The organism is Marinilabilia rubra, assembly GCF_003121985.1.
In the GTDB taxonomy this organism is placed as follows: Bacteria; Bacteroidota; Bacteroidia; order Bacteroidales; family Marinilabiliaceae; genus Marinilabilia; species Marinilabilia rubra.
The window spans coordinates 57672-115342 of sequence record NZ_QEWP01000008.1; the positions used below are offsets into that span (position 1 = coordinate 57672).

General features: G+C 41.1%; 43 protein-coding genes and 1 tRNA gene (1 of these 44 only partly in view). 30 read left to right on the forward strand and 14 right to left on the reverse strand.

The features are described from left to right. The 5 genes from DDZ16_RS11190 to metA form a co-directional block, all read left to right on the forward strand. Positions 1 to 1196, forward strand: partial view of a cystathionine gamma-synthase family protein gene (locus tag DDZ16_RS11190; RefSeq protein ID WP_109264561.1) — the 3' portion only. Its footprint begins 55 nt before the window's first position; 1196 of the gene's 1251 nt are visible here — the last part of the coding sequence; the start codon falls outside the window, past its left edge; it ends in the stop codon at positions 1194 to 1196. A gap of 261 nt (positions 1197 to 1457) precedes the next feature. Next, on the forward strand, positions 1458 to 3620 hold the full coding sequence (gene rnr, locus DDZ16_RS11195) for a ribonuclease R (RefSeq protein ID WP_109264562.1): 2163 nt from the start codon (positions 1458 to 1460) through the stop codon (positions 3618 to 3620). Between the two features lie 46 nt (positions 3621 to 3666). Beyond that, the gene (locus DDZ16_RS11200) at positions 3667 to 4275 is read left to right on the forward strand and encodes a TetR/AcrR family transcriptional regulator (protein WP_109264563.1); all 609 of its coding nucleotides are present in this window, start codon (positions 3667 to 3669) and stop codon (positions 4273 to 4275) included. A gap of 181 nt (positions 4276 to 4456) precedes the next feature. Then, on the forward strand, positions 4457 to 5485 hold the full coding sequence (locus DDZ16_RS11205; protein WP_109264564.1) for a T9SS type A sorting domain-containing protein: 1029 nt from the start codon (positions 4457 to 4459) through the stop codon (positions 5483 to 5485). 134 nt (positions 5486 to 5619) lie between these two features. Further along, positions 5620 to 6528: a homoserine O-acetyltransferase MetA gene (gene metA, locus DDZ16_RS11210; protein WP_109264565.1), complete on the forward strand. Its 909-nt coding sequence runs from the start codon at positions 5620 to 5622 to the stop codon at positions 6526 to 6528. 9 nt (positions 6529 to 6537) lie between these two features. Here metA and DDZ16_RS11215 read toward each other — a convergent pair whose 3' ends face one another. Then, positions 6538 to 7428 (reverse strand): hypothetical protein, encoded by an 891-nt coding sequence (locus DDZ16_RS11215; RefSeq protein ID WP_109264566.1) that lies wholly within the window; start codon positions 7426 to 7428, stop codon positions 6538 to 6540. Between the two features lie 90 nt (positions 7429 to 7518). Here DDZ16_RS11215 and DDZ16_RS11220 point away from each other — a divergent pair, with 90 nt between their 5' ends. The 3 genes from DDZ16_RS11220 to DDZ16_RS11230 are packed head-to-tail and all read left to right on the forward strand — an operon-like array spanning position 7519 to position 10508. After that, positions 7519 to 9351: an Ig-like domain-containing domain gene (locus DDZ16_RS11220; protein ID WP_109264567.1), complete on the forward strand. Its 1833-nt coding sequence runs from the start codon at positions 7519 to 7521 to the stop codon at positions 9349 to 9351. A gap of 3 nt (positions 9352 to 9354) precedes the next feature. Next, a complete protein-coding gene (locus tag DDZ16_RS11225; RefSeq protein ID WP_109264568.1) occupies positions 9355 to 9666 on the forward strand; it encodes an MTH1187 family thiamine-binding protein in 312 nt (103 codons plus the stop codon). Next, positions 9663 to 10508 (forward strand): DUF3108 domain-containing protein, encoded by an 846-nt coding sequence (locus tag DDZ16_RS11230; RefSeq protein ID WP_109264569.1) that lies wholly within the window; start codon positions 9663 to 9665, stop codon positions 10506 to 10508. Before DDZ16_RS11225 ends, DDZ16_RS11230 begins: the two co-directional genes overlap by 4 nt. Positions 10509 to 10662: 154 nt before the next feature. Here DDZ16_RS11230 and DDZ16_RS11235 read toward each other — a convergent pair whose 3' ends face one another. Together DDZ16_RS11235 and DDZ16_RS11240 are read right to left on the reverse strand one after the other, a co-directional pair. Further along, positions 10663 to 11127, reverse strand: coding sequence for a hypothetical protein (locus DDZ16_RS11235; protein WP_109264570.1), 465 nt, complete (start codon positions 11125 to 11127; stop codon positions 10663 to 10665). 354 nt (positions 11128 to 11481) lie between these two features. Next, positions 11482 to 12573 (reverse strand): glycosyltransferase, encoded by a 1092-nt coding sequence (locus DDZ16_RS11240; RefSeq protein WP_109264571.1) that lies wholly within the window; start codon positions 12571 to 12573, stop codon positions 11482 to 11484. Positions 12574 to 12717: 144 nt separating this feature from the next. On the opposite strand from DDZ16_RS11240, the gene DDZ16_RS11245 reads away from it, so the two are divergent. The 7 genes from DDZ16_RS11245 to DDZ16_RS11275 all read left to right on the forward strand — a co-directional run bounded on the left by DDZ16_RS11245 (position 12718) and on the right by DDZ16_RS11275 (position 18392). Continuing rightward, positions 12718 to 13854, forward strand: a complete 1137-nt coding sequence (locus DDZ16_RS11245; protein WP_109264572.1) for a DNA polymerase III subunit — start codon at positions 12718 to 12720, stop codon at positions 13852 to 13854. Between the two features lie 172 nt (positions 13855 to 14026). Continuing rightward, complete coding sequence (locus DDZ16_RS11250; RefSeq protein ID WP_109264573.1) at positions 14027 to 15220, forward strand: PSP1 domain-containing protein; 1194 nt, start codon at positions 14027 to 14029, stop codon at positions 15218 to 15220. Next, entirely contained in the window at positions 15150 to 15695 is a 546-nt protein-coding gene (locus DDZ16_RS11255) for a gliding motility lipoprotein GldH (protein ID WP_232526616.1), read from the forward strand. The genes DDZ16_RS11250 and DDZ16_RS11255 overlap by 71 nt, the downstream gene beginning before the upstream one ends. A 143-nt stretch (positions 15696 to 15838) precedes the next feature. Continuing rightward, on the forward strand, positions 15839 to 16597 hold the full coding sequence (trmB, locus tag DDZ16_RS11260; protein ID WP_109264575.1) for a tRNA (guanosine(46)-N7)-methyltransferase TrmB: 759 nt from the start codon (positions 15839 to 15841) through the stop codon (positions 16595 to 16597). A gap of 5 nt (positions 16598 to 16602) precedes the next feature. Then, positions 16603 to 16938, forward strand: a complete 336-nt coding sequence (locus tag DDZ16_RS11265; RefSeq protein WP_109264576.1) for an MGMT family protein — start codon at positions 16603 to 16605, stop codon at positions 16936 to 16938. A gap of 96 nt (positions 16939 to 17034) precedes the next feature. Next, the gene (locus DDZ16_RS11270) at positions 17035 to 18144 is read left to right on the forward strand and encodes an Mrp/NBP35 family ATP-binding protein (protein ID WP_109264577.1); all 1110 of its coding nucleotides are present in this window, start codon (positions 17035 to 17037) and stop codon (positions 18142 to 18144) included. A 5-nt stretch (positions 18145 to 18149) separates the two neighbouring features. Then, the gene (locus DDZ16_RS11275; protein ID WP_109264578.1) at positions 18150 to 18392 is read left to right on the forward strand and encodes a NifU family protein; all 243 of its coding nucleotides are present in this window, start codon (positions 18150 to 18152) and stop codon (positions 18390 to 18392) included. 3 nt (positions 18393 to 18395) lie between these two features. On the opposite strand, the gene DDZ16_RS11280 is transcribed toward DDZ16_RS11275, so the two are convergent. Then, positions 18396 to 19733 carry a sigma-54-dependent transcriptional regulator gene (locus DDZ16_RS11280; RefSeq protein ID WP_109264579.1) on the reverse strand — a complete coding sequence of 446 codons (1338 nt, stop codon included), beginning with the start codon at positions 19731 to 19733 and terminating at the stop codon, positions 18396 to 18398. Positions 19734 to 20072: 339 nt separating this feature from the next. Here DDZ16_RS11280 and porW point away from each other — a divergent pair, with 339 nt between their 5' ends. The 4 genes from porW (at position 20073) to DDZ16_RS11300 (ending at position 26348) form a co-directional block, all read left to right on the forward strand. Beyond that, the gene (gene porW, locus DDZ16_RS11285) at positions 20073 to 22901 is read left to right on the forward strand and encodes a type IX secretion system periplasmic lipoprotein PorW/SprE (protein WP_109264580.1); all 2829 of its coding nucleotides are present in this window, start codon (positions 20073 to 20075) and stop codon (positions 22899 to 22901) included. A gap of 11 nt (positions 22902 to 22912) precedes the next feature. Then, on the forward strand, positions 22913 to 24466 hold the full coding sequence (porX, locus tag DDZ16_RS11290) for a T9SS response regulator signal transducer PorX (RefSeq protein WP_109264581.1): 1554 nt from the start codon (positions 22913 to 22915) through the stop codon (positions 24464 to 24466). A gap of 168 nt (positions 24467 to 24634) precedes the next feature. Beyond that, complete coding sequence (gene tsaE, locus DDZ16_RS11295; RefSeq protein WP_109264582.1) at positions 24635 to 25063, forward strand: tRNA (adenosine(37)-N6)-threonylcarbamoyltransferase complex ATPase subunit type 1 TsaE; 429 nt, start codon at positions 24635 to 24637, stop codon at positions 25061 to 25063. Positions 25064 to 25118: 55 nt separating this feature from the next. Beyond that, complete coding sequence (locus DDZ16_RS11300; RefSeq protein ID WP_109264583.1) at positions 25119 to 26348, forward strand: alanine dehydrogenase; 1230 nt, start codon at positions 25119 to 25121, stop codon at positions 26346 to 26348. A 487-nt stretch (positions 26349 to 26835) separates the two neighbouring features. Here the strand turns inward: DDZ16_RS11300 and DDZ16_RS11305 are convergent, their stop codons facing one another. From DDZ16_RS11305 to DDZ16_RS11315, 3 genes are all read right to left on the reverse strand, one after another. Beyond that, positions 26836 to 28299 (reverse strand): sensor histidine kinase, encoded by a 1464-nt coding sequence (locus DDZ16_RS11305; protein WP_109264584.1) that lies wholly within the window; start codon positions 28297 to 28299, stop codon positions 26836 to 26838. Positions 28300 to 28439: 140 nt separating this feature from the next. Beyond that, complete coding sequence (gene ggt / locus DDZ16_RS11310) at positions 28440 to 30134, reverse strand: gamma-glutamyltransferase (protein ID WP_158275653.1); 1695 nt, start codon at positions 30132 to 30134, stop codon at positions 28440 to 28442. A 155-nt stretch (positions 30135 to 30289) separates the two neighbouring features. Next, a tRNA-Met gene (locus tag DDZ16_RS11315) sits at positions 30290 to 30362 on the reverse strand. Positions 30363 to 30607: 245 nt separating this feature from the next. Between DDZ16_RS11315 and DDZ16_RS11320 the strand changes: the two genes are divergently transcribed. The 8 genes from DDZ16_RS11320 to pdxA all read left to right on the forward strand — a co-directional run bounded on the left by DDZ16_RS11320 (position 30608) and on the right by pdxA (position 38865). After that, positions 30608 to 31501 (forward strand): M23 family metallopeptidase, encoded by an 894-nt coding sequence (locus tag DDZ16_RS11320; protein ID WP_109264586.1) that lies wholly within the window; start codon positions 30608 to 30610, stop codon positions 31499 to 31501. 148 nt (positions 31502 to 31649) lie between these two features. Further along, positions 31650 to 32804, forward strand: a complete 1155-nt coding sequence (locus DDZ16_RS11325; RefSeq protein WP_109264587.1) for a 1-deoxy-D-xylulose-5-phosphate reductoisomerase — start codon at positions 31650 to 31652, stop codon at positions 32802 to 32804. 65 nt (positions 32805 to 32869) lie between these two features. Continuing rightward, positions 32870 to 34189, forward strand: coding sequence for an RIP metalloprotease RseP (rseP, locus tag DDZ16_RS11330; protein ID WP_109264588.1), 1320 nt, complete (start codon positions 32870 to 32872; stop codon positions 34187 to 34189). A 397-nt stretch (positions 34190 to 34586) separates the two neighbouring features. Beyond that, complete coding sequence (locus DDZ16_RS11335; RefSeq protein WP_109264589.1) at positions 34587 to 34811, forward strand: Sec-independent protein translocase subunit TatA/TatB; 225 nt, start codon at positions 34587 to 34589, stop codon at positions 34809 to 34811. A gap of 80 nt (positions 34812 to 34891) precedes the next feature. Further along, positions 34892 to 36121, forward strand: a complete 1230-nt coding sequence (locus DDZ16_RS11340) for a lytic transglycosylase domain-containing protein (RefSeq protein WP_109264590.1) — start codon at positions 34892 to 34894, stop codon at positions 36119 to 36121. A 79-nt stretch (positions 36122 to 36200) separates the two neighbouring features. Then, complete coding sequence (locus DDZ16_RS11345; protein WP_109264591.1) at positions 36201 to 37232, forward strand: DUF4837 family protein; 1032 nt, start codon at positions 36201 to 36203, stop codon at positions 37230 to 37232. Beyond that, positions 37229 to 37600: a hypothetical protein gene (locus DDZ16_RS11350; protein ID WP_109264592.1), complete on the forward strand. Its 372-nt coding sequence runs from the start codon at positions 37229 to 37231 to the stop codon at positions 37598 to 37600. The genes DDZ16_RS11345 and DDZ16_RS11350 overlap by 4 nt, the downstream gene beginning before the upstream one ends. Before the next feature lie 203 nt (positions 37601 to 37803). After that, positions 37804 to 38865, forward strand: coding sequence for a 4-hydroxythreonine-4-phosphate dehydrogenase PdxA (pdxA, locus tag DDZ16_RS11355; RefSeq protein ID WP_109264593.1), 1062 nt, complete (start codon positions 37804 to 37806; stop codon positions 38863 to 38865). Between the two features lie 77 nt (positions 38866 to 38942). On the opposite strand, the gene lpxA is transcribed toward pdxA, so the two are convergent. From lpxA to DDZ16_RS11375, 4 genes are all read right to left on the reverse strand, one after another. Then, the gene (lpxA, locus tag DDZ16_RS11360; protein WP_109264594.1) at positions 38943 to 39740 is read right to left on the reverse strand and encodes an acyl-ACP--UDP-N-acetylglucosamine O-acyltransferase; all 798 of its coding nucleotides are present in this window, start codon (positions 39738 to 39740) and stop codon (positions 38943 to 38945) included. Between the two features lie 61 nt (positions 39741 to 39801). Then, positions 39802 to 41202, reverse strand: coding sequence for a bifunctional UDP-3-O-[3-hydroxymyristoyl] N-acetylglucosamine deacetylase/3-hydroxyacyl-ACP dehydratase (locus tag DDZ16_RS11365; RefSeq protein ID WP_109264595.1), 1401 nt, complete (start codon positions 41200 to 41202; stop codon positions 39802 to 39804). A gap of 49 nt (positions 41203 to 41251) precedes the next feature. Continuing rightward, a complete protein-coding gene (gene lpxD, locus DDZ16_RS11370) occupies positions 41252 to 42280 on the reverse strand; it encodes a UDP-3-O-(3-hydroxymyristoyl)glucosamine N-acyltransferase (RefSeq protein ID WP_109264596.1) in 1029 nt (342 codons plus the stop codon). A gap of 157 nt (positions 42281 to 42437) precedes the next feature. Further along, positions 42438 to 43673 carry an HD domain-containing protein gene (locus DDZ16_RS11375; protein WP_109264720.1) on the reverse strand — a complete coding sequence of 412 codons (1236 nt, stop codon included), beginning with the start codon at positions 43671 to 43673 and terminating at the stop codon, positions 42438 to 42440. Between the two features lie 258 nt (positions 43674 to 43931). On the opposite strand from DDZ16_RS11375, the gene rimP reads away from it, so the two are divergent. From rimP to infB, 3 genes are all read left to right on the forward strand, one after another. After that, positions 43932 to 44396: a ribosome assembly cofactor RimP gene (gene rimP, locus DDZ16_RS11380; protein ID WP_109264597.1), complete on the forward strand. Its 465-nt coding sequence runs from the start codon at positions 43932 to 43934 to the stop codon at positions 44394 to 44396. Positions 44397 to 44517: 121 nt separating this feature from the next. Beyond that, on the forward strand, positions 44518 to 45756 hold the full coding sequence (gene nusA, locus DDZ16_RS11385; protein WP_109264598.1) for a transcription termination factor NusA: 1239 nt from the start codon (positions 44518 to 44520) through the stop codon (positions 45754 to 45756). Positions 45757 to 45820: 64 nt separating this feature from the next. Then, positions 45821 to 48973 (forward strand): translation initiation factor IF-2, encoded by a 3153-nt coding sequence (gene infB, locus DDZ16_RS11390; protein ID WP_109264599.1) that lies wholly within the window; start codon positions 45821 to 45823, stop codon positions 48971 to 48973. 77 nt (positions 48974 to 49050) lie between these two features. On the opposite strand, the gene gcvH is transcribed toward infB, so the two are convergent. The 3 genes from gcvH to ruvA all read right to left on the reverse strand — a co-directional run bounded on the left by gcvH (position 49051) and on the right by ruvA (position 57555). Further along, positions 49051 to 49428, reverse strand: coding sequence for a glycine cleavage system protein GcvH (gene gcvH, locus DDZ16_RS11395; RefSeq protein WP_109264600.1), 378 nt, complete (start codon positions 49426 to 49428; stop codon positions 49051 to 49053). Between the two features lie 83 nt (positions 49429 to 49511). After that, entirely contained in the window at positions 49512 to 56945 is a 7434-nt protein-coding gene (sov, locus tag DDZ16_RS11400) for a T9SS outer membrane translocon Sov/SprA (protein ID WP_109264601.1), read from the reverse strand. Between the two features lie 28 nt (positions 56946 to 56973). Further along, positions 56974 to 57555 (reverse strand): Holliday junction branch migration protein RuvA, encoded by a 582-nt coding sequence (gene ruvA / locus DDZ16_RS11405; protein ID WP_109264602.1) that lies wholly within the window; start codon positions 57553 to 57555, stop codon positions 56974 to 56976. Positions 57556 to 57671: the final 116 nt, after the last annotated feature.

The following is a 57671-nucleotide window of genomic DNA, read 5'->3' on the forward strand; positions in this document are numbered from 1 at the left end:
CTTCAGACCACCAAGGGGCGGTCAAGTGTCCTTTGTTTCAGACTTCCACTTTTGCTTTTCACTCTGCCTCCGAGGGCAAAGCTTTTTTTGAGTTGGCTTATGGATTGAGAGAACCTGAAGCCGGTGAAGAGATGGGAATGATTTACAGCCGGGTAAATAATCCAAACCTGGAGCTGGCAGAAAAAAGGCTTGCTCTTTGGGATAAAGCTGATGGTGCTGCTTTTTTCGCTTCAGGTATGGCAGCGATATCTACTATGATGTTCACGTTTTTACGTCCCAATGATATATTGCTGTTTGGCTCTCCCGTTTACGGTGGTACGGATCATTTTATTCATCATGTTTTACCTGATTTCGGAATACGAACGTTAATGTTTACCTCCCTGGATTCTGAAAAGGAAATCCTTCAGCGGCTTGAAGATACTTTCCCCGGAGAGCAGCCATCTTTAATTTATATTGAAACTCCTGGTAATCCAACAAATAATCTCATTGATATTGAGATGTGTGCGCGATTGCGGAATGAGTTTGTGTCTGGCAGAAAAGATTGTTTGCTGGCTGTTGATAATACTTTTTTGGGGCCTGTTTTTCAGAGGCCACTCGAACATGGTGCTGACCTTGTGGTCTATTCAGCAACCAAATTTATTAGTGGACACAGCGATGTTATTGCCGGAGCCTGTGCAGGGAGAAATGAAACGATTGGTCGGCTCAAAGCAATGAGAACATTTTTAGGCAGCATGTTGGATCCTCATTCCTGTTGGCTGGTAATGCGAAGTCTTGAAACTTTACAAATTAGGATGGAAAGGCAAGATGCAAGTGCCCGGAAAGTAGCGGAATATGTGGCGCAGCATCCTAAGGTTGAGAGTGTTCATTTTTTGGGATATCTGAGAGACGACGATCCACAAAAACAAATCTTTAAAAAGCAGTGTCTTTCATCCGGATCAATGATTTCTTTTAATATAAAAGGGGGAGAGAAGGAAGCATTCCGATTTTTAGATAACCTGACGTTGTTTAAGTTAGCAGTGAGTCTTGGCTCAACAGAAAGCCTGGCTGAACATCCTGCTACCATGACCCATGTGGATGTTTCGGAGGAAGACCGTCAAAAACTGGGGATTTTGCCCAATTTGGTCAGATTAAGTATTGGACTTGAAGATCCGGAGGACTTAATTCAGGCTGTTGAATCTGCTTTCGGAAAAGTTTGAAATATAGTACTAAAGTATAAGTAATAATCGAACATTTTAATCGGTGACTTTACAATTGTCTTGGAAATTCTTATATTTGAGCTAAATATACAGGTTAAAACATTGGACGGATTTGTCTGTTTAAGTTGTTAAAAGGATCCGATTTTTTATGTAAGATGAAGCAGATCGTCCTTTTTTTAAAAGTTAGAATGACTTGATTACGTGAATGTTTGACTTTTTGAAAGGGCCGGCAGAAGTTTTAATCAGTGTAAGAAAATTTATATGTCAAAAAAGAAGAAGCAAAATAAGAAGAAGACAAAAAAGGGAGATTTGAGGGCAGCAGTAAAAAACCTGTTCTCTAATAATCCTCAAAAAACCTATAATTATAAACAGGCATCTGCTGCGCTGGGAGTTAGTAAAAAGAGTTCCCGCTTGCAGGTGGAAGTTTTATTGTTCCAATTAAGCGAAGAGAATTATTTAAATGAGGTTTCAACCGGACGATTTAAGTTATTGATGAGTCCGGGGAATATCATTGAGGGAATTGTGGATATGACTGCCAAAGGGGCTGCATATATTGTTCCTGATCAGGGAGATGAGGATATTTTTGTAGCTCAAACGAACCTGGGACATGCCCTCAATGGCGACCGGGTAAAAGTGCTTCAATACGCTCGCCGGCGCAGGCATCAGGCCGAGGGTGAAGTTGTTGAAATAATTGAACGCAGTCGGGATCAGTTCGTCGGAACATTAGAGGTTTCCAAAGACTTCGCATTCCTTGTGGCCGACTCCCGGGTGATGCACCACGATATTTTTATTCCTCTAGAAAAGCTAAAAGGAGGCAAGAACGGACAAAAAGCTGTTGTAACCTTAAGTGAATGGCCGGAAAAAGCCAAAAATCCTATTGGGGAAGTTGTCGATATATTGGGGAATCCGGGTGAGAATAACACTGAAATGCATGCCATTTTAGCGGAGTTCAATCTTCCTTACAAATATCCATCAAAAGTTGTGGCAGCAGCCGAAAAAATTCCGGATGAAATTCCTAAAGAAGAAATCAAGAAAAGAAAGGACTTTCGCGATGTTACAACCTTTACAATTGACCCGGCAGATGCCAAGGATTTTGACGATGCCCTGTCGGTGCAAAAGTTGAAAAATGGCAATTGGCAAGTGGGTGTTCATATTGCTGATGTTACTCATTATGTAAGACCGAATACATTGCTTGAAAAAGAAGCCGTTAACCGGGCAACTTCGGTTTATTTAGTCGATCGTGTTGTGCCAATGCTTCCGGAGCGTTTGAGTAATCAACTGTGTTCTCTCCGGCCTGAGGAAGATAAACTCTGCTTTTCAGCCGTCTTTGAGTTGAATGATGAGGCTGCCATTGAAAATAGCTGGGTGGGACGTACTATTATTCACAGTAACAGACGTTTTGCCTATGAAGAAGCTCAGGAAGTTATTGAGAAAAAGGAGGGTGACCTCTCAAACGAATTGCTCACATTAAATGACTTGGCAAAAAAGCTCAGGTCTATTCGTTTTAGTAGTGGGTCAATTGATTTTGAACGTGTTGAAGTTCAATTTGAATTGGATGAAGACGGAAAACCCTTAAGTGTATTTTTTAAAGAGGCCAGGGATGCCAATAAACTCATTGAGGAGTTTATGTTATTGGCAAACAAAAAAGTGGCAGAGTTGATTGGGAAAAATGAATTGAATCCCAAAGATAAGAGAACAACAAAAAACTCGAAGACTTTTGTTTACAGGATTCATGATGAGCCCGATCCCGAGAAATATCAGACCTTTGGAAATTTCGTGCGCAAGTTTGGTTTTGAAGCCATGCCCAAGGGAAATGAGTCCATTAGTCACTCTTTAAATCGCCTGCTGGATGAGGTGCAGGGTAAAAAGCAACAAAACATTGTTGAAACTTTGGCCATCCGGACTATGTCAAAGGCAGTATATTCCACGCACAATATTGGGCATTACGGACTTGGGTTTAAGTATTACACTCATTTTACTTCCCCCATTCGGCGTTATCCCGATATGATGGTGCACCGATTATTGCAACGTTATCTAGACGGTGGTCGCTCAGTTTCAAAAGAAAAATATGAGGAGCTTTGTGATCACAGTTCAAAAATGGAACTGCGGGCAGCTGATGCCGAGCGTACTTCTATCAAATATAAGCAGGTAGAATTTTTAAAAGACAAAGTTGGTGAAATTTTCGATGGTGTAATCTCCGGCGTTACAGAGTGGGGCATTTATGTAGAGCTGGATGAAAACAAATGTGAAGGCATGGTGCCTATTCGGGACCTTGACGATGATTTTTACCAATTTGATGAAGAAAACTACTGTTTGGTTGGCCGACGTAAGAACCGGAAATACCAGCTTGGAGATGCTGTTAAAATTCAAATAGCCAAAGCAAATCTTGAAAAACGTCAATTAGATTTCACCCTGGCCGATTGATATCGTGTATAACCTAATTTTCCAACATACCTAAATTAATTTTGTTATGAGTGATATATTTAATTCAATGGTTTCGGGACAGGATACTGTACGGAATTCAATCTTAAAATCGGCAAGAGAACTTTTTGCAAAGTTTGGTTATAGAAAAACCACTATGGAGGACATAGCCCAGGCTTTGCGAAAAGGGAAAAGTTCTCTTTATTATTACTTTAAGAATAAAGAAGAAATCTTTCAGGCAGTTATTGAATTGGAGTCCGAGTTGTTAGAACGCCGCTTGCGTGAAGTTGTGGGGAGTGAATACTCGCCACGCCAGAAATTTCATGACTACGTAATTATTCGTATGGAAACTTTACGTGAATTAGAGAATTATCAGAAAGCTATGAGAGATGAAACTTACGGCGATTACCATTTTCTGGATGATGTGCGTGAGCGTTCAGAGCAAGCTGAGCAGGAGATGATCCGGATTGTGATGGAAGAAGGTGTTTCATCCGGCGAATTTGATATAAAAAACCTTCGGTTGGCTGCCATCGGAATTAGTACTGCCCTCCGCGGACTTGAATTGCCATTGTTTAGAGGAATAGAGAATTTTGATGATTTCCGCCTTCAGCTTGACAATATTCTAAATATTATGTTTTTTGGAATATTAAAGCGGTAAATAGAATTTTCATTTATAAAGGCCTCCTGGATTGTACTTAACGTGTCGATCAGGAGGTTTTTTGTTGGAAAAAATTCTTTTAATGATAGTATTTTGTGGATATTTATGTTTGTTTATTTAAATTTGATTAAATTAAAATTTTAAACAAAGGAATTGTTTCCTTAATCTGATTTTCCTTTTTATGAGAAAAACTTTATTTCTACTAACTTTTTTCCTGGTATTCTTTTGTACTGAAAGTAAGGCCCAGGATTGGACTTCAAACGGAGATACATTATTTCGGGAAAAACCAGTTATTATTGGTAGTAATACCGGTAGTGAAAACTCCATTCTCTCGTTGATAAGTAAATATGATTCGCCTGAGGGGGGAGGATATGGACTTATAAACAAGCATTCCAGTAGCCTTTCTTATTTGCAATTTCGCTCCAGAGGAAGAGTTGGGTATTCCAGTGCATGGTATTCCCAGGCTCAAAGTGCCGCTTTTGCCGGAACCAACTATTTGAAAACTGATCATGCCGGACAACTGGATAGCCACAGTTCAGGCGGTCTGTTTGTTTTGGAATTTGATGATTACAGACCTTATAGTTCTTATCTTTCAACTACACATTATTTGGGAGGATCTTATAGTACCATTAGAGGCAATATTCTTGGTTATCCTAATAATTTTGTAATCTCTGCAGTTATTGGGCAAGATCAAATTCGAAATGATTCAACATTTGCAGGTTATTTTGAAGGGCGAGGATTTTTCAGTGATAATGTGGGATTTGGAACAGTTAAGCCCACCGCCAAAGTTGAAGTGGCTGATGGGGACGTTTATATAAGTGATATTGATAAAGGGATAATTATGAAGTCTCCCGATGGAAACTGCTGGAAAGGCATATTGGACAATACAGGCATGTTAAGTTTTTCTCCTGTACAATGTCCTGATGCAATATTACCTTCATCGTCGCCTGAACTTAAAAGTAGTGAAGGCTCAGTCTCTTTATATCCAAATCCTGCCGGAGATGATGTTTCAATTGAGATAAATGATTCAAGAAGTACTCAAATGTATTATTCCATTGTAAATATAGACGGGAAGGAATTGGAGGCGGGATTTATCGAAGGAAATAAATATACCCTGGATGTAGGAAATTTCAATTCCGGTGTTTATTTAGTTAATATTACTGATGTCAATGGGGATATTATTTCAACTAAAAAATTGATTAAAGAATAATCATTTAGATAATCTTACATTCAATATCCTTCATCTTTGGTGAGGGATTTTTTTATCAATTACCTGTTTGTAATTGATTTTGTTTCTCATTCCTTTATATTTGTAGGCTCTTTTTGTAACCAATAACTAATGCTATGCCTGTAAATATTCCTGACTTACTGCCTGCTAAGAGTCTTCTTGAGGAGGAAAATGTGTTTGTAATGGGTGAAAGCCGGGCTGTTGCTCAGGATATCCGCCCACTCAAGATTCTTGTTCTTAATCTGATGCCTTTAAAGATTAAGACTGAGACGCATCTGCTGAGGGTGTTGTCTAATACCCCCTTGCAGGTAGAGGTTGAATTATTGTTTACCTCTTCGCATGTTCCAAAGAATACACCTCAGGAACACTTGATTAGTTTTTACAAAACTTTTGAAGAAATAAAGGACAAGCATTACGATGGTTTTATAATTACCGGAGCTCCCGTTGAATTGCTCGAATTTGAAAAGGTAACCTACTGGGAAGAATTGTGCCGGATCATGGATTGGAGTAAAACCAATGTTACTTCCACGCTGCATCTTTGCTGGGGGGCGCAAGCGGGGTTGTATTATCATTATGGTATCCCCAAGTATGAAATGTCAGCCAAATTGTTTGGGGTTTTTGAGCATTTTGTGAACGATCCTGAGGAGCCTCTTCTGAGAGGATTTGATGACACATTTTGGGCACCTCATTCCCGTTATACCGATGTCAGGCGAACAGATATTGAGAAGGTGGATGATTTAATCTTACTTTCCGACTCGGTAAAAGCCGGACCATATATTGCACTGTCTAAGGATCGAAGTCAGGTTTTTGTGACAGGGCATCCTGAGTATGACAAATTAACATTGGGCGAAGAGTACCACCGTGATAAAGCTCGGGGCCTGCAAACCAAACTTCCTGAAAACTATTATAAAAATGATGACCCCTCACAGAAATCTATTGTGCGATGGCGCAGTCATGCCCATCTGCTGTACTCGAATTGGTTAAACTATTACGTTTATCAATCTACCCCTTACGATTGGGGATAGTCTACTGATTTATTTTAATTCGAAAGTAAATCTTCCAATATTGCCACCGTCAGCAAATATGTCCGTGGTATATTCCCCTGGCATCAGCTCACCCATGTCTGCGTCATAGAATATACAAATATCGGTTTCTTCGCCACCATATTCTATTTCGCGCATGGCGGAGTAGTTTATTTCTGTACCTTCATATTCAAACAGGTCTTCTCGGCTTCTTAACAGTATTTGACCATCCGGTCGTTCAAGCCTTATGTAAAAGGGTTTTATCCCAACAGGGGCTGTCAGGTTTTTCTTGACTGTAAAGCATATTTCAATTTTGTCAATCCTGTTTGTTCGGCTGGTACTTCTGCCTCTTGCATTGAGCCCATCTGCACTCATGTTTGTAGTTTCGAGACGACTGGCAATTTCAACCTTGTCCTCCAATTCGGTCTTTACATCTTCCAGCTCTTTGTAGGAGTTTTGGATCTGACTGTAACGTTGCTGGTACTCCTTGTTTTCTTTCTTTAGCTCTTCGTTTAGCCTGTTGAGACTGTCAATCTGAGCTACATAACTTTTTAATACCCCTCTTAAAGTGCCAAGTTCTTTTCGGTACTCACGTATTTTTGAAGCATTGGTGGCTTTAATTGTTTTAATTTCCTCAATGAGGTGTTCTACCTTCTGGCGCTCCTTTTCAAGCATTGTATTAAGCGTATCGCTGGTCGATTCCAGGGAATCGTATCCCATAGCGAGATCTTGATATTCTTCGGTCAGAATGTTTTTTTCAATGGTCATTTCTTCTACAACTTCCTTCATCTCAACACTCTGAGTTATGTATAAAGCTGCAATTACAACCAAGAGTACTGCTGCTACGCCCAATGCAATGTATATCGGTCTCTGGTTTTTATTGTTGTTTTTTTCTGTTTGCATGGTTTTTGTTTATCGAATCAGGGGCAAATTTAAAAAGTTTCATCATTTTACTCTAACTTTGCTGTGTTCTTTACCGAAAATAAACGTTTGATGTTGAAAAATATTTCTTATTTCCTTTCCATTGTTTTCATTCTGCTTGGTTTGGCCCGATGCGCTAATCAGGGGTACCCTGAGGGTGGCCCCAGGGATGAGACACCCCCACGCATGGTTAGTTCCAAGCCCCCCATGAATGCGGTAAATTTTCAGGGGAACGAGGTTGAAATTGAATTTGATGAGCTGATTGTACTTAAAGAAGCGCTTCAAAAGGTTGTGATATCCCCCCCCTTAAATAATATGCCTACCATCAGAGGTCTTGGAAATAAGGTTACCGTAATTTTTGATGAAGATCTTCAACCCGGAACAACTTATTCCATTGATTTTGCTGATGCCATTCAGGATAACAACGAATCTAATGCACTGGATGGTTTTACTTTTTCATTTTCAACAGGAGAAACACAGGATAGTTTGGAAATCTCCGGGCATGTTTTTGAAGCCAATACCCTAACCCCTGTTCCGGGGGTCCTGGTTATGGCCCATACCAATCATGCTGATTCAGCCTTTACCAATATGGTGCCTCCCCGGTTGGCCAAAACGAATGAAGAAGGGCGGTTCACAATTCGAAATTTAGCAGAAGGACAATACAGGGTTTTTGCTCTTGAGGATTTAAACCGAAACTATAGGTTTGATCAGCCCGGAGAACGTATCGCCTGGTTGTCTGATCTGGTAGAACCATCCTTTGAATACCGCGAGAGAGTAGATTCCCTTTTTAAGGATTCTGTAACTCTGGATACCGTAATTGTAACTCAGGAATTGGCTTATATTCCCGACAGCCTCAGGCTATTCCTGTTTCAGGAAGATTATAAGAAGCAATATCTCGATACACGGGAAAGAAGTGAGCGCCATCGTCTGGATTTTATATTTAACCGTCCATTGGAAAAGCCTCTTGAGCTGAAAATGCTAAATATTCAACCTGAAAAGGAAGACTGGTTTGTTTATGAACGCTCGGCAAGGCATGATTCCGTTATGATTTGGTTAATTGACAGTACGCTTATATCCAGCGATTCCCTTACGCTTCAGGTAAAGTACCCCCTCCGCGACTCATTGGATAATCTGGTGGATCAAGTGGATACTTTAAATATGTTTCATCGAGCGATGGAAGAGAAAAAACGAAGAGGAAAAGATGAGGCGGAAGATGCAGGGCCTGATCCTTTGAGATTCAGGGCAACAAGTGGGGCAATGGAGATAGGTGCTGCACCATGGCTTAATTTTCCTGTGCCTCTCTCTTTGTTACAGGTGGATTCATTGCAGCTTTTTGTGATGGTCGATACTCTTTTTCAGCCGGTTCCTTTTGATGTCAGTCAGGACTCCATCCGTATTCGCAATTTCAGGGTTGAACATGAATGGGAGCCTGGCAGAGCCTATCAGATTGTGATGGACTCTGCTGCTTTTGAAGATGTTTATGAACGAGTAAACCGTCCGGCAGAGAGTTCTTTTAATGTAAAGACTGAAGACAGCTATGGAACTGTTTATGTGAGTGTGCAAAACTTTGATGAGAGTGCTCTTTTGCAAGTTCTGGATAGTAAAGAAGAGGTTGTGAGGGCTGGCGAGTTGCCTGCAAATGGAAAGTTAGCATTTAGGTACATTAAGCCGGGTAAGTATTTTCTTCGGATAATAAATGACAACAACCAAAACGGGGAATGGGATACAGGTAATTTCGAGCAAGGGCTGCAGCCTGAAAGAGTGAATTATTACCCTGAATCAATAACTGTCAGGGAGAACTGGGGACATGAGGTTGAATGGGATATCTTCGAACATCCCGTTTATGAATTTGTTAATAGAAACAGAATAGAAAGCAAAAAAAGGAGTAATTCTCAAAGAAGGTAATATATGTCTGTATTGTTGAATTTTGCTATGTTTCCAACCGATAAAGGGGCTAGCGTGAGTGCTTACGTGGGGAAAGTGATTGAAATGATTCGCGAAAGTGGCGTTGCCTATCGCCTGAATCCGATGGGAACCACCATTGAAACCCAAAATATGACGGAGGCTCTGGATATTGTAAATAAAGCTTATGCCATTCTTGAGCCTCATTCCGACAGAATTTATTCAACCATTAATATTGATGCAAGAGAAGGTGGTGTGGGAAGATTAGAGGGAAAAATTGAGTCGGTTGAGCGTAAAATAGGAAAGGTTAATAAATGATTCCTTTAATGCTTTCCCGACATACTTTTTATGTTATCGTGCTCGGATTCTTGATTTTCAGTCAGGGTTCCTCTTCAGCTTTTTCGCAATGTTACAATAATGAAGTTGTGTTCGCCCCCGGAGAAGAGGTGACATACCATGCATATTACAATTGGGGATTTGTCTGGATCAATGCCGGGGCGGTGACCTTCGCTGTTAATGATTCCCAATGGCGCGGTAATCCCGCATGGCAGTTTAAGGCTTACGGAAATACCTATAAAGCTTACGATATTTTTTTTAAAGTTCGCGATAGTTTCGATGTTTGGGTAGATCCCCATTCCCTTAAGCCGTTTGAGTTTCAAAGGCGCACCAATGAAGGTTCTTACAAGGCTCATCATCATTATATTTTCGACCAGGAAAAAAGAGTAATTAATGCTTCTATCAGTAAGCGGGGAAAAGCATATCGGGATACTACATTTGAATGGCCTGATTGTTCTTTCGACTTACTTTCTATGGTCTATCAGGCAAGAAATCTTGATTTTTCGCGTTACGATATTGATGAAAAGATACCCATAAACTTGATTGTTGATGGTGAAGTGCACAGTTTGTATATCCGATATCTTGGAAAAGAGGTGGTTAAAGATCGGAGTGGAAGAGAATTCAGATGTCTTAAGTTTTCTCCTATGCTGGTTGAGGGTACCATCTTTGAAGAAGGGGAGAAGATGTTTGTATGGGTTACTGATGATCAGAATCGCATCCCCATTATTGTTGAAGCAAAGATCCTTGTGGGATCGGTAAAAGCCGTATTTGTTGATGCAAAAGGATTGAAAAATCCGATGAAGGCAGAAATAAGAGACAAATAAGGAGAGCTTTGCATTATTCAGATTGGAGATTTTTTTGATATAAAAAAACACCCGGTCGTTTTATGTCACTATCAAGGGCCATGAAGATTAAGTGAGTTTGCGAACCGGGTGTTTCGTTGATTAAAAACAGCCTAAGACAAAAATGCTTAGGTGCTTATATTATGTTTTTGCTTATTTCTGCTGCATGTTCGTATTTTATTTTGTTTACGTGTTTCCTGTTCTGACGGTAAATTACTCCTTCCTTTTGCTCAGATGGCTCCGGAAAGTTTAGAAAAGTTTCATAAAACTTAACCTGTTCAAAGTAATTTAGTTTTATCGTCGTGGGGCTGAACAAATATTTTCTAATCCAGAAATTGGTTCCGGAATTAATTTTTATCGTTTGTAAGCCTTTTATTTTAAAGAAATAATCTAATATTTCCTCATCGCTAAATCGATCGCTGGTAAATTTTCTGAAAGTCTTTAATACTTCAGATTTTTGCCAATACCCATCTGGAAAAAGGATTGATTCAAGTTTCTTACTTGCTTTTTTCCTTACCAGTTTCGGGAAAATTTTTTTTGCCGAAATGTAGGCTATTGGGAGTATTGCTCCCACAATAATGGCAACCGGTAAGAAATACATAGGCTATTCCTTTGTCTTGTTTTGAACTGGTACGTCAATCGTTCAGAAAGGTTTCTCATTTTTTAAGTATTACTTCAATTTGTCATCAAAGGTTTATTTTATGTGATGAATGATGATTTTTTTTAGACGAGAATGTCTTTAGCTGTTGTCGAATGGGAATTCCGCAGCTTTTGAATTGAACCTGGATTATTCATAAATTATCTATTACAATGTTCAATTACCTGCCAAATACTGGCGTCCTCAATAAAACTGACTTGAAAATAGTTCACTATTTCCTTCATCAATTTTCTTTGTGGGTGCCAGTATTTATTGGCACCTGAACATTTCATAACGAAAACTCATGCATAAACCAGGTTAAAAGAAATCTTTAAGTTTTTCACGAAATATCAAGGCTTCATGTCCGTTTTGGTCCGGAGGAGGGAAGCTTAAATCCATTGTGTCAAGTTGGGTTAGTGTGTTTTGATTTACAATGAGATGATTTCGATTCTTATGGAACCCGGCCAAATACTCCTGCTCGGTTTGCCCGGGAGTTGGAACTAACAGGCATTTTTTCCCAAGTGCGTACATATCCATGATGGTAGAATACCCTGATCTTACTATTATATTATTATGCCTTAGAATCTCTTTCCTCATGACAGAGGATGAGGAGTGCCCGTAAATGATAATTTTTTCAGCTGGTGACTCAGACCTTTGATTGGTCTTACCATTAAAGAGGGTTAATCCGTCTCCGCTACGCTTGAAGGCTGTTATCAGTATCTTTTCAAGAATTGATTTTTGAGGTTCGGGCCCTGAAATAATGGCAAGAACTGATTTTTCGGGAATTACGAATATGTTCTTTTCATCATTCTTTTCAAACCGCGACAAGGGGCCAATTAGCCTGGAGTTGTCGGGTAATGGGTACTTGTGAACCAGATCACCGGCCAGTGATTTGTCTTCAGTGAAATCCGGAATCCAGCATTCATCGAATCTATTAATGAGCAAAGTGATGAACCAATGCACAGGATACTCCAGCCATTTAAGGAGACCGGGCATTTTTATCATTAATTGGTGCGTAATAATAACTGAAAAAACATCTTTGTGCCTCGCCCCATATCTGTTATCAGAAACGATAATCTTTGGGTGGTATTTCTTTACCAGTTCCTGGATTATACTTTTTTCTCTGAATGGCCATTTTAGAAGTTCAGGAAGTGATAAAATGAATTTGAGAAAAGAAAACCCCTTTTTCCCATAAGTTATTCTAGGCCCCGGGAAAGAGGTCGTTGTTAATTCAGGCAATTCAGCCTTCACCCATTTTATGATATGAGGCGATGCAGCAACTATTACTTTATACCCCTTGTCATGAAATTCTTTTATTAAGGGAAAATCTCTGGCAATATGGCCCAGACCCCAATCCAGGGGGCAAAAAAGTATGGGGATTTTCTTTTTTTTAGTTTCCGGTTTGTTCATAACATATCAAAAATAGGACAATATTTTTGATTTTCAGAAGACCTTCTCTAAGGGAGGTAAGGTCATAATTTAGAAAACACAATCTCGATGTTTTTCTTATCTTTGACCATTAAGTGAGTACAATAATAAGTTGGATGCTGAATTATGATGTTTAAAGAGGTTGTTGGACAACAGGCTGTTAAGGAGCACCTGATATCAATGGTCAAAGAAGACCGCATCAGTCATGCTCAATTATTTACCGGTCCCGAAGGTGCCGGTTTGATGCCAATGGCACTGGCGTTTGCCCAATATGTAAACTGTCATAACCCCGGTCTCAAAGATTCATGCGGGGTATGCCCTGCATGTAAAAAAATGGGGAAATTAATCCACCCCGATTTTCACTTTATATTCCCTGTAATAAAGCGCAGCAACCCGAAGCCTGTAAGTGCCGATTATCTTGATGAATGGCGCAGTTTTGTGCTTAAAAGTCCCTATTTTACAGATCATGAGTGGTTTTCATTTCTAAATGCTGAGCGTGGACAGGGAATGATTTATACGCAGGAGGGCAATGAGATTATTAAAAAGCTTAGTCTTAAAACCTTTGAAGGTAAGTATAAGATAATGGTTGTTTGGCAGCCCGAAAAGATGCATAATTTTGCTGCCAATAAATTGCTTAAAATTCTGGAAGAGCCACCTGCAAGAACGCTGTTTATATTAGTGTCAGATTATCCCGCAGGAGTACTTCCCACCATTCTTTCGCGCACCCAGCAACTCAAAATTCCCAAGATTGACGACCATGCAATAGCAAAGGGGTTGATGGATGTTTTTGAAGTTGACGATGAGCAAGCTAAGTCGGTGGCCCGAATTTCAGGCGGCAATTTCATCAAAGCCCGCGACGTCATAAGCAACAGTGAAGAGAAGCAATTTTTTCATGACATGTTTGTCAATTCTATGCGTAATGCCTATTCAGGAAAGCTTGATGAAATAATAAAATGGGTAGATACGGCTTCCGGCATGCCTAAAGAGCGATTAAAGAATATGCTTCTTTACTGCATAGATATTTTACGTGAAAGCTACATAGCAAATTACAATATAGCGGAACTGGTTTATGCCACCCCCGCAGAAGATCAATTTATCAGCAAGTTCAAGACTTTTGTGAACGATCGCAATATCGAGACTATGGTCGAGGAGTATTCCCTGGCTCTTTCTCATATTGAACAGAACGGTAACATCAGACTTGTACTTTTTGATATGTCGATGAAGGTGAGTAGCCTGTTTAGGATTTCAAATCAACTCGCCTGATTCATTTTTCACGAAAACCGCCATTGATAGTGGTTTTCAGCAATATTATATACCCAGAGTGTAACTCAAATTATTGACTTCCCATGAGGAGTTGATGTTTTGTGGTGGCCTTTGTTTTTAATAAAAAAGTCATTGCAGATTGGGATTACCCTCTTATAAAAAATGGAATATTATGGATGCAGAAACTATTCCTCAGGACAATAGTAAATGCAGCACCTGTAGCAGCCGATGTGGGAAGCTTGAGGTTTTTGATTGGCTTTCAGATCTTCCCCAGCCTGGCGGAGTTACCGACGTGGTGGAGGTGCAGTTTAAAAATACCCGAAAAGGGTTTTATCGGAACAGTAATCAATTAAAGCTTAAACGTGGAGATGTTGTCGCCGTTGAGGCTTCTCCCGGACATGATATAGGAGAGGTTACGCTTACCGGAGAGTTGGTATTGCTTCAGATGAAGAAAAACAATCTGAACCCTTCCTCATATGAGTTTAAGCGTGTTTACAGGAAGGCCAAACCTGTAGATGTTGACAAGTGGGAGGAAGCTAAGGCCCTTGAACATGAGACCATGCTTGAGTCAAGACGGATTGCCGACAGACTTAACCTCAATATGAAAATTGGAGATGTTGAGTATCAGGGCGATCGAACAAAGGCAATCTTCTATTATATTGCTGATGAGCGGGTTGATTTCCGTGAGTTGATCAAGGTGTTAGCAGATCGTTTTAAAGTACGCATTGAAATGCGCCAGATAGGAGCCAGGCAGGAAGCCGGCCGAATTGGCGGGATTGGCCCTTGTGGACGTGAGTTGTGCTGCTCTACCTGGATTACAAACTTTGTTTCGGTGACCACCAACGCTGCTCGTTATCAGGAAATATCACTGAATCCTCAAAAGCTCGCCGGTCAGTGCGGAAAACTTAAATGTTGCCTTAATTATGAGTTGGATGCCTATATTGATGCACAAAAAGATTTTCCTTCTACCGACATTCCTCTTGAAGCTGATGAGGAAACATATTATCACTTTAAAACAGATATTTTTAAGCGTTTGATGTGGTTCTCTTCCGGGAGGGATAGTGCCGGAAATGTAGTGATGTTGACAGTTGATAAGGTTAAAGAAATTGTAGAGCTAAACAAGAGGGGTAAAAAAGTCGCTAAACTCACCAGTGAATTTTCGGCAAGTGTGGTGAAGGAGATTGATTATACCAACGTGGTAGGGGAAGACAGTATCACCCGGTTTGATGAGAAAAGTAAGAGGTCCAATAAACGTCGCAAAAACAAGCGTCGCAAAAACACAAACAAATCCAATAATGGCAGTAATACCGGACGAAACAGGAAAAATGATAAACCATCCAATTCCTCAGGCAATAAAAAACGTTAGCCCCCTTTCTTTGGTTTTGCTGTTAATCAGTCTTTTTTCCTGCAACCAGGGCGCTATTTATGAGGAAAAATACGAGTTTGCCGGAAATGGTTGGTATAAGGATTCGGTTGTGACTTTTAATCCGGTTCTGGAGGATACCTCGAAGGTGCTGAACCTTGGGTTTTCGATGGAACATTCTAATGATTATCCTTATAGTAATCTCTGGTTGTTTATTGAAGTGAAAAGTCCCGATGGTCATATGCAGACGGACACTATGGAGTATTTTTTAGCAGAACCGGATGGGCGATGGATTGGAAAAGGGAACGATGATTCCCGTCTTCTTTATTGGCTCTACAAAAGAGGTGTGAAACTTAGTACTCCGGGAACTTATTCGTTTTCCATCCGCCAGGGAATGCGAAGAGCTGATCTTTTTGGCATTCATTCTTTTTCTCTTTGGGTGGAGGAAGCTGAAATGAAGCAAGACAACAGTAATTAGATTGGCTTTGGATTATATTGAAATTATGTGGTTTGGTTGATGATTGAAAGCCAGCGATTGTGGGATGGTCTTTTTCTGTTGATCTAAAGGACGGTAAGCTGTTTCTTAAAATAAAGTGATTAATTGAAGAGAAGTTCAAAAAAGTGGGAAAAAACAAGTTGAAGAAGTTTGCGGAGATGGATGCTTATCCGCATGTTGTGCAGGCTCCGTTTAATGAGGTTTTTAATAAAAAGCACGAGCTGTATGGCAGATGGAAAACTGATTTTTTTAAGAATGAGAACTCCATCGTTTTAGAGCTGGGATGTGGAAAAGGTGAATACACTGTGGGATTGGCGCGCATGTTTCCCGGGAAAAATTTCATTGGGGTGGATATTAAGGGAAACCGGATGCACCGTGGTGCTACAGATGCTTTGAATGAGGGGCTGAACAATGTTGGCTTTTTGCGAACAAGGATTGAGGCCATTCAAGGTTTCTTTGGACCTTCTGAAGTGGATGAAATATGGCTGACATTCCCTGATCCACAGATAAAAAAATATCGAAAAAGGCTTACCTGTACACGTTTTCTGGAGGCATATAGTCAGTTTTTGAAGCCCGGAGGTATCATTCACCTTAAGACCGATAGTCTCTTTATGTATTCCTATACCCGTGAGCTCTTGAAAGCGAATAATATTGACCCACTTGTTGATGAAAATGATCTTTACAGTAACGGTTACCAAAATGAGATTTTAGCAATAAAAACTTATTACGAGAGCAAGTGGCTCAAACATGGAATACCAATTAAATACCTGAAATTTGAACTTAGGAATGGTGATAATTTGGTTGAGCCTGATGTGGAAATTGAGCCCGATGATTACAGGAGTGCGGGGAGAGGAGTAAAGCCCCGTAGAACCGCCAATAAATAAGGGCAATGAGCAATAATGAGGGATTCTTTAATAAAGTTTACGAAGTGGTGAAGCTGATTCCTTCGGGGAGGGTTACCACTTACGGGGCGATTGCTTCGGCAATTGGTTCGCCCGGAGCCGGAAGAATGGTCGGTTGGGCTATGAATAAAGCTTTTTCACAACCATGTTTTGTCCCGGCTCATCGTGTGTTGAACCGGAATGGTCAACTCACCGGAAAGCATGCTTTTCCTAATGCTGATACAATGCAGGAATTGTTGGAAAGTGAAGGAGTCGAAGTTGAAAATGATAAGGTTAAGAACTTTGAAAACATTTTCTGGAAGCCTGAAAGGGTGGTTGATTAGCCTTTTATTTATGGGGTTTTAAATAAACATTTGTTCGCTTTGGCGAATTTTTTTTACCTTTGTTGCTATATTTAAAAAGTTTAAATAAAGTTAGATATGAGTTTTTATCCGCAGCTGGTTACTGATGCCTTGAAGCATGTTATTCATCCTGGCAAAGAAAAGGATATTGTTTCTCTTGGTATGGTTGAAGATGATATCCGCATTGATGGAAAAAGAATTAGTTTTAGCTTGAAGTTCGAGCGGGCCAATGATCCCTTTGTGGCCGCCATTAAGAAAGCATCGGTACAGGCTATAAAGAAATATGTTGGAGATGACGCCCAGATTGAAGGGAATATTTTTGTGAAGGTAAAGCCTAAAGCACCTAAAGCTGAAGCAAAGATGTTGCCTGAAGTGAAAAACATTGTTGCTGTGGCATCAGGAAAAGGAGGGGTTGGAAAATCCACTGTTGCCAGTAATCTTGCGGTTGCTTTATCAAATATGGGATATAAAGTTGGGTTGTTGGATGCTGATGTCTATGGCCCCTCTATTCCTAAAATGTTTAAGACAGAGGATGCCCGTCCGGTACTTAAAAAAGTCGATGGTAAAGATAAAATTGTGCCTGTTGAAAAATATGGTGTTAAAAACCTGAGTATAGGTTACTTCGTTAATCCTGAGGATGCCCTTGTTTGGCGTGGTGCTATGGCAACCAATGCCTTAAAACAATTGATCAGTGATGGCGACTGGGGTGAGTTGGATTACTTATTACTGGATCTACCTCCCGGAACCAGCGACATACATTTGACAGCTGTACAAACCATCTCTCTTGCCGGAGCTGTGGTTGTTAGTACACCTCAGGATGTAGCTCTTGCCGATGCCAGAAAAGGAATCAGCATGTTTACAGGGGAAAAAATCAATGTGCCCGTTCTTGGACTTGTTGAAAATATGGCCTGGTTTACTCCTGCTGAACTTCCCGAAAACAAATACTATATTTTTGGTGAAGGTGGATGTAAAAAGCTTGCAGAAGAGTTAAAGGTTCGGTTGTTAGGTCAAATCCCTATAGTACAGAGTATTCGTGAGGGAGGAGATAATGGCGAGCCTTCTGCATTAAATCCCGACAGTATAACCGGGCAGGCTTTTGCCAAGCTCGGCCAGGCAGTGGTTGAGGCAGTGGACCAACGAAATGAAAACCTTCCTCCAACCAAAATTGTTGAAGTAATAAGAAAGTAAACTTTATGGAAATGGACAAAGAACAACTCACCCGGCGTGTTAAGGAAGCTCTGGATACTGTGCGTCCGTATCTTCAATCGGATGGCGGGGATCTTTCCTTTGTTGAGCTTACCGATGATTTGAGGGTGAAGGTAAAACTTGATGGCGCTTGTAATGGATGCCCAATGAGTGTTCAAACGCTGAAAGGCGGAGTGGAAATGGTAGTTAAGCAAAAAGTGCCCGAAATTCTTGAGGTTGTGGCTGTTTAAGTGTTAGTCCTCTTTCTGCTTTTTTAGTAAGTTGTAGATGGTCGACTTCCCAATGTTGAGTTTGTCGGCCACCTCCATTACATTATTGTATTTCTTCAGGAAGTATAAAATGATTCGTTCGTTATATTCCTTGAGAGTTAATTCTTCATGAAGAATCTCCGGGGTTGGTTCCGAATGGTTGAAAACAATATGTCTTTCATCCAAAACAGATGAATTTGAAAGCACGGCAGCCAGCTCGATTATGGCTTTTAATTCCCGAATGTTTCCCGGATACTCATGAGATAATAATTTTTTCTTTGCCCCTGATGATAAGTTTATTGGGGGTAAGTTGTTTTCTTTACAAAAAGAACTGAGAAAAGAAGATCCCAGAGTGATAATATCCTTTCCTCTTTCACGAAGTGGAGGAATTGATATTGGAAGGCCCACCAACAGATAGTAAAGATCTTCTCTGAATTTTTTCTCCCTTACTGCCTGAAGTAAATCAAAAGAGGTGGCTGTTATGATTCGACAGTTTACCGGTATCTCTTCACTGCCACCTATTCTTTTCATTTTCTTCGTTTGAAGAACATTTAAAAGTGCTAGCTGAATGTCTGTATCGAAATCGGTTACTTCATCGATAAAAAGCGTTCCTTCGCCAGCTTCTTCAATCTTTCCTTTGGTTGTCATCAGTGAATCCGAAAAGGCCCCTTTTTCTTCTCCAAAGAGAGAAGACTCAAGTTTATTCCCCATCAATGTGCTGCCACTCAATGTCACAAAAGGATGATTTTTCCTTGGAGAATTGTAATGAATGGTTTTGGCTGTGAGTTCTTTACCGGTTCCGGTTTCCCCATGAAGAGAAACATTTATGTTGGGAACTTTAATGGCCTTCTCGATAAGGGTAAATATGTTTTTTATTGCCGGGCTATCCCCCTGTATGGTTTGTCTGAATTGGTATTTGTCAGATACTTCTGTTTTTAATTGTGCAAGTTCCTGCTTTAAAAGGTGGTTTTGTTCTATCTTCCTAAGTGTGTGTAGTAGCCTCTCCCTAATGTTTTCATCTTTGGTGATATAATCGTAAGCCCCTTCCTTCAGAAGTTTTACTGCAACAGGAATATTGTCCTGGCCCGAGATGATAATGATCTCTATTTCAGGGTTGTACTTTCTGATTTGATTCATTAGTTTGGTTCCTGAAATATCAGGTAATCCCAAATCCAATGTCACAACATTTAAAGAGGGGGAAAGTTGCTTAAGGAAACTCTTTCCATCGAAGTGGACGATTGTCTCATATGAGTTGTTGCCTTTTACTACTCTTTCAATTATTTTATTGAACACCGGATCGTCTTCTATTATATCAACTCTCATATAAGGTTTATTATTTAATTGCGATACTCCGTTATCCCGATGGTTCGGGATTGTAAAAGGCTATAAATCAATTTTTTGGAACAACATCCATGATTGCTTTAAGACTTTGATTATTAGTACTATGTGGTTCGTCTTAAATCTAATATCTATCCCGAAGCATCGGGACTAACGATCTATTGTAATTGTGCATAGGGGAAATTATGCCGAAATCTTCGAAAAAACTTCCTTGCAGATGATTATCTTTGTTGATGACAGGATAAAAATATTTTTTCCTGAGTAATTTAGGAAATATTTTTGCCGCAAGGCAGTTTATAATGTATTATCAGTTCAGTTTTGTACATGAAGAATTTTCACCTCTTTTATATATTGGGTTTTTTCCTTTTTCTGGGATGTTCCACTCAAAAAAATACCTGGTTGTCTCGAGGATATCATAACCTTACTGCCAGATACAATGTCCTGTTTAACGGGCAGCAAAGTTTTGATCAGGGACAGGAGGATATGCGCGAATCCCTGGAAGACGATTTTACAAAAGTTCTTCCCATGTTTGCTTATGCCAAATCTGCACATGGGCAGGTACCCGGATCAAAGATGAACCGGGCTGTTCGCAAGGGGCATAAGCTTATTGATAAACATTCTATTACCGTGAAACCTGACCGTCTGCCCAGAGGAGCTTCGCAGGAGTATCGGGAATTCTATAATCAACGGGAGTTTAACCGTTGGGTAGACGAATCCTGGATGCTTATAGGGAAAGCTCATATTTATTCTCATAACTGGCATGAAGGGCTAAGTGCTTTTGATATGGTTTTGCAAACATTTCCTGACAAAAAGGTTCGTTTCAAGGCCATTTTGTGGATGGCCAGAGCATATATTGAAACAGGAAATATGGAGAGTGCACGCCTTAGCCTTGAACGATATTCCTCCGAAGTCAAGGATGAAGAGAAGTATTATGTTGAGGCTATGTCAACATATGCCTGGTACTGGATTGTTAAAGGCGATTTTGAAAAAGCATTGGAATATTGCCGGATGGCTGCAAAATCGACCACCGACAGATGGCAGAAAATCAGATGGAATTTTGTTTTGGGGCAGGTAGCTGAAAAAAATAAAGAATATACATTGGCCCGGGAGGCTTATGAAACTGTTGAAAAAATGAATCCCGATTATGAGTTTGCCATCCATGCCAGAGTCAAAGTAGCTTTGCTTGAGGGTGGCCCGGATAATCCGGAGCAATCCAGAAAAGCTTTGGAAAAATATGCCGGAGAATATAAAAACCTGGATTATCGGGGTCAAATATATTATGCGATCGCGCAAACATGGTTTTGGGAAGGTGATACCCTGAATGCTTTAACAAATTTGCAATTGGCTGCCGGATATGGAGGCGGAAACAAAAGTCTGAGCGGAAGTATCTATAAACGCATGGCTGATGTCTATTTCCAATCGGGAGATTATGTTGCTGCTAATGCTTATTATGACAGTACCCTCACTGCATTACCGGAAGGTTATCCCGGTTTATATGAAATATCAAAAAGAAAAGATAAGCTGGAACCGTTGGCCATCAATCTGAATGCAATTCAGTACGAAGACAGTGTACAACGTATTGCTGCAATGCCACAGGCCGAAAGAGATGAGTTTCTTGATAATCTCCTGGTACAACTGGAGCAGGAAGAAGAACAGAAACAATTTCAGGATCAAACAGACGATGCGTTCTTTTATCGCAATTTTGCCAACCGGGGAAATCGTAATACTGATGAATCCGGAAAGTGGTACTTCTATAACCAGACTATGGTTAGCCTGGGGGAAATGGAATTTGAAAAGCGCTGGGGACGCCGTGAATTGGAAGATAACTGGAGACGAACCAACAAAGAAGCTCAGGTTGCAATGGATCAAGGGAATGATGGCATGATGCCGTCTGATCCGTTTGGTCAGAACCCCCCCGGACCGGGGCAGGAACCACAAGAGAAAATTCAACAGGGGCAGGCTGGTGATGATATGCCTGATAAGGAGTCTCTTGAAGCAGGTTTGCCTTTGACTTCTCCGGAATTACAAGCTTCTCATCTTAAAATTCAGTCCTCTCTTTTTAGTGCCGGGCATGTTCTGGCACACAATTTCGATAAGCAGGAGGAAGCCATTGAAATGTTTGAAAGACTTTTGAGTGAATATCCACAGACAAAGTTTCGTGAACAAACTCTGATGGGAATCTATATGGCTTGTCGTGAAATATCTGACAACAGATGTACACAGCATTATGGGCAGGTGATTACAGACGATTATCCTGATAGTCGTTTCGCTGCATTTATTCAAGACCCTCAATATTTTGAAAAGCAGGAAGTCCGGGAAGAAAAATTAAATGATTTATACGAAGATGCTTTTAATGATTTTCAAAAGGGTTCATGGAGCAAGGTAATTAACAAAACTGAGCAAATAATTGGTGAAGCTTATGATTCGCTTATGCCACAATCCTTTTTATTGAGCGCAGCAGCTTATAGTCAAACAGATGCCGATAGCAGATTTAAGAACCAGTTGACAGTAATCGTCAATGATTATCCCAATTCATCTCAGGCCACTGTTGCTCAAAACTGGCTCAATTTACTTGAGCAGGGACGTAAACCTCAAAAAATTACAATGGCGCTTTCGGATGAAGTGTCCGGCCGGTTGGATGCAGGTTCATCTTCAGAGATCGAACAGGAATCAGTTGCTTCCGATAAATTTGTATATGAACCTGATTCACTCCATTATTTATATGTAGTGATGAATCCAAAAGCTGATATCAATCAATTACTTTTTAATCTGGCCAATTTTAATTTTGATCGGTTTGTAACGGGAGAACTCGAGTTGTCAACATTTAATATCGGGAATTTAAAAGTACTGGAAACCGGCCCTTTTAGAAATAGAACTACAGGTCTGGATTATTTCTTTGCTTTAATCGATAATCCTTCTGTATTTAAAGTTGATGAGTCGGGAGAACCCCAGGTACTGTTAATAAGCCGGGGTAACAAAAAGCAAATAAAAAGTGCAGAAGACGTGGAAGGTTATAGAACTTTCTTTTTGGAAAACTACCTGCCAGGAAGTGCGCTATCAGCAATAATAATCAACGAAAGTGAAATCCCGGATGTTTCATATGTGGAGCAGAAAATGGAACAGGAAACTGAAGAAGATAACGTTGAAGAATAAGATGTGAAGATATGGATGAAATAAAGAAAATAAGGATATTATGGGTGGACGATGAAATTGAACATTTGCGTTCACATATTATTTTTCTTCAGGAAAAAGGTTTCGAAATGGCTACTGCAACCAATGGGAATGATGCACTGGATTTGCTCGCGAAACAAAATGTGGATTTGGTTTTCCTTGATGAAAATATGCCCGGATTGAGTGGACTTGAAACGCTCTCCCGAATGAAGGAACTTAAACCCACCATGCCGGTGGTTATGATTACCAAAAGTGAAGAAGAAGACATCATGGATCAGGCAATTGGCAGTAAAATTTCTGATTATCTGATAAAACCCGTGAAGCCGAATCAAATACTTTCTTCCATTAAGAGGCATATCGATCGTGAAAGATTGGTGACTCAAAAAGCAACCAGTGATTATCAGGCCGAGTTTTCTGACCTGGGATTAAAAATGAATGACAATCTCAGCATGGATGAATGGGCTGGTATTTACCGTAAACTGGTGTATTGGGAGTTGGAGTTGCAGAGTACCGACAGCCCTATGGATGAGGTGTTGAAAATGCAGAAAAATGAGGCCAACCAGTTGTTCTCAAGAACAGTCAGGAATAACTACCTTAACTGGCTGGCTGACGAAGAAGGGCCTTTAATGTCTCACCGGGTGTTTAAGCAGAGAATACTTCCCATGCTTGACCAGGGACAGAAAGTAGTTCTCGTTGTGATTGATAACTTCAGACTTGATCAGTGGGAAACCATTCGTTCAGATATCCGGTCTTTATACGATGTGGCTGCCGATGGGGTGTATTCAAGTATTCTGCCAACAGCTACACAATATGCCCGGAATGCCCTTTTTTCAGGCCTTCTTCCCAATCAAATTCAAGAGTTTTATCCACATCTTTGGGTGGATGACGATGAGGAAGGCGGACGAAACCAGTATGAGGAGGAATTAATAAAAGCATTTTTTCAAAGAATGCGCCGGTCTTTTTCCTTTTCTTATCACAAAATCAGTGACAATGAAACCGGCAAAAGGCTGGCTGATAATTATTCCCGGCTTTTGTCGAATGACTTTTCGGTGTTGGTGTATAATTTTGTGGATATGCTCTCTCATGCCCGCACCGAAATGAAGATGATAAAAGAATTGGCTTCGGATGAATCAGCTTACCGGTCACTGACCAGATCATGGTTTGTTCATTCTCCATTGTTTGAGTTGTTGAAAAAACTATCCTCTGAGAAAGTTAAAGTTATTCTTACCTCCGATCACGGGTCCATTCGGGTTCAGCATCCGGTAAAAGTTGTTGGAGATCGGAATACCAATACCAATCTAAGGTTTAAACAAGGAAAAAATCTTGCCTATAAGGCTAAGGAGGTTTTCGAAGTTAAAAAACCGGAAGAGGCATTTTTACCTCGTCTAAATGTTTCAACTTCCTATATATTTGCAAAAGGAGATGACTTTTTTGCCTATCCCAATAATTACAACTATTACGTTAATTACTATAAGGATACCTTTCAGCATGGTGGAATTTCCCTCGAGGAAATGTTGATTCCTTTTGTGGAATTAATTCCCGTTTAATAAAGGGAGCTTTAAAATAATAATTGTTTTAAAAGCCTTTTGCTTTTTTAGATTTTACTCTTTCGGGTGTTATTTGGTTTAAGAGAAGTAGTCTTGAATTGATGCAATATTATGCGATTGTCGTGGAAGTGGCTTATTAATAAAGAGTTAATTGATCTGTTTTGAAATATGGAGCATAGTTTTATTATTCATTCAGAAAAAGATGTTGAGAGGGTTGCTTCTGAGGCAGTTCCCTTTTTAAAAGAACATAAAGTTGTGGCTTTTTATGGAGATATGGGCGTTGGAAAAACCACTTTTATTAAAGGTGTTTGTAAAGTTTTGGGCGTTGAGGACCCCGTAACCAGTCCCAGTTTTGCCATTGTGAATGAATATGAGGGGAACGACAACCAGGTGATTTTCCATTTTGATTTTTATCGATTGAAAGATGTGAGTGAGGTTTTTGATATGGGGTATGAAGATTACTTTTTTAGTGATCATATTTGTTTGATAGAATGGCCTGAAAAGATTGCCTCAGTTCTTCCGGATGATAGGTTGGATGCGTATCTTTCTGAGAATGAAGATGGATCGAGGAATTTGAAAATAAAGAGTGCCGTCTAAAACTTACTATTCCCAATTATTTTTTTGTAACTTGAGCTCAAATATTAAAAAAACTATGGGAGATATCGGGAAAAGTGCATCATACTATTTTGCTATGAACCAGGCCGGGCTAATGCCAAAAGAAGAGTTAATGGAGGTGGGGCACAAACAGAAATCTATGTCTTTCGGTATTCCCATGGAGTGGGAGATGGGCGAAAACAGAGTGCCATTGACCCCACAGGGCGTTGAACTTCTTACTGCCAACGGACACGAAATTGTCATTGAGAGTGGAGCCGGCAATGCTGCCAACTATTTTGACCACGATTTTTCTGAAGCCGGTGCCCGTATTGTTAATGATCATGAGGAGCCCTTTAAATGCGATGTTGTTTTAAAAGTTGCTCCTCCCAATAATGAAGAAAGGCAACTTCTCTCTCCCGGTCAGTTACTGATTTCCCTTCTTTCTATGGTAAAACAGGATCGTGAAGCCATTCAGGATTTAATGCATAAAAAAGTAAATGCCCTGGCTTACGAGTTTCTGAAAGATGACGCCGGATGTTATCCTGTTGTAAGGAGTATGAGTGAGATAGAAGGATACGCAGCCATAATGATTGCTTCCGAGTACCTGAGCAAGGGGAAAAATGGCAAGGGAGTTTTACTGGGAGGTATTACAGGAATTTCCCCGGCCGAAGTAGTGATAATTGGAGCCGGAACTGCGGGGGAATTCGCCGTAAGAGCTGCATTAGGTTTGGGGTGCCAGGTTAAAGTATTTGATAATTCATTTCGAAATCTCCGCGAGTTGGAGCGAAATGTAGGACAAAGACTGTTTACATCTGTTTTGCACCCTCAGGTTTTGAGCAAAGCTCTCAGGTCTGCAGACGCCGTGATCGGCAGCCTTCGGTATTTTGATCCTCAGAGTGGATTTCTTATTTCTGAAGAACAGATTGCCGGAATGAAGCCCGGTTCCATCATTGTTGATTTGAGTATGGGGAATGGGGGCTGCTTGGATACTGCTGTTCCCAACTCTGAAAAGAATGAGCCTGTAACCACGCATCATGGCGTTATTCATTATCGTGTGCACAATATTGCATCCAGAGTTTCCAGGACTTCCTCTATTGCGTTAAGTAATATATTTGCACCGGTTTTGTTGAGGCTTGCAATTGCCGGTGGTGTTAGCCAGTTAATCAAGCAAGATGTAGGTGTCAGCAACGGTCTTTACTTGTATAAGGGCATTTTGACCAATCATAATGTAGGTGAAAGGTTTAATATTCCTTCAAAAGACATTGGCTTGCTAATGGCGGCATTTTAGAAAATAGATGGGGAGCGCTGAAAAACTCATATTTTATTAACTATTAAATAATTAAATCTCAAAAACAAGCCTTTAAGTGCAAGGCTGTTTCACATCACACTCGGATTTCTTTGCACTTGATTTTATAAAAATAACTAATCAAAAGAACAAGATTTACTTTACCACCCGAATCTCAAAGCATTTCAATACTCCTTTGATTGGGCGGCTTGTTTCTTTTGCCCTTTTGACTTTTTTTCAGAAGCCCCTTCTTTGCTGTTATTTTCAAGTAGTCTTCTTTTTGTCAATACTCCGTTAAACTTTTACAATAGATTCGTAATCAATTGATTACAAGAGCACTCTCTTTTTTTGTTAATGTGCGGAATTTCAGCATGATACGAATCATCTTACATCTAATATCTAAAAATCTAACGATCTATTGTTTTGTAGGACACAGTTAAAATTCCTCTGAAACTTAGGAAAGGCGTTGAAAGAGAATTTGTCAGGAGTTTTATTCGGAAATATTTGAAGGGGTAAAAAGGGTTTGTTTAAACATCTCTCTTCCATTTTGTTCCGGTTTTGGGGCTGACAAAGTTTTTTCCCTGGGATTTAATGGCAAAGTAAACTTGAAACTTGCACCTCGTTCAGGTTTTTCATTATTGCTGCACCAGATATGTCCATTCATAGCATTTACATATCTTTTGGCAATGGCCAGACCTAATCCTGTTCCCCCAAATTGGCGACTTAATCGCAGGTCTCCCTGTCTGAACAAATCGAAGATCTCTTTTTCTTTTCCTTCAGGAATTCCAATCCCGCTATCTTCAACAAAAAACAGGATCTGCTTGTCGCGAATTTCATACCCGAAGTTCACAAAACCGGAAGCGGTGAATTTCACTGCATTGTCAATTAAATGATTGAGGATCTTGTAAGTGGCTTCTTTGTCAAGAGTGACAATGTCTTTGCCATCTTTGGTGGGGAGAGTGAGATTAATAATTAAGGGCTTTCCGTTAATGTCAACTTCTGACTGGAAATTGTTCAGCAATTGTTGCATCATCTGATTGAGCGAGAAAGCCTGTTGTTCTTTTCCAATGTTTTTTGCCTGGAACCGCGAGATATCAATCAACGAATCCATTATGTGAAGAAGTCGGGTTCCGTTTTGCTGAATAATGTCAATATAGTTCCGGCGTTGATCATTGGGCATGTTGTCTGCGCTCAACAGCTCTGTAAATCCCATAATTACATTCATCGGAGTCCTGATTTCATGGCTTAAATTGGCCAGGAATGCAGATTTCAGGCGACTACTTTCATCCACAATTTGCTTTGCTTTTGAGATATTTTTATTGAGGTTGTCCAGAAGTTGGTTTTTTAATTTTAATTCCTCCTCCTTTTTTAGCAGCTCCCGGTTCTTCTTCTCAAGTTTTTCCTGATTGATGATATGTTGCAATTCGGAGTTTATATTGAAGGAAAAAAAATTAAGAGCATTAATCAAGGGCTTCTGCTGATGTTTTTCTTTTGTAAAACCAAAAGCTGCTCCAATGGGCTTGTTTTCATTGTCCCTAAGTAAAATTGCAGAAACCGATTTTGCTTTTTGCTTTTTTCTGTTAATCTGAAGAAGAATATCTTCCGGTTGGTTACTAAACGCACTTCCTTCACTTAAAAGAACAGGCAGCAGATCCGACATGAACTCGTCGGGTTTAGTTGTCAAGATATTGGTATTATCAGCAATCGCTGCAATTTTAAATCGATTTTGTGCAGTAATTCTTGCGATAATTATGTATTCGGATTGGCTGATCTTTGAAATCTTATAAGCAAGGGTTTCAGCTGGAGAAACACCTTTTGAAGGGGATGACGTGGCATTTAAAGAGTCGATTAACCTGGCCGCTCCTTCGCTGGAGAAGAAGGTTGAAGGAATACCCGAGTCCTTTTCAGACCTTTTTTTAGTTAATAAAGTTACAATCCTATTTATGAAGTCCATACCCTTAAAACGTGCTATATTGTTTTTCAAAGGAAAAACTAATGACTAATTATTGCAAATACTTTTGACGAAATGACAATTAATAGTGACTATTATTGTTTGTTTGTCTTTTAGGTTGGATGTAAGTGTTTTAAGAGAAATTAATAGCCTGCAGCCTGACCATCCTTACGGGACTCAGATGCGCCAATGTAGACTCCCCTTTCATTGTCATACATAATCCCTTGAAATCCACCATATCCACCCAGGTCGAATGACACAATATGTCCCATTTGCATTAAACCACGAACGGTCTCATAAGGAATGCCGCTTTCGACGTGAATTTCACCTTTTGTTTTGTGCGAAACTCCGGTGGGTGTACTCCCTCCGCTGTGCGAAAACCGAGGTGCATCGCCCGCTTCCTGGAGGTTCATTTCAAAATCGATGAGGTTCATGATGATTTGTACATGCCCCTGAGGCTGAAAATCGCCACCCATAACCCCAAAGCTTAGCCAGGGCTTTTTATCTTTTGTTACAAAGGCAGGAATGATGGTGTGAAAAGGTCTTTTGCCGGGAGCATATTCGTTGGCATCTCCAGGATTCAGGGAAAACAATTCTCCACGGTTTTGAAGCATGAACCCTAATCCGGGTGGAACCATACCTGATCCCATTCCCCGGTAATTGCTCTGGATGAGAGAAACCATATTCCCCCACTGATCCGCAACAGTTAAGTATACAGTCTCACTGTGATTTTGCATTCCAGGTGTGTAGGAGCCGGCTCTTGCGGAGTCAATCAGAGATCTTCTCTTTTTGGCATAAACCTTAGAGAGCAACTTATCAAGGGGAAGTTTTGCAAAGTCCGGATCGGCAATGTAGTTGGCCCGATCTTCGAATGCTATTTTTTTTGCTTCGTTGACTAAATGAAGATGACGAGCGGTGCCAAATTCCTCCGGGGAAAACTCAAAACCTTCCAGAATGTTGAGCATGATTTGAGCCGTGATTCCCTGTCCGTTAGGAGGTAACTCCCAGACGGTGTAACCTTTGTAGTTTACAGGAATAGGCTCAACCCACTCAGAATGATGAAGGGTGAAGTCTTCCTCACTAAGGAAGCCTCCTTGCCCCTGGATGAAATTTACAATGGTTTTGGCAATTCGGCCATTGTAAAAAGCATCCCGTCCTTTTTCGGCAATTAGTCTGTAAGTATTTGCAAGGTCCGGGTTTTTAAAAATATCCCCTTTTTCAGGTGCTTTTCCGTCAATGGAATATGTTTCCATAACATTAGGGAATTTCCGGAAATGGTTTAGAGATAACTTCCAGTAATGGCTGATCAGTTCTGTTACGGGAAATCCTTCTTCGGCATAATCAGCTGCCGGAGCCAGTATTTGTTCCATTGGCATTTTCCCGAATTTATCATGTAATTCAAACCATGCATCGACACAGCCCGGAACTGAAACAGGAAGAGGACCGAATGAGGGTATTTTCTCTATTCTATTGGAGATGAAATAATCGTTTGTTAGCAATCGTGGAGAACGACCGCTTCCATTTATGCCATAAAGACTATTGGACTCAGCGTCCCAGACAAGCGCAAATAAATCTCCACCGATTCCGGAGCCCGTAGGTTCCATGAGTCCTAATGCAGCATTAGCGGCTATAGCAGCATCGGTCGCGGTGCCTCCTTTTTTTAGGATCTCAAGGCCTATTTGTGTGGCCAGCGGATGACTGGTGGCTACCATTCCTTTTTTGCCAATAATTTCTGAACGTGTAGCAAATGTGCGGCCTGTAATGCGGTCCTGAGCAATGGAGTATACTGCTGTTGTGAGAATCACCGCTGAAAAAAGCAGTTTTCTGAAATTGGACATCCTGATGTTTTTTCTTGTGATTTGTGTTGTCAAATGCTTGCTGTGCCTGCAATTTAAGAAAAATGGCGGATTAATACAATTGCTGTCCGAATTCTTTTGATCCGGAAAGTCAATAAAAAAAAAGCCGTAAAGCATTTTTGCTTTACGGCTTTTAGTAGCGGGGGCCAGACTCGAACTGACGACCTTTGGGTTATGAGCCCAACGAGCTACCAACTGCTCCACCCCGCAATATATCTTAAAACGTGTGTTTTCTTCTTGATTGCGGTTGCAAATATAAAGGCTTTTCCAGCTCCCACCAAATGTTTTTGCTGTTAAAATGTGATAAAAAAAAGTGGTCGTCTTTCTTTGTGTTGGTAACTAGATTGTTCCGGTTTGAAAAAAAATATACATAAGGCGGTCCTTTTTCGCTACGTCCATAATAATGCTTAATTTTGTGGGGTTAGAGGAGTAGTTTATGCATTTGAAAATTCATCATGGCCGGCAAAAAGCGAAAAGAATTTATTCAGAAACTTAAGAGCAAGTATAAACTTGCAATCTTCAATGAACAAACCTATGAGGAAGTATTGGTTTTGAGGCTTTCGAGGCTGAATGTTTTTACCTTGGTTGGAGCTTCAGCCATTGTCTTAATTATTCTGGTGAGTTTGTTGATTGCTTTTACAGGACTCAGGGAATATATTCCCGGTTATCCCGATGCGAATCAAAGGTTGCTGATAGTGAGAAATGCCCAGCGGGTAGACTCTCTTTATATTGAGCTCGAAAAAAGAAACAAGTTCATAGAGAACATGCAAAATATTCTTGATGGAGGTGTGCCGGAATCGCCCGATGAACCCACCATGGGGGATCAGGAGGATGCTCCGTCAACAACAGCCAATAACTCAATGACGGATATTGAGTTTTCCAGATCTGAAGAAGATTCTCTTTTCAGGGCTTTGGTAGAGAAAGAGGAAAGGTTTAACGTATCGGATAAGCCTACTCGAAATTCCGGCCAGCTTTTAGAAAATACTTTTTTGTTTACACCTTTGAAAGGGATGGTTGTAAATGAGTTTGGAGATCCCAGAGGACATTACGGTGTTGATATTGTTGCTGGCCCCGGGGCGCGTGTTTCTGCAGTTATGGATGGCGTTGTGGTTTTTTCGGGCTGGACCGTTGAGACAGGCTATGTGATTCAATTGCAACACTCCAATAACCTGATTTCAATGTACAAGCACAATGAGCGGTTGCTTAAATCAACCGGAGAACATGTTAAAGCAGGTGAGGCCATTGCCAATGTTGGAAATTCCGGTGAGTTAACTACCGGCCCGCATTTACACTTTGAGTTGTGGTACAATGGAGTTCCGCTTGATCCGCAGGAATACATTTCTTTTTAGTGAAAGCTTAGCTTAAACCAGGTGAATGAAATTTTGTCAGATGCTGAATATTGCTGTTTCTGTAAACACCGATGCTGGAAAATCAGGCTTGAGTATTCTGAATAAAAAGTTCTTCGAAAGCATTATCCTTAAAATCAATTAGTAAATAATGAAACGTCGAATCGCCATTCTTGGCTCAACCGGCTCAATCGGTACACAGGCACTTCAGGTAATAGATCAACACCCCGATCTTTTTGAAGTAGAAATTTTAACTGCTGGTAATAATGCTGATCTTCTGGTTCAGCAAGCTCGAAAATATGAGCCCAATGTTGTTGTTATTGGAAATGAGGAGAAATATAAATGGGTTTGTAGAGAGCTGGAAGATTTGCCTGTCAAAGTCTATGCAGGGAAAGAGGCGTTATCCCAGGTTGGGGCGACGGGAACTGTGGATATGGTGCTTGTGGCTCTTGTCGGATTTTCCGGGTTGATGCCTACCATCAGGGCCATTGAAGCAGGTAAGCCAATTGCCCTGGCCAACAAAGAAACCCTGGTGGTCGCAGGTGATTTGATCATGCAACTGGCCCGTGAGAAAAAAGTACCTGTTCTCCCTGTTGATTCTGAACATTCCGCAATATTTCAGTGCCTGGTTGGTGAAACTGACAATCCCTTAGAAAAAATTATTCTTACGGCTTCCGGAGGCCCCTTTAGAGGGAAAAATGTTGACTTTCTGCGAAAAGTGACCCGTTGCCAGGCATTGAATCATCCCAATTGGAAAATGGGGGATAAAATAACCATCGATTCAGCCTCCCTTATGAATAAAGGCTTTGAGGCAATTGAAGCCAAATGGTTGTTTGACCTCAAGCCTGAGCAGATAGAAATAGTTGTCCATCCTCAATCTATTGTCCATTCGATGATTCAATTTAGGGATGGTTCAATAAAAGCCCAGATGGGATTGCCGGACATGAAATTGCCGATTCAATATGCTATGGGATACCCTCGAAGATTGGCGAATGGATTTCCGAGGTTTAATTTTACCGACTTTCCAAGTCTGACATTTGAAAAGGCAGATGTCAGTGTTTTCAGAAATCTTTCGCTGGCGTTTGATGCCATGAACAAAGGGGGCAATATGCCCTGTATTGTCAATGCCGCCAATGAGGTGGCAGTTGAAGCTTTTCTGAAAAGCAGAATTGGTTTTGTGGAGATGTCCTCGGTTATTGAACAAACAATGACTAAAACATCTTTTTTAAAGGCTCCGGTATTTCAGGATTATATTGAAACAGATAAAGAAGCCCGTATTGTTGCGGCAGAGATTGTGGCCAAATAAAGAAAAACAATATATTTGCGGATTCTCTTGTGAAAAAATGAACCAGATTTAACTTAAAGAAGAACATGGAATTTCTGATAAAAGCACTACAATTGATTTTAAGCTTGTCCATTCTCGTTATATTGCATGAGTTTGGGCACTTTCTTTTTGCCCGGCTGTTTAATACACGGGTAGAAAAGTTTTATTTGTTTTTTAATCCCGGATTTTCATTATTCAAATTCCGTAAGGGCGATACCGAGTATGGTATGGGGTGGTTGCCACTTGGTGGGTATGTCAAAATTTCCGGGATGATTGATGAGTCAATGGATAAAGAACAAATGAAACAACCGGCACAGCCTTGGGAGTTTAGAGCCAAACCGGCTTGGCAGCGACTTTTAATTATGGTTGGAGGAGTGTTGGTTAACTTCATTACAGCCATGGTTATTTTTTGGATGATTCTTTTTAAATGGGGGGAATCATACATCCCGGTCGAAGGTGCCTCATACGGTTTTTCATACCATCCAATAGGGCATGAGCTCGGTCTTCAGGATGGAGACAAAGTGTTAGCAGTTGATACTTTCAAAGTGGAAACGGTGGGTGATGTGATCCGACACGTGCTTTTGGAGGATCCTGATTATTTTACTGTTGAAAGAGAGGACTCAGTATTTCAACTCTCGTTACCGGATGAGTTGGGACAGAAGTTTTTATCTGAAGGAGTAAAACGATTTGCTCAATACCGTATTCCATTTGTTGTAGATTCTGTGGTGCCCGGAATGCCTGCCGAGGAAGCCGGACTTTTAAAAGGGGACAGCCTGGTGGCAGTGGCAGGAAAAGATGCACCTTTCTTTAATCAGTTTGTTGATGAATTGTTTCACCATAAAGGAGACTCTACCACAGTCTCATTTTACCGAAATGGTGAATTAATGTCCTTGCCTATGGGCGTTAATAAGTCTGGTAAGATTGGTGTTGGACCCAAAGCACCTTCAACTTATCTCGATATCAAAACCCGGGAATATGGTTTTTGGGAAGCTTTCCCGGCCGGAATAGATAAGGGTTTTGGTATTCTGGTTGGTTATGTCAAGCAAATGCGCCTTATCTTTACAAAAGAAGGAGCCCGGCAGGTGGGTGGTTTTGGAACCATAGGAAGTTTGTTTCCTGCAAGTTGGGACTGGAACAGCTTTTGGTATACCACAGGTTTTCTATCACTTATTCTTGCATTTATGAATATTCTGCCTATTCCCGCACTTGACGGCGGGCACGTGTTGTTCCTTCTTTATGAAATCGTTTCCCGACGTAAGCCAAGTGAGAAGTTCCTTGAACATGCCCAGCTTGTTGGAATGATTTTATTGATTGGCTTGCTGTTGTATGCAAATGGGAACGATTTGTTCCGTTGGTTGTTCGAATGACAGGGGCTGACTTCCTGTGTAAGGATTTAGCCTGATAATATAGTTGTTGTTGTTTTCTCAAATGTGAAAAGTGAATTTTCGTTAGTTAGTGCCCGTATATAAAGTCGGGAAAGTTTGTAAACAGTTTTGTGTCTGGTCAGAAAGGGCCAGTTGCAATCCCGAGGCTTCGGGAGCGAAGCCTGAAAATACGCAGTCCCGATCCCTCGGGATGAGTAATTTTCGGGCAAGCGTAACGCGGTAAATGGAACTTTATGGAAACGCACTAGTCAGGGTTAAGGAATTTTCAAGGTAAAAACATATTATCCGATTAATAAATTTATACATTTGTGAAAGAACTTTTTGGGAATGTTTTTAAGCATTTTAAGAAGTTTTAATAAGAAATTCTAATATTAAGAATATGGAACTAAATAGTATTTTTTTATTTGGCATTCCTAGTGGCATGGAGTGGGTGCTGGTGATTTTAGCTCTGTTGTTATTATTTGGTGGTCGCAAGATTCCTGAATTAATGAAAGGGCTTGGACAGGGAATGAAGGAATTCAAAAAAGCCAGAAATGAAGCATCAGATGACTCAAAAAAGTCTGTTGATGAAAGCAATGGAAAGGACGACGAGAAAAAGTCCTGAAAAGCAATGTTGATGCAGTTTGATTAACTCTCTTTTTTTAAAGGAGTTATATTTTCTACTTTTCAAGAGGTGTGTTGTTTATGCTCAAACAAATTCTGTTTTGTGCGGGTGTTTTTTTGCTTTGTTTTGTAGCGGTAAAGGGGCAATCGGATAAAAATAGGGTCCATGTTCCCGGATATCTTGTGGAATCCAGGGTTGAAAAACTTGATCTTAAAACACCTGTCTCCCTGGTTTATAATCAATATGTTCAGGCTTATATCGATGTTTATACTTTCAAAAGGCCTGATCACCTTTCAAATATTCTTGCAAGATCGGAACTTTACTTTCCTTTATTTGAGGAATATCTTGATAAGTATGATCTTCCGCTGGAATTGAAGTATCTGGCAGTTATCGAATCGGCACTTGACCCCCGTGCCAAATCTTCTTCGGGAGCCTATGGCCTGTGGCAATTTCTGTACCAGTCTTCCCGTATGTTTGATCTAAAAATCAATTCTTATGTGGATGAACGTGCAGATCCTGTTAAGGCAACAGATGCCGCCTGCCGGTATTTGAAGTACTTATATGCCAATTTTAATGATTGGTCGCTGGCAATTGCAGCCTATAATGGTGGAATAGGAGTGGTCAAAGAAGCAATTTTGAAAACAGGAGGGGAGACAGACTACTGGAAACTTCGACCCCATTTGCCTGAACAGGTAAGAGGCTATGTCCCGGCATTTATTGCCGTTAACTATGCTATGAAGTATTACCCTTCATATGAAATACAAAAGAGGGAGGCGGAGTTTTCCTATGATGATTTGCATACAACAACATTGAGCGGGGGGATTACATTTGACCAAATATCCCGAAAAACCGGGATAAAGGAGGATGTCTTAAGACTTTTAAACCCTGTTTATAAGATGGATTATATCCCGGCCTGCCAAAAACCTGTTCGTATTGTTTTACCTAAAGAAAATTTGGTGAACTTTATGCAAAATAAATCTTCTTTTATTTTGGAAAAAGAACCTGTGGTAGAGAGAAATCCTGCTCCCGGAGATACAGCAGGCCGAACAAAATTAAGTCACATTGTTGCCCGTGGAGAATTTTTTCATGAAATAGCCATGAGATATCAGTGCACCGTTGAAGATTTAATGGTTTGGAATGATTTTGAAGACAAGAATTTGTTGGCTGGACAAAGATTAACGGTGTGGGAACCTGTTTTGTCCAATTGTAGCCGTATACGAATTTTGGATGTAGAAGAGGGGGTTGATTTTCATGATTTTAACACAAGTGCCAGACCTTCCATAAATGAGGTTGCAAATGTCTCTAACTGATTTTCCCGGTGCTTTGGGCTTTTTTTTGTAACTTCAACCTTGACAGATATCAGTTTGAAATACCTTAAAATATGATTCAATGAATAAAAAATCCAGGCCTAAACATCTAATTTTCTTTTTGGTAATGGTTGCGCCATTACTTCTTTTTTCATGCAAAAACAAAGGGGGTGTTCATAAACCTAATATTTCCGGTAGCACAGGGGAAATGCTGATTGTCATGAACGACTCTGTAAGAAGCTCTGCAGGTGGAAAACAACTTGAGTCGGTAATGCGCCAGTCGGTTGTGGCATTACCACAGGCCGAAAACTTATTCGATGTATCCATTATTCCTCACCGGGCTTTTAGTGAGCGGTTAAGGTCTTTCAGAAACCTGGTTATTGTAAAGTTAGGGCCAGAACAACAGACAGGGATTAAGTATTATAAAGATCAATGGGGAAAACAACAGGCTATGGCCCGGATTTTTGCAAAGGACACCTGGGAGCTCGATTCCCTTATAAATGAAGACGAAGTAAAATTGACCGGCTTCTTTGTAAAAGCAGAGAGAGAGCGAAGTCAAAGATATTATAGAAAATATATTAATAGAAACCTGACTGAGAAGTTTCAGGAGAAGTGGGATGCTTTTATGATTGTGCCTGTTAATTACACAGAAAATAAGCCAGGCAAAGATTTTATGTGGATGTCTCACGAAACACCTTTGGTGAGTCAGGGGTTGTTGGTTTATTCTTTTGAATATACAGGCCATGAATCTATTTCAGAGGCCTACTTGTTGAATAAACGCGATTCTGTTTTAAAGATAAATGTTCCGGGGCCTTCACAAGGTTCTTACATGGAAACAGAAAACAGGGTTCCGGTTACCTACAAACGATTTTTGCATAATGATCACCAAATTGTAGAGATGCGGGGTCTGTGGAGGGTTGAAGGTGACCTTATGGGCGGACCGTTTGTCAGTTTTGCTCACATCGATCCCGAAAATAGCAGAATTGTTGTGACAGAGGGGTATGTGTATGCCCCGGAAAAACCGGAAAAACGTAATCTTGTCTGGCAGTTGGAGTCGGTGCTTTATTCATTTAAATTTATAGAAGAAGAACAACAAGATACAGAACAGGAATGAATTACCCATCTCTCACAAACGACGATATTCGAAAAGCCACCAGTAGGGAGGATCTGATAAGAGAAACAGCAGAACAAATTATTAAAGACTTTGCTGAGTTTGATCTTGTGATTCACTTCTCCGGTAATGTTTACGATTTTTATCAGGAGTTATTTGGACAGATGCAGCAGCATGTGGACATTCTGTTGGCATCACAGGGAGAGAAGTTTTTCAATTTGCTTTATCGAATTGATGTGGATCCTAAAGATATCGACCACTATCAGCAACAGTTTCCTGAAACATCCCATGTTGATGTTGTAACAGAACTCATCATACATCGCGAATTAAAGAAGGTGATGATTCGGGAGTATTTTCGTCAGTCTAAATGAGTAATAAAGCATTGGTTACGAAGCTTCTGGATAGATCAATGGTAAACCATACAGTGCTGATAAACTGATTTTTAATGCAATTGTGTCTTTGGCATTAAATAATTGTATTTCAGTTTTTTCAAAAAAACCTGACGAAGTGTTGAATAAGCAGACATTCCATATATATCACATGAGAATCATGTGGCCATTAAATGATTATAGTTATGAGTACAGAAAAAGTTAAAGTTGCAATTACACAGGGAGATATTAATGGAATTGGCTATGAGGTAATTTTTAAAACCCTGTCCGATCCTAAAATTCTTGAAATTTATACACCCGTCATTTACGGATCATCAAAAGTAGCTGCTTACCATAGAAAGGCACTTAATATCCCCAATTTTAGCCTTAATAGCGTTAGATCGGGAGAGGAAGCTCATCCCAAAAGAGTCAATATCGTTAATTGTCTGGACGACAATGTGAGGGTAGAGCTAGGTAAAGCTACCGATACGGGAGGGCAGGCTGCCTTTGAGGCGTTAAAGAAAGCTGTTGAGGATTTGCAAAAGGGAGCGGTAGATGTTTTGGTTACTGCGCCAATAAATAAGAATGCTACTTTTTCCGAAAGCTTCAATTTTCCCGGGCATACCGAATACCTTGCAGAACAATTTGGCACTAAGTCGCACATCATGTTAATGGTAAGCTCAAAGCTTAAAGTCGGTGTTGTTACAGGCCATATCCCTTTAAAGGATGTTGCAGGCCAATTGACTATCGAAAAAGTCCTGGATAAGATTCGTGTTCTGGATAAGACTTTAAGGGTTGATTTTACTGTCCGTAAACCCCGAATCGCAGTGTTAGGTGTTAATCCTCATGCCGGGGATGAAGGGTTATTAGGTAATGAAGAAATAAATATTATTAAACCAGCTATTGACGTTGCCAGAGATGAAGGTATTATGGCGCTCGGGCCTTATCCGGCAGATGGCTTGTTTGGCTCCGGGGATGTCGGCCGGTTTGATGCTGTTTTGGCAATGTATCACGATCAGGGGCTTGCACCTTTCAAAAGTATTGCCTTTTCCGAAGGGGTTAATTTTACAGGTGGATTACCCGTTATCAGAACCTCTCCTGACCATGGTACCGCTTTTGGAATTGCTGGTGAAAATAAGGCTGACGATACCTCTTTCAGGGAAGCCGTCTATCTTGCAATCGATGTATTTAAACAACGTAAAATGCACGAAGAGATTTCTGCAGACCCACTTAAGCCTGCGGATAAAGGAGCCCTTGATTCAGAATAAAAAACTTGAGTTTACAGTATAAAAAAACGGGCGGTCAATTGGCCGCCCGTTTTTTTAGTATCAATATTATTTCCTTTTTAAGAATTACTACTGTTGTCTACATGGTAACCTTTAATAATACCACGCTGTGAATTCTTAATGAAAAGAATGATTTCATCTCTTTCATTTGAAGCTGTTAATTCTGCTTCAATGCGCTCGATGGCTTGTGTGTTATTAAGCCCTTTCTGGAACATAAATCTGTAAATGTCCTGAATATCCCGGATCTGCTCATTTGAGAAATTCCGTCTTCTCAATCCGATAGAGTTCACTCCGGCATAGGAAACAGGTTCACGCCCCGCTTTTACATATGGAGGTACATCTTTACTGACAAGGGTTCCACCGGCCACCATAACATGGGTCCCAATGTGAACAAATTGATGGATGGCGGATAAACCTCCCACAATAGCCCAATCGTCTATTTTTACCTCACCTGCTACCTGTACGCTGTTTACTAGTATTACACGGTTCCCGATTACGCAATCATGGGCAACATGTACGTAAGCCATTAAAAGACAATTGTCACCAACAACGGTCTTTCCTTTTGACTTGGTTCCCCTGTTGATGGTAACAAACTCACGAATTGTGGTGTTGTCACCAATAACGACAAGAGAGTCTTCTCCTTCAAATTTAAGATCCTGAGGAACAGCTGAAATAACTGCTCCTGGGAAAATATTACAGTTTTTTCCGATTCTGGTACCTTCCAATATCGTAACATTGGATCCAATGCGGGTTCCTTCCCCTATTTCCACATTCTTATCAATGGTGGCAAAGGGTTCAATTACCACATTCGGCGCTATTTTTGCTTCGGGATGAATGTATGCTAATGGTTGCTTCATATTGTTTTTGTTTTTCCTTTCCTAATTCAGGAGAACTGGTTAAAATCTCCTGAAGGATGCTTTATTGTTTGTTTTTAGCAATTTGTGCCATAAATTCACCCTCTGCAACAATCGCATTGCCCACGAAGGCTGTTCCTTTCATATTGGCCACTCCGCGTCTGATATCAGTAACCATCTCCAGTTTGAAAACAATGGTATCGCCCGGTACAACTTTTTTCCGGAACTTGATGTTGTCAATCTTCAGAAAATAGGTGCTGTAAAGCTTGGGATCGTCAACCTGGCTTAACACAAGGATGCCTCCAATCTGTGCCATCGCTTCAACTTGTAAAACACCTGGCATTACAGGCTCTTCAGGGAAATGACCTACGAAAAATGGTTCATTCATGGTGACGTTCTTGACACCAACAATGGTTTTTTCCTTGAGGTCAATAATTTTATCTACTAAAAGGAATGGTGGTCGGTGTGGCAGGTAGTTTTTTATGGCGTTGATGTCATAGACCGGTGTGGCCTCAGGATCGTAAGGCGGAGCATCCGTTTTCATTTGCCTGCGCTTGATTTCTTTTCTTACCGCCTTTGCAAATTCAGCATTGATTTTATGGCCCGGCTTCTTGGCGATAATGCGTCCTTTGATGGGCTGACCTGTCAGGGTTAAATCTCCAATCACATCCAACAGCTTATGGCGTGCGGGCTCATTTGGGAAATGTAAATCAAGGTTGTTGAGTATTCCAATTGGCTTAACTTCAATAGATGGTCTGTTGAATAATTTAGCCAGACGGTCTAGCTCCTCTTGCTTAACTTCCTTGTCAATGATAATGATGGCGTTGTCAAGATCTCCACCCTTGATAAGGTTGTTTTTCAAAAGCGGCTCTAATTCGTGAAGGAAAACGAATGTCCGGGACTTGCATATTTCTTTTTCAAACTCGTCCATGCTTTCCATATTGGCAAATTGGTTGGAAAGGAGCATGGAATTATCAAATGAGATCATGGCCTGGTAAGTTTGACCATCTTCAGGGATGGCAACAATCGAACTGCCGGTTTGGGGATCCTCAATAATCATTTTTTCTTTTACCACAAAATACCGACGTTCTTCGTCCTGCTCTTCAATACCTGCCTTTTTGATAGCTTCTACAAAGTGAAAAGCACTTCCATCAAGTATAGGGGCTTCAGGCCCATCAATATCAATGCAGCAGTTGTCAATGCCCATTCCACGAAGTGCGGCCAAACAATGCTCAATGGTGCTTACCCGTGCTTCCTTTTCCTCCAGAACCGTTCCCCTCTCAGTAAAAACCACATTGTCTGCCAGGGCCCGAATGACAGGTTCTCCTTCCAGATCTGTTCTTTTAAAACAAAACCCCGAATTAGCCGGGGCGGGATTCAATGTCAATGTAACTTCAGCTCCGGTGTGCAGCCCGGTACCTTTAAGGGAAACTGCTTCCCGGATTGTTCTTTGTTTATCTGCCATAATAACTGTTATTAGGTCTCAATGGCCCTGTTTTTAGGCCTGTAGGTTCTTATTTTTCTGTAATTTTTTTCTTTAATTCCTGTAGCTGTTTGTATATATCCGGAAGCTTCCTGAATATAACGTATGACTTGTTGTACTCCATTGCATTAAAAGCCGGGGATCCCATTAGGGTTGTTCCTTCCTTCTTTATCGCTCCGCCTACGCCTGTTTGTGCAGCCAGTTTAGTGCCATCAGCCACTTTTATGTGACCTGCGATGCCTACCTGACCTCCAAACATGCAGTTCTTCCCGATTTTTGTACTTCCGGCCACGCCTGTTTGCGCTGCAATAACGGTGTTGGCCCCAACTTCAACATTATGGGCGATTTGAACAAGGTTGTCGAGTTTGGCTCCCCTGCGAATGATCGTGGATCCCATTGTAGCGCGGTCGATAGTTGTATTGGCACCAATTTCAACAAGATCTTCGAGAATGACGTTGCCCACTTGCGGGATTTTTTGATAATCGCCATCGGGTCCCGGCGCAAATCCAAAACCATCTGAGCCGATAACTGCACCTGAATGAATGATGCAATTGTTGCCTACTTTGCAATGTTTGTAAATTTTTGCACCCGAATAAACTATTGTGTCATCTCCAATTTCGACTCCTTCACCAATAAACGCTCCGGGCCATATCTGTGTGTTTTTGCCTATTTTGGTTTTTTCGCTGATGTATGCAAAGGCGCCTACGTATACAAAATCTCCTATCTGTGCATCGTCAGCAATGAATGATGGTTGTTCAATTCCGGTTTTCTTGGGGAGAGAACTTTCATACATTTGAAGCAACTTGGCAAGCGCCTGATAGGCATCCTCAACTTTGATTAAAGTGGCTTTGATTGGTTTTTCGGGGGTGAAGCTCTTATTGACAATAACGACAGAGGCGTCGGTGTTGTATATGTGATGCTCATACTTGGGGTTTGCCAGAAAGGTAAGTGTTTCGCGACGTCCTTCCTCTATCTTGGAAACATCTCTAATCACTTGTTCTGCATTGCCTTCTATTTCTCCTTGTATGAGTTCAGCTATCTGTTGTGCAGTAAATTCCATGTTGAAAAATTTGGGACAAAACTAATAAATATATCCTTTGGTGTAAAATAATGTTGATGTAACTCATGCTTTTTATAGTGGATTGCAGGATGAAGCAGCAAAAATTTGGGTTAAGACGTCCCATTTTGGGGTCCGGACGGAGCTCTGGCATAGGTGTTTATTTGGGATAGCAGAGTATGTATTTGTTAACGGTTTTGGCAAAGGCATTGTGATCCAGCATGTCAGAGGCTCTGGATATGTCTTTGAGTGTGCCGTCTTTGTATAGGATGTTAATATTTTCCTGGCCAACATTGTAAGCACTGTTTGAAATGTGATCCGTAAATACAAAATAATCCATTTCCTCTTTACTTAAATTTAGCAAGGGGCCTTTTTCTTTTTTTAGCTGCTCAATTATTTCTTTGGAATAGGGGGTGTCTGAAATTTCGATCTTAAGAAGCCGACGATTAAGAAGATTAGATGACAGTTTTGCCAAAACAGGGTCCCTGTGGTTTCTCCATTGTTTGAGTGCGCTCATGATGTCGTTGTCGTCGAGCATGATGAAATCTTCCAAAATTTTTGGGTTAGAAAGGAAATCCTTTTTGCAGAAGCGTTTTTCCAAAAATGTTTTTAAAAATGGAGGTGCCGGCACATCTTGTTTGTTCAGAGCCAGGTCTTTTGCACGTTTTAGGATATGAATTAACATTCTTTCGGCAACCAGAGCTGTTTTGTGAAGATAAACCTGCCAATACATGAGCCTTCTTGCCACCAGGAATTTCTCAATGGAATAGATGCCTTTACCTTCGACAACAAGTTCGTTGTTTTTGATTTCCAGCATTTTAATAATTCTGTCCGAGCCAATGACACCTTCAGAAACTCCTGAGAAAAAACTGTCCCGTTTCAGGTAATCCAGTCTGTCCATGTCCAGCTGACTGGAAACAAGCTGGTGAAGGAAAAGCTTATCAGTGTTGCCTTTAAATATGTCAATTGCTTCAGACAAAGCTCCCTTGAAGTGTACGTTTAATTTGTCCATCAGGAGCAATGAAATATCTTCATGATTAAGACTTTCAATTAAAGTTTGCTCGAGCGCATGCGAAAAGGGGCCGTGCCCTATGTCGTGCATAATAATAGCGGAGTGAGCAGCGGTGGATTCGTTTTCCGAAATTTGGCAGCCCTTATTTCTTAAAACTGATATGGCCGTTCCCATTAGAAAAAAAGCACCCAGCGTGTGTTGAAATCTGGTGTGAACAGCTCCGGGGTAAACAAGAGATGTCAGTCCCAGTTGTTTTATTCTGCGAAGCCGCTGAATATACGGGTGCTCAATTAAGCTGTAAAGAATATTGTCCGGAATGCTGATGAAGCCATGAACCGGGTCGTTGACAATCTTTCTTTGACTATATGGCTGCTCTGTTTTCACAATCGTTTTTCTTGTGGTATAAAACACAAAGAAAATCAATCGCGCTGAATACTACAAGTATTGAGACTCTCTGGGAGAGATTGCTTTTTGCAAAAACAAGTAATCTTTATTTTTATGTTGAGCTGGAGTTACTCAAAATGATTTGATTTTTAGGCATAAAGGTTTTTGCATATTTGTTACTCATTGATTATCTTTGCAGCGGTTTTCACAATGAGTGGGTAGGGGACAAGGGTCCCCTATTTTATTAATGTATTGTGCATGATTACAAAAGAGCAAATATTAGATCTGATTGGAGAGAAACTTGAAGACGATGGTTTTTTTCTCGTTGATGTCAGTGTTAAGCCCGGCAATAAGATTGATGTACTCATCGATAGTGAGAAAGGAGTACCTATTGAGTATTGTGTGGAAATTTCCCGGAAAATAGAGCACTCCCTCGATCGTGAGGTGGAGGATTTTTCTTTAGAGGTTTCTTCCCCCGGTATAGGGCAGCCGTTTAAAGTCATTGAGCAGTACGCCAAATGTATTGGAAGGCCCGTGGAAATAGTTACTCCTGACGGACGAGTTCAAAAAGGAATATTGGAAGAGGTAACTGAAGATGGCTTTACGGTGAGTGAGGAAAAGAAAGTCAAAGTCGAAGGAAAAAAGAAAAAAGAGTTGCAGGTTTTTAACCATCAGTTTAGTTTTGACGAAACTAAGAGGGTTAAGGAGATTTTGTCACTTTAAAAGTTTCCTGAGATATTGAGTTAATTCCCGAAATGATGTAATTTAACCTGAAAGAGCTTTTTCTCTATTTTACCGATTAGATACAACTTAAGATAAAAGAACGCATTATATTACAACAGCGATGGAAAATATAAATTTGATAGACACTTTTTCGGAATTTAAAGAACTGAAGAACATTGATCGTGCCACAATGGTGAGGGTTCTCGAAGATTCATTCCGAAGTGTTTTGGTCAAGATTTTTGGGAGTGACGAGAATTTTGACGTCATCGTAAATATTGATAAAGGTGACTTTGAAATCTGGCGTAACCGTGAAGTAATGCCTGATGGAGAAGTTGAAGATCCCAACCTTCAGATTTCGTTAACCGATGCCCGCAAATTTGATGAAGATTATGAAGTAGGGGAGGAAGTAGTTGATGAGGTTGATTTTCATAAGTTTGGAAGAAGAGCGATTTTGACATTGAGGCAAAATCTTGCCGGTCAGATTATGGAACTGGAAAAAGATCATCTCTACAGCAAGTATACTGAGCGTATTGGTGATGTTGTTACCGGAGAAGTTTATCAGATATGGAAACGCGAGATGTTGATTTTGGATGATGAAGGGAATGAGCTGATATTGCCTCGTGCGGAACAAATCCCCGGAGATTTTTTCAGAAAGGGAGAGACCGTTCGTGCTGTTGTGATTCGTGTTGAAATGCGCAACAATACCCCATTGATTATCTTATCTCGTACTTCACCCGTTTTTCTTGAGCGGTTGTTTGAATTTGAAGTTCCTGAGATTTATGACGGGTTAATCACCATTAAGAAAATTGTAAGAGCTCCGGGAGAGAGAGCAAAGGTTGCTGTAGAGTCATATGATGACCGCATCGACCCTGTTGGTGCCTGCGTGGGTATGAAAGGATCACGAATTCATGGTATCGTGCGGGAACTGCATAACGAAAATATTGATGTCATCAATTATACCACTAATGTTCAATTGTTCATTCAGCGTGCTTTAAACCCGGCCAAAGTGTCGAGTATTAAACTGTTTGACGACGAGTCACGCGCCGATGTGTACCTTCAGCCGGAGGAAGTGTCCCTGGCAATTGGAAAAGGTGGACTTAATATCCGATTGGCTAGTCAGCTTACAGGGTATGAAATTGATGTTTATCGCGAAACAGAAGACGAAGATGAAGAAGATGTTTCACTGGATGAATTTACAGATGAAATAGAAAGCTGGATTTTGGATGAATTGAAAGCGATTGGTTGCGATACAGCCAAATCCGTACTTGACTTGACTGTAGAGGATCTAACTAAGAGAACAGATTTGGAAGAGGAGACCATTCGTGAGGTAATTAATATCCTCAAGGCTGAATTTGAATAATTCATTTATCTTTGTCCGTCAAAGATTTTTAATCTTTTTTACCAGAAAAACGAAAGTCCCTTATATGGCAGTTGGAAAAAGACTTAGTAAAATAGCAAAAGAATGTAATGTGGGAATCAACACTATTGTTGAGTTTCTGCATAAGAAGGGGTTCGAGATTGAATCCAACCCGAATACCAAAGTTTCGGAAGAGATGTATGACCTTCTGAAGCAAGAATACCGTTCTGACCTGACGGTTAAAATGGAATCAGAAAAACTGGTCGAAAGAAAACAAAAAGGGAAAAAGTCTTCAGTGTCTATTGAGGATTTGAAGGAAAATAGTGAAGACGGAGACGAAGAAGTCTCTGATGAAGACGTGGAGGAAACTCCTGTTGAGAGGCCCGTGAAGAAAGAAGAGAAGCCAACTGCCGAGGTTTCCACGCCTAAACCAAAAATGGATCTGAAGGTTGTTGGAAAGATAGATCTTGAGAAAAAAGAGAGAACAGCTGAGAAAGAAGAAGAGAAGGAAAAGAAGGAAGAGGTAAAAGAGGAAGAGGTAAAAGAGGAAAAGCCAGCTGCTGAAAAACAACCTTCTGAACAAAAGGATACTTCTGTCCCTGAAAAGGAAGAAGCAGATAAAAAAGATACTACACAGGAACACGATAAAGCCGGTAAACAACCCGAAAAACCTCAGGAAACCGGGGAATCGGGAGGTGAGGATAATGTGGATATTCCGGTGGAGGTACAAAAACCAGACAAAGATTTAAAAGTGGTTGGAAAAATTGACCTTGGAAAAGGGCCGGAATCCAAAAATACTTCTGAAAAGAAAAAAGAGGAGCCTCGAAAGCAGCATAAGCCTAAGGCCTCTAAGAAAGAAGAGAAGGAAGTGAAGCCGGAACCAAAGCCTCAGCGGAAGCAAGAAGAAGGCAAAAAGAAAAACGCTGAACAAGCTATAAGTGCTGAGCAAGCTGAAGCGCCCGATAAGGCCGCAGCGAAACAAAAGCCTGTTGAAAAAGAACAAGCCAAACAACAGGAAGAACAAACCGACGAAAAGAAGGATAAAGATAGTTTCATGCCTACCAAGGTGAAGAAGTTATCCGGCCCTACTGTTGTTGGGAAAATTGATCTTCCTTCAAATGCCCGGAATAATGAAAATAACCGGGATGAACAGCGCAAAAAGAAGAAAAAGCGTAAGCGCATCCGCAAAGAAAAAGAGCGGGTGAATATAAATGAGAAGCAACAACAACAGCAACAGCAAGGTGGTGGCGGTAAGACTTTGGAAAGGAAGGAGAAACGCAAAAAGACCAAAGCTAAAAAACGTCCAGCTCGCCCCGAAGTAAGCGAAGAAGATGTTCAAAAGCAAATTAAGGAAACACTTGCTCGATTAACATCTAAAGGGAAATCAAAAGGAGCGAGACACCGTCGTGACAAGCGTGATGCAGCTGCTCAGAAAGAGCACGACGAGATGGAACGGATATCGGAAGAAAGCAAGGTGCTTAAAGTGACCGAGTTTTTGACCGCCAACGAGTTAGCCAGTCTTATGGACGTTCAGGTGAACCAGGTTATTGCGACCTGTATGAGCTTAGGGCTTTTCGTATCTATTAACCAGCGTTTGGATGCTGAGACCATTACCCTTGTTGCCGAGGAGTATGGTTATAAAGTTGAATTTATAAGCGTCGATGCTGCTGAAACTATCGAAGAAGATATAGACGATCCTGAAGATCTGCAGGCACGTCCTCCTATTATTACCGTAATGGGACACGTTGACCACGGTAAGACGTCTCTTCTTGACCATATTCGTAAAGCGAATGTAATTGCCGGTGAGGCAGGGGGTATAACCCAGCACATTGGAGCCTATAATGTTGAGATGCAGGATGGTCGTGAAATTACCTTTCTAGATACACCAGGTCACGAAGCCTTTACCGCAATGCGTGCCCGGGGTGCTCAGGTGACAGATATTGCCATTATTATTGTGGCTGCTGACGACAATGTAATGCCTCAAACGGTAGAGGCCATAAATCACGCTTCGGCAGCAGGAGTTCCCATTGTGTTTGCAATCAACAAAATTGATAAACCCAATGCCAATCCTGATAAAGTGAAAGAAGAACTGGCTAATATGAATTACCTCATTGAAGAGTGGGGAGGTAAATATCAGTCGCAGGAAATAAGTGCCAAGAATGGTGTCAATATTGACCAGTTGCTTGATAAGGTATTGCTTGAAGCTGATTTGTTAGAACTTAAGGCAAATCCTGAAAAGCCGGCAGTAGGTTCAGTTATTGAATCAACTCTGGACAGAGGTCGTGGATACGTGGCCACTCTTCTTGTTCAGGCAGGTACATTACGTACCGGAGATTTGATCCTTTCAGGGCAGTACTATGGTCACGTCAAAGCCATGTTTAATGAGCGTAACCAAAACATTGATGAGGCCGGACCATCAGAACCGGTATTGATGCTTGGTCTTAACGGTGCTCCACAGGCAGGTGAGAAATTCCATGTTATGGAAAATGAGCGTGAAGCCAAAGAGATTGCCACTAAACGTTCTCAGCTTCAGCGTGAGCAGGGACTTCGAACCCAGAAGCACATTACACTTGATGAAATTGGCCGCCGTATTGCCATCGGTAACTTCCAGGAACTTAATCTGGTTGTGAAAGGTGACGTGGATGGTTCTATCGAAGCATTGGCCGACTCATTAATTAAGCTTTCTACCGAAGAGATTCAGGTGAATGTTATTCACAAAGCAGTTGGACAGATTTCAGAGTCAGACATCATGCTGGCGGCTGCATCAAATGCAATTGTTATTGGTTTCCAGGTACGACCATCTCTGGCTGCACGTCGAATTGCCGAGAAAGAAGAAATAGATATTCGTCTTTACTCCATTATTTACGATGCAATTGAAGAAATTACATCGGCTATGGAGGGTATGCTTTCACCTGAAATTAAGGAGCAGATTACGGCAACCGTCGAAATACGCGAAACCTTTAAGATTACGAAAGTCGGTACAATTGCCGGTTGTATGGTTAAAGAAGGTAAAGTGAAACGCAGCTCAAAGATCAGGGTTATTCGCGATGGTATTGTGATATTTACCGGCGAACTTGGTTCTCTTAAGCGCTTTAAGGACGATGCCAAAGAGGTCGCTTCGGGATATGAATGTGGCTTGAATATTAAGAATTTCAACGATATAAAAGTAGGCGATATTATTGAAGCCTTTGAAGAAGTAGAAGTTTCCAGAACTCTTTAGATTATTCTGGAATGACTGAAATAAAAAAGGCGCTCGAATTTTTCGGGCGCCTTTTCTGTTTTTTTTAAAGAGGAATGTTATCCAATCAATTCTTTATATTGAGCAGCGGACAACAGATCTTCGGCCTGATCGGGATCGGCCATTTCAATTTTAACCATCCAACCGCCGTCATAAGGCTCTTTGTTTACTTTTTCGGGCTCGTTTTCCAGTTCTTCGTTGACTTCGATGATTTTTCCTGAAACTGGCATGTAAAGGTCTGAAACTGTTTTTACAGCTTCAATCGTTCCGAAAACTTCTTCTTTTTCGAGATCCTCATCTTCAGTCTCAATTTCAACAAAAACGATGTCACCCAATTCGTTTTGGGCAAAGTCTGTAATCCCGACGATGGCTACTCCGCCGTCAATTTTAACCCACTCGTGGTCTTTTGTGAATTTTAGGTTTTCCGGTATGTTCATAACAATTTGTTGTTTATGGATTCTCTCCAAAATTAGATAATTTTTTAGGAATTATCTAACAGAAAATTTGGATATATTTTACATTACTGTGCCAATGAAAAACGGAAGCTGACCCCAACGTTTGTATTATATGTCGGGTAGGACGATGAAATGTAAGGATTGTTTATTTGTTTATCGTAAAAGAGTTGCACGTTAAATCGGTCGCTCAGGACATAATCTGCCGTTATTTTGAGGGTCGTTACTTTTTGCCCGGCAGTCATCTGGTTGGATTGCTCCTGAATTTTTCGGATGATGGAAAAGTTCTCACGGAATGACAAATCTGCCCTTAGGTTTAGATCTGAAGATATTTTCTTTTGACTGTCCGACTTCCCGAGAATCATATCCATTTGGTCAAATCGGTAGCCCAACCCAATTACCCATTCATTATTATAGTTTTCTATTAACTGATTGTTGTTAAGACTCAGATTCAGGATCCGACCTTTTTTATATTCGGCCCGGGTGCTGAAGTTACCGGCCCAGGTAATGTTGAATTGAAGGAAGGGCGAAAACTGCTCTGCTATTGTAACACCGTTTATAAGATATTTGGGGATAAAATTGTCTTGAGCATCTCTCACAAAGCTCAATCCATCACCATTTTTCTCCCATTCCAGGTTGGTTTGATAATTTCCGATGCTGTAGGTTGATGAGTAGGCATGACTAACATCAAATGACTTAATGTATTTCTTCAGAAAACTGATTTTGGAGAGACCTGTGTAGTTGATGCGCCAGTTTGGTTTTAAATGCATCAGTGAAGGGAAGGTTTCCGTAAAAATATTGTCAGCGCTTTTGCCTGAATACGCAGCCAGAAAAGCCGGAACCAATACCTCCCTGGATGTTAGATTGTATCCGTCCACTCCGGATATTACCTCATGTCCAAGATCAGGATATCCCGAAGGGTTGTAAGCCAGACCGGCTATATTGGTGTTTTCATAATCGCCGGTTTCGGGATAATTGGATCCAACCCGCTTTTCTCCCAGTCTTTGGGCAATGACCTCGCGATTTTCAAGAAACTGGTTAAATGCTTCCGATTCGTACGTTCCGGATCGTTCTACATTTTCGAAAGCAGTTGCAAGGGTGTTAAAAGACATAGAGAAGCTTCCGGATTCTGTTGTGTTAAAAACCCCTCTGAATTGATCTCCATTAAAAAGATAGTACTCGTTCATATTGTTGGAATACCGTCTGCTGGCATTCAGATCAATCCTCAGTCCATCGATGGGTTCTATTGTTGCCCTGATACTCAAATCTTCTGAGTGGGTCATAATGTATGGACTGTTGAGTGTGCTGTCGGTCGTTAACCAGTTATTTTCGACTGCTTTCATTGCAAAGTCACGATCCTGCCAACCCAATAAAAATGGAATACCGGGGGCTTTTGTGCCTCTCACATTCTGGTTGCCCAGAAACCCTGATTCCGGCATGTAGCCCGGAAGAGCAGTTCCGTTATTGGATGAATACGAGATAGACACATTTTTTATTCCGGTAGCAATTTTGAGAAGGTTGTCGGCAACAATTTTTATGGGTGAAGTTGCCAGCTGTCTTTGACCGGTGATAAGTGTTCTGGCATTGGATATCTTGCGTGAGGCGGTAAAGGTAACTGTGTTGGCATCAATCACCTGGGTTTGGCCTTGTATCGGACGACCGTTGCTGTCAAAGATTCTTACCTGCACATCCCTTGTATCCAGTTTGTGCTCAATGGTAAGAGGGGTGTCTTTCTCAATGTTCAGGTTATGGCTTGTGAAACGAAGACGCTCACCCCCCCCGGCTTGCCTTTGAGGGCGTGACAGGTTCTGAATATACTGAACCTTGTTGAACAAACCTGTGAAATTGAGTTGAGCATTACCTTGTATGGTGTTGGAGTTCCGTATGGTATTTCCCCAGTTGTAATCTTCTTTTGTGATAGGGCCTTGCTGCCAGTTAAACAAAGCTCCGTAGTTGACATTGGCTGAAGTCCAGTCCATCATAGGGAGCTTATTGATGGGCAATCTATAGCTGGCGTTAATATTGTGCTGATAATTAGTGGTTCGTCCCAGAGACATAATGTTCCCCATTACTGAATCTTTCCAAAGCTCATATTCGTCTTTGTAAAGATCTCTGTTCACAGGTCCCTCCGGCTCATCAATCCTTGCATTGGTCGTAGTTCTGAAATCCACTTTCAGAGATTTTGAAAGATTATAGGTCATTTCAAAATAGCGGTTCCAGTTAAAATCTTTTCTAACAGAAACGGGAATCTGGAAATTTGGGTTGTTAACATTTCTCAACTGGGATTCAGTATAATCTCTCATCAACTCCCACCGGTAGTTAATCTGACTTGGTAATAAGTAAAAATTAAAGTCTCTGACCAATCGGAGCGCATTGCCTTTTACTTTTTTAAAGGGTTCAACAATCTTTGGTTGGGCTGAGTAGTTGTAAGCGAGAATTCCCCGGTAGTTTTTATCTGTTTTGTATTCGGTGTTTACATCCCGGTGCTCTGTTTCGTTGTATGAATAAGTTGCGCTGAGATTCGAAATGTCGTATATCTTTGCTTTATTTTCTTTAGGTTTCAGCCTTACATTTGTGAGGTTAAAACTTTTGCGTTTTGTATGATCTTCTGCCAAATCTTTGATGCTGTCTCTTTCCGTCTTTGTAGATGCATTATCCATAGCTACATCCATGGGGATGTCCGGATCGAGTGGGAAATATTCAGGAGTAGCGACTTGTTCGCTGACACTAACATACATTGGGGCCGATAATCTGGATTCAGGTCCCAGAAGTTTTCCTAATTCCAGGTTGGTGGCAATATCGTATTGGTAATAGTCTTCCTGACTGCGTTCGTTTACACTCTGTTCAATTCCGCCAAAGCCAATGGTTTGTACCTTTCCGGCCATAGAAATGCTTCCCAGATCTGCCAGTTTTACATTCATTCGGGCATTGGCTGCCCATCCCCCTTCTTCGTCAAAATCAGATAGTCTTAGCTCATTAAACCACACTTCTGTTGTTTTGTTGTTGATGGAGTTGTTGCGTATACCAATCATAATTGATCGTACATTGGCCAGGCTGGGATTACCTTTTATTCCCACATAATTGTCCGGGTTCTCCGGGTCTACCAGGATAAATTTCCGTGTGACAGCAGCATTGCTGTCACCTCTTCGGGTGGCATCATTTCGCTCAATCTTAATTTTCTGAAGCAGCTCAATGGGGATGTCGAAACGATTGTCCTCGGGCCATACAATAAATCTGTCGCTGGTGGAATTGTTACTGTAAGTGCCTGCAGGTGTCAGTTTTAATGGGATTTCGTATTCGTAATAGTTGTTTTTAAAATCAGTCCCCAGCCTTATGAAAGCCACAATCTCATCGTCTTCAAGAGGGTAGCCGGTAACCTCCTCTGCGTGAACTTCCATTTTAATACGCCTGTATTGGCGCATGTCCATGTTCAGAGTTTTGTAAACGGCTCTTGCATCTCCACCGGCAAGCTCACTTGCTTTTAGCACAATAGATTGTTCGTTGAGCTGTCTTATTTGCGGATTTCCCGGATCAATAACCCTGTCAATGCCGGGGGGAAGCACGTAATTGACCGGTTTTCTTGTGCCATTTTCCTCAATATTTACCGTGGCCACTTCAAATTGGGTTTGAGGAGAGGGGGATACCATGTCATCAATCTCAAAAAGTTCATCGTTGTATTTGCGCCAGTCGGAACGAACTAAATCCATCGTTGCAAATCTTAATATGACTGTATCTCTGAAGTTTTTAAGGTACATACGCATGAAACGTACCGAACTGAGATCCCTTAACTCGCCAACTGTGGTATCCGGTTCGCTAACCGGAACTTTGAATTGGTACCATTTAACAGAGCTGGTTTTCCCGTTTTTTAATTTGACAGTAGACTCTATTTCATCGGTAATAAAATTTTCTCCCACATTCATATTCTCGGGACGAAGATTGATGTGGTACTGAAAATAGCTTTCCGTTTCGCTAAGTGTATTATCACGGTTAATATCTTCACCATCCGGAATAGTTGATGAAGCTGTACTGTAGCTTTCATCAGAATATTCTGAGGGCACGGAGTTGCCCTCGGGGTTGTTAAAGTTTTTGTAACGATCAAGGATTCCGGTTTCAGCTCTGTCAAAATCGCTTCCTCTGTAATGGTGATAATCATCTGCTGACGGGTCGTTCATGATTTCCTTGTGCGCTTCTTCAGAAAGGCCACCTGATCCAAACAGGTTGTTGACCATCTGGATGAAGGGGTGTGGGTTTTTCTGGTAGAAGGTTCTTTCATCATCAGAGTTTAGCCCATCCAGACCAATGTCCTGCATAAACCGGGCCTCCGGGTCGTTGCTGAAGGCATTTACCAGACTTTGCTTCGTTGGAATGTAACCCCATGCGGTGCTGTCTACAGCAAAAGGATCTTCCGGGCCTGGCATTCCCTGCTCAAAAAACTTGCGGGAATCGCGAAGAATGTCTTCCGAAATATTACCAAGGTTGATATACATGTCACCACCCTGGTTAGGGCCATCTTCGTATACAAAAGGGTCCATCACCCAGAATTCAATGTATTCAACATTGGCAGACTCAAAGTCACTGGTTTGAATTTCGCGCATGATACCGGCCCATCTTTCCTCAGGGTTATTAAGTTTTCCTTCGGGAGAGAGATTGGTGTCAAAATTGTATGGGCCACGCTCATCGGGGTAATAAGCAAGGTTGAGAACCGGAATGTTAGTGGGTTCTCCGTAAGCGCTCTCCCGGTAAGGGAATATCTCCTTCTCAAAAACTTCCCGTACAAAATGGCTGGATTGCTGTTCGGGATTTTGTCGAAGGTGACCGGGTGTTAGATTGTTATTTCTTAAAAACAGTGGATCAATGACGTACCAGGCAATTTTAGCCCGGTTGAATCCATAAGAGAGGTCGTCAATATTTCCAGCCTCGGGAAACTCAGCGCTTTGTCCCTGAGGTGTACTTGCCAGTTTCCAGGCTGTCCAGTTTTTGATATCAATTGGAATCTCGCTGCCCTCAAAATCATCTATGTAGGATGTGCCCTCTTCCTCTATGACATTGGGGTGTCCCGGTACTAACTGAGCAAATTCTCCTTCAAATGAGACAGAGGAGGGGGTTGTGGTTTCTACCATGGGCAGCTTGTCAATGAGATTGGTGAGGCCATTGGATTCCGTGTAATATGCGGTGTTTAATCCCCATATTGTATTGGCAATTGGTTCGTCGCCAAAGTTTACCTTTTGTGTAAGCGGACGTTCCCTAAGGTGCATCAGGGTGGCGCCTACATTGAAATCTTCATTGAACTGATAATTCAGGTGGGTTCCAAGCAATGTCTTGGTCTGGAGATTAAACATTTCCTGGCTCTCCAGGGAGACCTGGATGGGTGTGCCTGATTCCAGAAGGCCTTCATTTAGTATTCTGATGCGTCCGGTGGTGTAGTCTACTGAGTAATCCTGGTTTTCAGTCAGTCGAATACCACCTGCTGTTACCACAACTGAACCTTCGGGGATGTTGAAAGCATTGAGGGATATTTCGCTGCTGACAGAAGATTTGTACGTTCCGCGTAGTTTAAATTTGTTTTTCTCAGCAAACTGGGAAGCCACTGTTAAAGTGGAATCATAAAGCGCATTGAAAACATACTTGTCAATTAATGCCGGATTTCCACTGAGCTTTCCCTCCAGATGCTGTCCAAATGGTTCAACTACAGGGAATACAACCCTTCCCTGATCTGCAAGAATGGTGTATCCGGGCACAAAGTCAAACGTTCCGTCGGGATAGGGTTCCTGGTTCCCGTCCAGTCTGTCGAGTCCCATTACGCTTATTAGCAACTCTCCATTTATTCCTCCTTCGTCCGGTTTAGGACCTTCGGGAAAGTAATTGATGAAAGAGCCTTGGGAATCATCCAGATAAACGACATCCATAATGAAATCTTCGGGACTTACCTGATAGGCTCCAATGGCATAAATGTTTTTCATCATCAAATCCCAGGTCTTTACCCTTGGAGAAAGTAAGGTTCCTTTAAGAAGTTTTAAGTAAAGACTACTGGGCGCTTCAATTCCGCTGGTACTGAGTTCTCCAACTTTGTAAACCTGGCCATTGTAAGTGTATTCATATGCTACTGCCAGAACTTCATCATCGTTAAGAGGGCTGTTAAGAGAGATGTACCCCAGCTTGCTGTGGAGGGTGTATTGAGATTGATCCAGCAGACGGGCATTTTCAATTTTTTCGTACTCTCGAGCGCCTCTGAATCCCTGAGACTCCAATGCTGCAAAGGTAGAGGAAACCTGGTTGATGTCACGGGCAGCCGAGTAAGTATTGTTCATCTGCTGGTAGAGATTGTTGGCGTCATTGGAAGGCAATGCTCCCGGTTGACCCGACCAAATTCCGGGATTGGTGAGATTATTACTGCTTTCTGCCAGATCCGCAAAAGCGATAATGTTTCTTGACTCATCAAAATCGTTGCTGCGGTTAGTTATCCACACCTCAATTTTTGTAATGTTAAAAGGGGAGTTTATCACCGGCAGGTTTTTCATCGCTTCATTATACCTTTCCCGAAAGTGGTGTGAAAGAAAAAAGTGCCTGTTTTTGTCATACTCGTCCGCACTTATTTCAAAATCCTGTTGCTGGGCTCCTCCCTGAATGTCCATGGTGGAAGTCTCACCTTTTTGTTGTGAGAAGATTGAAGTTACAGTTAGGCGGCCAAACTGCATTTCCGTTTTGACACCGAAAAGACTTTGACTACCCGTAATTAGTGTTCCCGGTAATGGCAAAGTAACGTTTCCGGCTTCCACTTTTTGCAGGATTTCATCTTCGTGACCGGTGTATTCCAGGTTGATTTGATTTTCAAAATCAAAGGTTGCCTCAGTGTTGTAATTTATGCCCATCCGGAGTTTGTCACCGATGTTTCCGGTTATGTTCATTTGTATTTTTTCCTGAAAATCAAAGGTTGTGGTTTTACGCATGCGTTCCTGAAGCGTGGGGTTATCAATGCGTGTATGATTAACTCCTATCTGCAGCTCTGCAATTCCCTGGGGACGTATATTGATGGTTCCGCTTCCAAAAATACTTTCTACCGCTTTGCCGGCGCCTATTTGGATACCACTCCCGCGGGGGGCTCCATCTGAGTCAAGTTTATTGTTATCCCAATAATTGAGCATGGATTGACGCATCTCTTTACGTCTGTACTCCTCTACGGTCATGGAGTAGGGAAGCTTAACAGGTATATCCCCTACCATTTTATAAAGGTTGACCAATCCTGTTTGGGGATCATACTCGGCCCGGTAAGATATATTTTCCGGTTGAGGGATTATCGGGGAGGTTTCCTCATCAATATTTTTGGTTACATGTTCGGGATGGGCAATTCTTTTGAAATCAAATTGAGTCGTATCCGGCTGCTGCATCACCTGGGAGTTTTGTGGTGATTGAAGTCCGGGGTGGCCGGGAGTGGCTCCCACGAATGCAATCAGGGAGGTTAGAGCCAGAGAAAACAATATATGTTTAGAGTATTTTTTCAGCATTCAACTAGGTGCAATTGATAAAGGAGTCCTACAACATCTTAAGGGCATACTTAATGATCTCTTCAACTTTACTTCCCGGGTTTTCCTTCAGGATTTTATTAATGACCTTCTGCGATGGTGCTTTTGAAAAACCCAACATCACTAAAGCAGATAACGCTTCTTCTACCTTTGTATTGTCTTCGGGGATAGGTAAATTTTGCATTTCAGCAGCCTTCCCAATTTTGTCCTTTAATTCAACAATGACACGTTGAGCTGTTTTTAGCCCTATTCCTTTAACACTTTTTATCTGATTGACATTTTCAGTTGATATTGCTATGTGCAGTTCATCAGGCGACAGAGATGAAAGCATCATTCTGGCAGTATTGGCACCTATGCCGGATACGGAAATTAACAGCTCAAAAAGATTTCGTTCTCTTGTTTCATTAAACCCATAAAGAGCATGAGCGTCTTCCCTGATGTGCTCATAGATGAACAGACGTGCCTCTTGTTTGTCTTTTAAGGCCTCAAAAGTGAAAAGGGAGATGTTAATAAAGTAACCAATACCCCGGTTCTCGAGAATGACATAAGCTGGGGTGGTTTGAGTAAGTTTGCCGGATATGAATTCGTACATGCTTGATTAATTAGGGTGTTAAAGAAAAAAATAGTGCAGACTGAGTGGTTACTTTAATAACAGAAACAGTTCAGTCTGCAAAGTTTTGATGATGCATTGACTGCAAATATAATATA

What these genes read in the sequence shown, in the direction of transcription:
- rnr (WP_109264562.1), top strand. Translation starts at nt 1,458, where the DNA reads ATGTCAAAAAAGAAGAAGCAAAATAAGAAGAAGACAAAAAAGGGAGAT.
- DDZ16_RS11200 (WP_109264563.1), top strand. Translation starts at nt 3,667, where the DNA reads ATGAGTGATATATTTAATTCAATGGTTTCGGGACAGGATACTGTACGG.
- DDZ16_RS11205 (WP_109264564.1), top strand. Translation starts at nt 4,457, where the DNA reads ATGAGAAAAACTTTATTTCTACTAACTTTTTTCCTGGTATTCTTTTGT.
- metA (WP_109264565.1), top strand. Translation starts at nt 5,620, where the DNA reads ATGCCTGTAAATATTCCTGACTTACTGCCTGCTAAGAGTCTTCTTGAG.
- DDZ16_RS11215 (WP_109264566.1), bottom strand. Translation starts at nt 7,428, where the DNA reads ATGCAAACAGAAAAAAACAACAATAAAAACCAGAGACCGATATACATT.
- DDZ16_RS11220 (WP_109264567.1), top strand. Translation starts at nt 7,519, where the DNA reads ATGTTGAAAAATATTTCTTATTTCCTTTCCATTGTTTTCATTCTGCTT.
- DDZ16_RS11225 (WP_109264568.1), top strand. Translation starts at nt 9,355, where the DNA reads ATGTCTGTATTGTTGAATTTTGCTATGTTTCCAACCGATAAAGGGGCT.
- DDZ16_RS11230 (WP_109264569.1), top strand. Translation starts at nt 9,663, where the DNA reads ATGATTCCTTTAATGCTTTCCCGACATACTTTTTATGTTATCGTGCTC.
- DDZ16_RS11235 (WP_109264570.1), bottom strand. Translation starts at nt 11,127, where the DNA reads ATGTATTTCTTACCGGTTGCCATTATTGTGGGAGCAATACTCCCAATA.
- DDZ16_RS11240 (WP_109264571.1), bottom strand. Translation starts at nt 12,573, where the DNA reads ATGAACAAACCGGAAACTAAAAAAAAGAAAATCCCCATACTTTTTTGC.
- DDZ16_RS11245 (WP_109264572.1), top strand. Translation starts at nt 12,718, where the DNA reads ATGATGTTTAAAGAGGTTGTTGGACAACAGGCTGTTAAGGAGCACCTG.
- DDZ16_RS11250 (WP_109264573.1), top strand. Translation starts at nt 14,027, where the DNA reads ATGGATGCAGAAACTATTCCTCAGGACAATAGTAAATGCAGCACCTGT.
- DDZ16_RS11255 (WP_232526616.1), top strand. Translation starts at nt 15,150, where the DNA reads ATGGCAGTAATACCGGACGAAACAGGAAAAATGATAAACCATCCAATT.
- DDZ16_RS11265 (WP_109264576.1), top strand. Translation starts at nt 16,603, where the DNA reads ATGAGCAATAATGAGGGATTCTTTAATAAAGTTTACGAAGTGGTGAAG.
- DDZ16_RS11270 (WP_109264577.1), top strand. Translation starts at nt 17,035, where the DNA reads ATGAGTTTTTATCCGCAGCTGGTTACTGATGCCTTGAAGCATGTTATT.
- DDZ16_RS11275 (WP_109264578.1), top strand. Translation starts at nt 18,150, where the DNA reads ATGGAAATGGACAAAGAACAACTCACCCGGCGTGTTAAGGAAGCTCTG.
- DDZ16_RS11280 (WP_109264579.1), bottom strand. Translation starts at nt 19,733, where the DNA reads ATGAGAGTTGATATAATAGAAGACGATCCGGTGTTCAATAAAATAATT.
- porW (WP_109264580.1), top strand. Translation starts at nt 20,073, where the DNA reads ATGAAGAATTTTCACCTCTTTTATATATTGGGTTTTTTCCTTTTTCTG.
- porX (WP_109264581.1), top strand. Translation starts at nt 22,913, where the DNA reads ATGGATGAAATAAAGAAAATAAGGATATTATGGGTGGACGATGAAATT.
- tsaE (WP_109264582.1), top strand. Translation starts at nt 24,635, where the DNA reads ATGGAGCATAGTTTTATTATTCATTCAGAAAAAGATGTTGAGAGGGTT.
- DDZ16_RS11300 (WP_109264583.1), top strand. Translation starts at nt 25,119, where the DNA reads ATGGGAGATATCGGGAAAAGTGCATCATACTATTTTGCTATGAACCAG.
- DDZ16_RS11305 (WP_109264584.1), bottom strand. Translation starts at nt 28,299, where the DNA reads ATGGACTTCATAAATAGGATTGTAACTTTATTAACTAAAAAAAGGTCT.
- ggt (WP_158275653.1), bottom strand. Translation starts at nt 30,134, where the DNA reads ATGTCCAATTTCAGAAAACTGCTTTTTTCAGCGGTGATTCTCACAACA.
- DDZ16_RS11320 (WP_109264586.1), top strand. Translation starts at nt 30,608, where the DNA reads ATGGCCGGCAAAAAGCGAAAAGAATTTATTCAGAAACTTAAGAGCAAG.
- DDZ16_RS11325 (WP_109264587.1), top strand. Translation starts at nt 31,650, where the DNA reads ATGAAACGTCGAATCGCCATTCTTGGCTCAACCGGCTCAATCGGTACA.
- rseP (WP_109264588.1), top strand. Translation starts at nt 32,870, where the DNA reads ATGGAATTTCTGATAAAAGCACTACAATTGATTTTAAGCTTGTCCATT.
- DDZ16_RS11335 (WP_109264589.1), top strand. Translation starts at nt 34,587, where the DNA reads ATGGAACTAAATAGTATTTTTTTATTTGGCATTCCTAGTGGCATGGAG.
- DDZ16_RS11340 (WP_109264590.1), top strand. Translation starts at nt 34,892, where the DNA reads ATGCTCAAACAAATTCTGTTTTGTGCGGGTGTTTTTTTGCTTTGTTTT.
- DDZ16_RS11345 (WP_109264591.1), top strand. Translation starts at nt 36,201, where the DNA reads ATGAATAAAAAATCCAGGCCTAAACATCTAATTTTCTTTTTGGTAATG.
- DDZ16_RS11350 (WP_109264592.1), top strand. Translation starts at nt 37,229, where the DNA reads ATGAATTACCCATCTCTCACAAACGACGATATTCGAAAAGCCACCAGT.
- pdxA (WP_109264593.1), top strand. Translation starts at nt 37,804, where the DNA reads ATGAGTACAGAAAAAGTTAAAGTTGCAATTACACAGGGAGATATTAAT.
- lpxA (WP_109264594.1), bottom strand. Translation starts at nt 39,740, where the DNA reads ATGAAGCAACCATTAGCATACATTCATCCCGAAGCAAAAATAGCGCCG.
- DDZ16_RS11365 (WP_109264595.1), bottom strand. Translation starts at nt 41,202, where the DNA reads ATGGCAGATAAACAAAGAACAATCCGGGAAGCAGTTTCCCTTAAAGGT.
- lpxD (WP_109264596.1), bottom strand. Translation starts at nt 42,280, where the DNA reads ATGGAATTTACTGCACAACAGATAGCTGAACTCATACAAGGAGAAATA.
- rimP (WP_109264597.1), top strand. Translation starts at nt 43,932, where the DNA reads ATGATTACAAAAGAGCAAATATTAGATCTGATTGGAGAGAAACTTGAA.
- nusA (WP_109264598.1), top strand. Translation starts at nt 44,518, where the DNA reads ATGGAAAATATAAATTTGATAGACACTTTTTCGGAATTTAAAGAACTG.
- infB (WP_109264599.1), top strand. Translation starts at nt 45,821, where the DNA reads ATGGCAGTTGGAAAAAGACTTAGTAAAATAGCAAAAGAATGTAATGTG.
- gcvH (WP_109264600.1), bottom strand. Translation starts at nt 49,428, where the DNA reads ATGAACATACCGGAAAACCTAAAATTCACAAAAGACCACGAGTGGGTT.
- sov (WP_109264601.1), bottom strand. Translation starts at nt 56,945, where the DNA reads ATGCTGAAAAAATACTCTAAACATATATTGTTTTCTCTGGCTCTAACC.
- ruvA (WP_109264602.1), bottom strand. Translation starts at nt 57,555, where the DNA reads ATGTACGAATTCATATCCGGCAAACTTACTCAAACCACCCCAGCTTAT.